Source organism: Janthinobacterium sp. GW822-FHT07H11 (assembly GCF_058798615.1).
Map to the genome: position 1 here is coordinate 2,897,889 of NZ_CM179507.1, position 56,145 is coordinate 2,954,033.

Here is a 56,145-nt window from a genome sequence, read left to right on the forward strand (position 1 = left end):
GATGTAGATGCTTTCCACCTCAGTGAAGCGTTCAAAGAGTGCTTGCAGCACGACGCGTGCCGCCACTTCTGAAAAATAGGAAAAACTTCCGTAGCAAAGCACTTTCGAGTAACGCAGTGGTTGCGTCTCCGATAATACATACTGATCGGCAGCCTGTTCCAGAAAAAGGTAGCGGGGAGGGATTTCATGGTGTTTTCTTGCCACCGAAATCAGATAGCCTGACAAGTCCACGCCGAGAAATGCGCGGCAACTGTCGAACAGGCGGGTAGAGAGAGCCCCGTTGCCACAGGCCAAGTCCAGCAGCACATCATCAGGATGCAAGCACAGGTTGTTTTTGATGGCAGTGACGATCAGTGCGATCTGTTCCTCGGTGACTGGCTTGCCGTTGACGGTGCGTTTGATCTGCCCCCAGAAATCATCGGCCGGCCGGCTCCTTGCATACTCGTCGTGATCGAGTACCGGGTAGCTTTTTGCCGGCTTGCTGTCATCTGTGCTCATTGCAGTCGCTCTTCCGCTGTCGTCAGTGCTTGATCATGATGCATGGCATCAAAGGATATGGCCGGCAATTGCTGGCACCAGCGGCGCCACATGGTGCGCAAGGCGCGTTCCACGCCCTCGCTGACCAGCGCGGGCTGGGCAATGGGCGAACGGATGAATTGCGCGCGCAAGTCCGCGCGCAGGGCCGCCAGTGCGGCAATGTCTTGCGACCAGGATACCGCCTTCTGGACGAAGTCCGTTTCATCGTGCGCGGCAAATGCTTCGAGGCCCACGTGGCCAAGATAGGCCGCCGACGCGCGCGAAGGAATCGTGTTGCCGCTACAACTCAGCGTCGGCACGCCCATCCACAGCGCATGGCACAGGGTGGTTGTTCCCGTGTACGGGAAAGTGTTCAGGCAAATATCTACCTGATGATGCAGCTCCATGTATTCCGTCATGTCACCACGCCGGTGCAGACGCAGGCGGTTGCTGTTGATGCCTTCTTCAGCAAACCACTCGCGCAAATAATTGTCGCGCCCATCGCCTTCCAGCCCGGCCAACAGCATGGTCGCATCGGGTATGGCACGCAATACTTGTGACCAGAGGGCAATGACCTGGCGATTGAGCTTGTTGGCACGATTGAAACTGCCGAAGGTCAGGTGTCCATTTGTCAAGGCTGGTAACGGCCCTACGTCCGGCGCCAGCGTATAGGGAGTGAAGGGCGCACTGATGGGCAGGCGAACTATTTTTTCCAGGAACAAATGATCAAATTCCCCGGCAGGCAGGATTTTTTTATCACTGAAAAAATAATCCATCGCCTGCAAGCCGGTCGTGCCCGGATACCCCATCCAGCTGGCCTGGAGCGGCGCGGGTTTTCGGGCAAAGACAGGCAAGCGATTGCCTGCCGTGTGGCCAGACAGGTCGATCAGCACGTCGATCTGATCCGCGCGAATCAGATTGGCCATCGCATCGTCGGCCAGGGTGCTGACGTTGCGCCACTGTTCCATATGGCTACGCATGCGCTTGGTATGGCCGTCGTCGATGGTGTTGTTGTAGTAACCATACATTGCCAGGTTGACATTGCCTGCAAGCCGGGCCAGGACGGGTTCCAGAAAATTGGCGACCGCATGATTATGGAAATCCCCCGAGACGAAACCGATGCGCAAGCGCCGCTCCGGATCGCGATCGTTGCCATGTGGGCGCCAGCCTGCGCGCAGCGGTGCTTCAAATTGCGCGCCGAAACGCAGATGTTCGGCAAACAGGGCCGCGCCATCCATGCGTCCGCTATGGCCAAGAAAAAATAACAGGTTGCTATGCAGGTCATTCCAGGCAGGATTGACCTTCAGTGCCTGGCGGCAGTGGCCAATGGCCTGGCTGGTACGGCCTAATTTGCTCAGGGTGGCGCTCATATTCACATGTGGCAGGCGCTGTTGTGCATCGAGCTTGATGGCTGTTTCGTAGCTTTTCAGTGAATCTTCAAGCCGGCCCGACTCCATCAGGCAGGACCCCAGATTGAAATGGGCGCCGGCATACAGGGGGGCGATTTTCAGTGCGCGCCGGTAGCTTTGCATGGCTGCCGCCCGCTGGCCTTGCGCTTGCAGGACCGAGCCGACGTTGCAATGGGGAATGGGACTCTTGGGCGTCAACGCCTGTACCTGCTGGAAATAAGCGAGAGCCTGGTCCAGCTCGCCATTTTCCTGGAGCGCCATGCCGAGATTGTTCAGGACATCCGTATTCCTGGGCTGGAGCAACAAGGCTGCCCGGTAAATCGCAATAGCCTGATCGTTGCGCATGGTTTCCCGCAGCAGGTCCGCATAATGCAGCATCGCAGCCGGTGTAAAGGGATCCAGGTCGATGGCATGCCGGTAAGCCGCTTCTGCCTCGTCAGTCTGGCCGATGACGTGCAGGCTGCGGCCCAGGCCGTGATAGTGCGATGCGGTAGCCATGGGCGACTGCACGGCAGCGCGATAACTGGCAACGGCCTGTTCGTGATTGGCCAGCTGCAGGAACACCGATCCCATTCCGCCATGGGCCATGGCATGCGCGGGATCCAGTTCCAGGGCCATGCCATAGCTGAGTTTAGCCTGCTCGTGCCGCCCCATCGTCAGCCGGATATCACCGAGCTTGCAATAAATGTCCGGCACGCCCGGTGCAAGCGTTGCCGCATGCAGGTAGCTGGCTTCAGCGGCCTTGAATTGACGCTGCAGTTGCAGGATGTCGCCAACCCCGATGTGCGCCGCGACCAGGGATGGATCGATTTTCATTGCTCCCCGATAGCATTCGGCCGCTTCGGCAAGATGTCCTTGAGCCTGCAATACAAGGCCCAGGCGACTCAATGCCTCGGCGAAGTCTGGTTGCAGTTCCAGCGCTCGCATGAAACTGCCGATTGCCAGATCGGCTTGCCCAAGGTCCATATGCGCATTGCCGAGATGCAGATGTGCTTCCGCGTCGTGCGGCGCCAGTTCCACGGTTCTTTGCAGGGCCTCGAGGGCATCCTTGCCTTGCAGTTGCAAGGCCATGCCCAGCACGCTCCATGCCAAGGCTGAGTCAGGATAGCGCTCGAGCAGGGAGCGCGTCGACGCTTCCATTTGCGCATGCGCGCCGCTCTCGTAGAGGCTGACGATATGGTCGATTTCCAGCTGGGTCGGCTGTTGCCCGTCACTGGAGGGCGATGCAGCGAAATCGGTCGCGTTCATGGGGGGAGGGGAGAGTGGGCGTCAGGTTGAATTGTAGCGGGTAGAAGTGCATTAGAGAAATTTCTTCTTCAGAAAGTTCATTTAAAGAAAATGGCGTGCATACCATTCAGCATGCACGCCATTTTTCCGGGCAGCCCGCCTTGCCGGCAGCCGCTTACATATTCGGATAATTCGGCCCGCCGCCGCCTTCCGGCGTCACCCACACGATGTTCTGCGTCGGGTCCTTGATGTCGCAGGTCTTGCAGTGCACGCAGTTTTGCGCATTGATCTGCAGGCGTTCGGCGCCGTCGTCGTTCTTCACGAATTCGTACACGCCGGCGGGACAGTAGCGCGCTTCCGGACCCGCATACGTGGCCAGGTTGACGTCGACGGGCACGCTGGCGTTCTTCAAGGTCAGGTGGATGGGCTGGTCTTCCGCGTGGTTGGTGTTCGAGATGAAGACGGACGACATCTTGTCGAAGGTCAGCTTGCCATCGGGTTTCGGATACACGATCTTCTTCGACTGGGCCGCCGGCTTCAGGCATTCGTGGTCGCCATGCGAGTGGTGCAGGGTCCACGGCGCCTTGCCGCGGAAGATCAACTGGTCGATGCCCGTCATCAGGCTGCCCAGGTACAAGCCTTTCGACAGCCATGGCTTGACGTTGCGCGCCACGTGCAGCTCTTCATGCAGCCACGATTGTTCAAACGCCACGGGGTAGCTCGTCAGTTCGTCGTGCTGGCGCTGCTCGCCCAGCGCGCCGAAGGCCGCGTCCGCCGCCAGCATGCCGCTCTTGATGGCTGCATGGCTGCCCTTGATGCGGCTCATGTTCAAAAAGCCCGCATCGCAGCCGATCAGCGCGCCGCCGGCAAACACCAGCTTCGGCAGCGATTGCAGGCCGCCGGCCGCAATCGCCCGCGCGCCGTACGAGATGCGCTTGCCGCCTTCGAAGAACTTGCGGATTTCCGGATGCGTCTTGTAGCGTTGGAATTCCTCGTACGGCGACAGGTAGGGGTTTTCGTAGTTCAGGCCCACCACATAGCCGACCATCACCTGGTTGTTTTCCAGGTGGTACAGGAAGGAGCCGCCATAGGTTTTCGTGTCCAGCGGCCAGCCGCTCGAGTGGATCACCAGGCCCGGCTTGTGCTGGGCCGGGTCGATTTCCCACAATTCCTTGATGCCGATGCCATACGATTGCGGGTCCTTGCCGGCGTTCAAGTCATACTTGGCCATCAATTGCTTGCCCAGGTGGCCGCGCGCGCCTTCGGCGAACAAGGTGTACTTGGCGTGCAATTCCATGCCCAGCTGGAAGTCGGGACCCGGTTCGCCATCGCGCTTGACGCCCATGTTGCCGGTCGCCACGCCTTTCACGGAGCCGTCGTCGTTGTAGAGGATTTCCGCGGCAGGAAAGCCCGGGAAGATTTCCACGCCCAGGTTTTCCGCCTGCTGACCCATCCAGCGCACCACATTGCCCAGCGAGACGATGTAGTTGCCGTGGTTTTCAAAGCAGGCCGGCACGGCGAAGCCTGGCGTTTTATACGCCTTGGTTTCCGTCAGGAACAGGATGCGGTCTTCCGTCACTGCCGTGTTCAGGGGCGCGCCCAATTCCTTCCAGTTCGGGATCAGTTCGGTCAAGGCTTTCGGGTCCATGATGGCGCCCGACAGGATATGGGCGCCCAGCTCGCCGCCTTTTTCCAGCACGCACACGGACACTTCCTGGCTTTTCTCTGCCGCAAGCTGTTTCAGGCGGATCGCGGCCGCCAGGCCTGCGGGGCCGCCGCCCACGATGACCACGTCATACTCCATGGTTTCGCGCGGTCCGTACTGTTCAACTAAGTTATTAGGCTGTGTCATGGTCTCGATTTATAGTCACTAAATAGGGTGAGTGTAGGGGCAGTGATGAATCTTCGTGGAAATTTAAGCACGAGTGTGCTTGTTTTTGGCGGAGATTGCAACTTTGGCGCCATTTTGCGTGACATTGCCCCACGCCGCAATCTAAATCCGGCCATTTTGTGTAATGATGGCGTTTACTTTTGCTCAAGTGTGGCGCAGGTGTTTTTGCCCTGCCGCCCGGGCTGGGTAGCAGCGGCAAGGTGTCATTCAAAACAATACAGGAGTAGCTCGTGGGCATAGAAGTCAATTTCGAGGGCAAGATTGCCCTGATTACCGGCGCATCGAGCGGCCTCGGCGCGCGCTTTGCGAAAGTGCTGGCGCAGGCCGGCGCCCAGGTCGTGCTGGCCTCGCGCCGCACCGAGCGCCTGAAGGAGCTGCGCGCCGAGATCGAAGCGGACGGCGGCGCCGCGCACGTGGTGTCGCTCGACGTGACCGACTTCGCCAGCATCAAGTCGGCCATCGCGCATGCGGAAACGGAAGCCGGTCCCATCGATATCCTCGTCAATAATTCCGGTGTCTCCACCACGCAACGCCTGGTCGACGTCACGCCCGAAGATTACTCGTTCGTGATGGACACCAATCTGCGCGGATCGTTCTTCGTGGCCCAGCAGACGGCCAAGCGCATGATCGCGCGCGCCAAGGGCGACCCGAAGAAACAGCACCGCATCATCAATATTGCCTCGATGGCGGGCTTGCAGGTGCTGCCGCAGATCGGCGTATATTGCATGAGCAAGGCGGGCATGGTGCACATGACGCGCGCCATGGCCGTGGAGTGGGGCAAGTACGGCATCAACACCAACGCCATCTGCCCCGGCTATATTTCCACGGAAATCAACGAGGATTATTTCGCCACCGAGCAGGGCAAGAAGCTGATCGAGATGCTGCCCAATAAACGCCCGGGCAAGCCGGAAGACCTCGACGGCCTGTTGCTGCTGCTGGCGGGCGAGGATTCGCATTTCATCAATGGCGCCATTATCTCCGCCGATGGCGGCATGAGCACGTTTTAACGCCATAAAACCTGCTGCGCGTCGCGCTTTGCGGCACGCTGCGGGTTTGTCTTGCGTCAAAGCAGCCCTAGCGCTGCAGCTGCAGCCCCACCAGCTTGTGCACCAGCTCGGACGAGGTCGAGGCGGCGAACTTGCGCATCAGCTTGGCGCGGTGCATTTCCACCGTGCGGGGGCTGAGGTCGATCTGGCGGGCGATGACCTTGCTGGTCTTGCCCTCCACCAGCAGGGCGGCGATCTCGCGCTCGCGCGGGGTCAGCTCGGCCGTCACGGGACGTTTCTCGCTGACATCCTCGAACGTCCAGATGCCCGCTCCCAGCGGTTTGTTCGGCAGCATGGCGTGGCCCGTGACGTGGCACCAGAACAATTCCCCATTGCTGCGGCGCATGATGCGCTCGTCCGAATAGCGGCCCCTGGCGTTCATGATGGGGATGATGCGGTCACCGGTGCGCAGGAATTCGTCGTGCGTGGGGTAGAGTACTTCGAAGGACTGGTCGTCGAGCTGGGCGCGCGCGTAGCCGAACATGGCCGCCAGCGCCTCGTTGCAGCTGCGCATGATGCGGTTTTCCGACATGCACATGCCCACGGGCGCGTGCAGGAAGATGCTTTCATAATCGATGGCTGACGCGGCGTTCATCTGATGCGTATCACTCTCACAGGGGGATTGCCGGCACGGCGCCGGTAGTTCTACGGTATTGTACTTTCCACTCGCGTATTTTATGCTGAGACGCTGCCTGAGTCATGGACTCAAGACCAAAGCTTAACAAAAGATAGAGGGACACCCATGAATAAAGTTTATCCTGACGCCGCCTCGGCGCTGGCCGGTATCGTCCAAGATGGCCAGACCATCGCCGTTGGCGGCTTCGGCCTGTGCGGCATCCCCGAAGCCCTGATCGGCGCCTTGCGCGATTCGGGCGTGACGGGCCTGACGGCCATTTCCAACAACGCCGGCGTGGACGGCTTCGGCCTGGGCCAGCTGCTGACCACGCGCCAGATCAAGAAGATGATTGCCTCCTACGTGGGCGAAAACAAGGAATTCGCGCGCCAGTACCTGGCCGGCGAACTGGAACTGGAATTCACGCCGCAAGGCACGCTGGCCGAGAAACTGCGCGCCGGCGGCGCCGGCATTCCCGCCTTTTTCACCAAGACGGGCGTGGGCACCATCGTTGCCGACGGCAAGGAATTGCGCGAATTCGACGGCGAACAGTACGTGATGGAGCGCAGCCTCGTGGCCGACGTGGCCCTGGTCAAAGCCTACATGGCCGACCGCGCCGGCAACCTGATCTACCGCAAGACGGCGCGCAACTTCAACCCGAACGTGGCCATGGCGGGCAAGATCACCATCGTCGAAGTGGAAAAACTGGTCGAAGTGGGCGAGATCGACCCGGACCAGGTCCACACGCCGAGCATCTTCGTGCACCGCATCGTGGTCAACGCGAACCCGGAAAAACGCATCGAGCAGCGCACCGTGCGCGCCGACTAAATACAAGATTGGGAGATGATCATGGCTTGGACAAGAGATGAAATGGCCGCGCGCGCGGCAAAGGAATTGCAGGATGGCTTTTATGTGAACCTGGGCATCGGCTTGCCGACCCTGGTGGCCAACTATGTGCCGGACAATATGGAAGTGTTTTTGCAGTCGGAAAACGGCTTGCTGGGCATCGGCCCGTTTCCCACCGAGGATGAGGTCGATGCCGACCTGATCAACGCGGGCAAGCAGACGGTGACGGCCCTGCCGGGCGCCGCCTACTTCAGCTCGGCCGATTCGTTCGGCATGATCCGGGGCGGCAAGATCAACCTGGCCATCCTGGGCGCCATGCAGGTGTCGGAAAAGGGCGACCTGGCGAACTGGATGATTCCAGGCAAGATGGTCAAGGGCATGGGCGGCGCGATGGACCTGGTCGCCGGCGTCAAGCGCGTCGTCGTGCTGATGGAACACGTGGCCACAGCCAAGGATGGCACGACGTCGCATAAATTGCTGAAACAGTGCGACTTGCCGCTGACGGGCGTGGGCGTGGTCGACGTCATCATCAGCGACCTGGGCGTCATCGACGTGACGGGAAATGGCTTGAAGCTGGTGGAACTGGCGCCGGGCGTGAGCAAGGAACAGGTGCAGGCGGCCACGGGCGCTGAACTGGACGTTTCGGCCGTCTAAGCGCGGCGCTGCATGGAATGACGGGGCGGACAGCGATGTCCGCCCTTTTTTTATGCGCCAGCCTTGCCGCGCAAGCCATCGACGCTGAACGCGCCCGCGCCGGCCACGGCGAAGTACAGGAAGGTGAAGCAGTACAGCACGGCCAGCTCGCCGCCGTTGAGGATGGGCAGGAAGGCGGCCGGTGCATGCGCCATGAAGTAGGCGGCCGCCATCTGGCCCGACAGGATGAAGGCGACGGGGCGCGTGAACAAGCCCAGCAGCAGCAGCGCGCCGCCAGCCAGTTCCAGCACGCCGGCCGCGCCCATCAGGGAAAACAATTGCAGGCCATCGAACATGGCCACGTGTGGCGCGCCGAACAGCTTGGCCGTGCCGTGCTGGATATACAGGAAACCGACGATGATGCGTAGCAGGCCCAGCAAACGTGGGTTCCAGGTGGCAAGGAAGGCGGGGGGCGGGAAGTTGGACATGGCGGCATACTCCATTCGATGGGGGGATGAATCGGTGTCAGGCTTGCAATCGCGATTATGCGTGAGCTTGCTGACAAACAGTGTTCATACTGTAATCATTTTTCATTGATTAATCATCTTATGAAATATTGATGCATCATTTACCAAATGTTGATGATGGGTCGGGGCGGGCATGAAAAAAGCCCCGGGGATCGCTCCGCGGGGCTTGCGTGTTGCTGTGGTGATACGTCTTACTTGACGATGTTCACGGTCGGCGCCACATGTGCGTCGTCGGCAGGGTGGGTGGGATGGGCCAGCTCGCTGTGCAGCTTGTCCATGTCCAGCTCTTTTTCCCATTTCGACACGACGATGGTGGCCACGCCGTTACCGACAAAATTCGTCAGCGCGCGGCATTCGCTCATGAAGCGGTCGATGCCCAGGATCAGCGCCATGCCGGCCACGGGTATCGTCGGCACGACGGCCAGGGTGGCGGCCAGGGTGATGAAGCCGGCGCCCGTGATGCCGGACGCGCCTTTCGAGGTCAGCATCGCCACGCCCAGGATGGTCAGTTCCTGCCAGATGGTCAGGTCCGTGTTGGTGGCTTGCGCCACGAACAGGGCGGCCATGGTCATGTAGATGTTGGTGCCGTCCAGGTTGAACGAGTAGCCGGTGGGCACGACCAGGCCGACCACCGGTTTCGAGCAGCCCAGGCGCTCGAGTTTCTTCATCAGGGCCGGCAGGGCCGATTCCGACGAGCTGGTACCGAGCACGATCAGCAGTTCTTCCTTGATGTACAGCAAGAAGCGGCCGATGGAAAAGCCCGTGTACTTGGCGATCAGGCCCAGCACGACGAAGACGAACAGGAAGCAGGTCAGGTAGAACGAACCCATCAGCTTGGCCAGCGGGATCAGCGATGCCAGGCCGTATTTGCCGATGGTGAAGGCCATGGCGCCGAAGGCGCCGATCGGTGCGACTTTCATGATGATGTTGACCATGCCGAAGATGGCATGCGACAGCTCGTCGATCAGTTTCGTGACGGGACGGCCGCGCTCGCCCAGCAGGGACAGCGAAAAGCCGAACAGCACGGCGATCAGCAGCACTTGCAGGATGTCGCCCTTGGCAAACGCGTCAACGAAGGTCTTCGGGATGATATTCATCAGGAAGTCGACGGTGGTCAAGCCTTCGGCGTGCGTGTATTGCGCGATCGACTTGGCGTCCAGGTGGGCCGGATCGGCATTGAAGCCGGCGCCCGGTTTGAGGATGTTGGCAACCAGCAAACCGATGGCCAGCGCGAAGGTCGAGACCACCTCGAAGTACAGCAGCGCCTTGCCGCCTACGCGGCCGATCTTCTTGACGTCCTGCATGCCCGCGATGCCGGAGACCACGGTGCAAAAGATCACGGGCGCGATGATCATCTTGATCAGCTTGATGAAGCCGTCGCCCAGCGGTTTCATGTCGACGGCGTTCGATGGGTAGAACACCCCCAGCAGCACGCCCGCCACGATGGCGAGCAGCACCTGTACGTACAGGATTTTGTAAAATGGTTTTTTCATGAGTGGTCTCCTCTTGCGGGTTGATGCTGCGATCATCTACCGATTGGCGAGGCCGCTCAATTGTGGATAACCGCAGATATGCAGTTTCGCTATATCGGGTATTCCAGCATGGTGCGGATGCTGCGCCGCAGCATTTCAGGCGTGCGCTTGGAGCATTGACCGCGCTGCGCTACACTGCCGTAGCGTCGCGCGCGGGACACCCGGCAGAAGGCAGGAAGCGGTGCTCTTTTTATATCAAATAAGGAATTGGCATGATCGAAGCGAGCATCAAATCCGTCCAGTGCATCTCTCCCGCAGGCTTGCATACCATGTCCTACAAGGAGTGGGGGGCGCCCGACAATCCGAACGTGCTCGTCTGCGCCCATGGCGTGACGCGCGTGGCCGACGACTTCGACAACCTGGCGCGCGCGCTGGCCAGCGATTACCGCGTGGTCTGCCCGGACGTGGTGGGGCGCGGACGCTCCGGCTGGCTGGCCAATCCGCAGTTCTACCGCATCCCGCAGTACGTGAGCGACATGGTGACCTTGCTGGCGCGCGTGCTGGCCAATGGCGAACGCCAGACGGTGGACTGGTTCGGCACCTCGATGGGCGGCTTGATCGGCCTGGGCCTGGCCTCCTTGCCGGACAGCCCGATCAGCAAGCTGGTGCTCAACGATATCGGCCCGACCCTGGCGCCGGAAGCCTTGCAGCGCATCGGCGATTACATCGGCCAGGACTTGCGTTTCGAGACCTTCGAGCAGGGCGCGCGTTTTGTCCGCGACGTGTCCGCCAGCTTCGGCCCGCACACGGACGCGGAATGGCATAAACTGGCGGTGGATGTGTTACGCCAGGACAAGGATGGCCACTGGCGCCGGCATTACGACATGGGCCTGGCCATGCCTTTCCGCTCGGCCACGCCGGAATCGGCGGCCACCGATGAAGCCATGCTGTGGGCCGCGTATGATGCCGTGCGCTGCCCGACCCTGCTGGTGCGCGGCGCCGAATCGGACTTGCTGTCGCACGCGACGGCGCAGAGCATGCTGGGCCGCGGCCCGAAAGCCGAGCTGGTGGAAGTGCCGGGCGTGGGCCATGCGCCCACCTTCATCCATGACGACCAGATCGCCATCGCGCGCAAATTTTTGCTGGGCAAGTAAGCAGCTAACTCGCAGTACGATATTCAGTAACGCAGTACAGATTTTGAAACAAACGAAAGAAAAGCATGGAAATTAAACGACTGCACGTAGGCAAGCGCCTCTCCGAAGTGGCGATACACAACAGCACCATCTATCTGGCCGGCCAGATCGCCGAAGACACGACGCAGGATATCGTCGGGCAGACGCGCGAAGTGCTGGGCCACGTCGACCGCCTGCTGATGGAAGCGGGCAGTGACAAGACCTGCATCCTGTCCTGCCAGATCTACATCGCCGACATGAAGGACTTCGACGGCATGAACGCAGTGTGGGACGACTGGGTCGCGTCCAGCCATACGCCGCCGCGCGCCACGGTGGAAGCGAAACTGGCCAATCCGGCATGCCTGGTTGAAATCGTCATCATCGCTGCAGAACGCTAAGGTATTACATGGTTTCCATCTCGGCCCCGAATAGCGCCACCTCGGAACAACTGGTAGAGGGCTTGAGTGCGCCGGACAGCGCGCGCGTGCTGGACGCGCTCGCGTATGCCACCGCGGCGTATGGCGACAAGCAGACCTTTGCCGGCCGTTCCGCGCTGGAATTCGCCATCGGCGTGGCCACCACCCTGGCGTTCCTGCGCAGCGATGCGGAAACGCGCATCGCCGGCCTGATGTTCGAGCTGACCTTGCTGGAACCCGACACGGCGGCCGATATCGAACCGCGCTTCGGCAAGCAGGTGTGCGACCTGGCCACCGGCGTGCGCCAGCTGATACGCTTGCGCGCGCTGACCCAGACGCAGCACGCCGGCGGCGGGCGCGGCAAGAATGCGGCGCAGCAAGCCGTGGCCCAGGTGGAAACCTTGCGCAAGATGCTGCTGGCAATGGCCTCCGACATGCGCGTCGTGCTGGTGCGCCTGGCCGCCTGCGTGACGACCTTGCGCTATTTTGCCGAGTTGAAGCTGTTTAACGACATGACGCGCGAATACGGCAAGGAAACCCTGGATTTGTACGCGCCGCTGGCCAACCGCCTCGGCATCTGGCAACTGAAGTGGGAACTGGAAGATTTATCGTTCCGCTTCATCGAACCGGAAGCGTATAAGCGCATCGCCAAGATGCTGGAAGAAAAGCGCATGATGCGCGAGGGCTTTGTGTCCTCGGCGATCCTGCGCCTGCAAACGGAGCTGGCCTCGGCCGGCATCCAGGCCGAAGTCTTCGGCCGCCCGAAACATATCTATAGCATCTGGAACAAGATGCGCGGCAAGGAACTCGATTTCACGGCCCTGTACGACGTGCGCGCCTTCCGCGTCATTGTTGCCGACGTGAAAACCTGCTACACGGTGCTGGGCGTGGTCCACAATATCTGGACCCCCATCCCGAAAGAATTCGACGATTACATTTCGCGCCCGAAACCCAACGGTTATCAGTCGCTGCACACGGTGGTGACGGCCGAGGACGGCCGGCCGCTGGAAGTGCAGATACGCACGAATGAAATGCACAGCTTTGCCGAATACGGCGTGGCCGCGCACTGGCGCTACAAGGAAGAGGGCGGCTCGAATTTTGCCGGCCAGAAGTACGACGAAAAGATCGCCTGGCTGCGCCAGTTGCTGGCCTGGAAGACCGAAGTGGCCGATGCCGTCGTGGGCCAGGAAGAAATCCAGCGCGAATGGGTGGAAAAACTGAAATCCGCCACCCTGGACGACCGCATCTTCGTCATGACGCCGCAGGCGCGCGTGCTGGAGTTGCCCGTGGGCGCCACGCCCGTGGACTTTGCCTACCATCTGCATAGCGATGTGGGCCACCGTTGCCGCGGCGCCAAGGTCGATGGCGTGATGGTCCCCCTGAATACGCAGCTGAAGAATGGCCAGACCTGCGAAATCATCACGGCCAAGGGCGCGCCGGGCACGGCCGGGCCGTCGCGCGACTGGCTCAGCGCCGGCTACGCCGTCAGCACGCGCACGCGGTCGAAGATACGCGCCTGGTTCCACGCCATCGACATGCAGGAAACGCTGGCCCACGGCCGCGCGCTGGTGGAAAAGTCCTTGCAGCGCGAAGGCAAGACGGCCGTCAACCTCGAGGCGCTGGCGCAAAAGCTGGGTTTTTCCAAGGTTGACGAACTGTTCTTGTCGGTGGGCAAGGATGAATTCAGCCTGCGCCACGTGGAGCAGGCGCTGCACGACAATGGCGAAGTGGTGGTGCCGGAAGACGCCGTGCTGGTGGGCAAGAGCCGCGCTTCCAGCGTGGAGCAGGGCGCCAAGTCCGGCGTGCTGGTGGTGGGCACGGAAGGCTTGATGACGGTGCTGGCCAAGTGCTGCAAGCCGGCGCCGCCGGACAGCATCGTCGGCTTTGTGACGCGCGGCAAGGGCGTCTCGATCCACCGTGCCACCTGCAAGAACTTCGAGGAAATGCGCGCCAAGTCGCCCGAGCGCGTGATTTTTACCGAGTGGGGCAGCACGGGCGGGCACGACACCGTGTATCCGGTCGATATTTTTATTCTTGCTGGCGACCGCCAGGGCTTGCTGCGCGACATTTCCGAAATCTTTTCGCGCGAAAAGATCAACGTGATCGGCGTCAATACCCAAAGCGCCAAGGGCCAGGCCCGCATGACGTTTACGGCCGAGATCAGCTCGACGGCGCAGCTGTTGAAGGCGCTGAATGTAATTAAAGACGTGAGCGGGGTGCTTGAGGCGCGCCGTAGCTGACGCCTGACCAAACCTACTGCGCGTCGGTATAGGCGGCCTGCGATGCTCACCGTACCTTCGTACGGTTGCGCTTCTTAGCCACCTCTCCCTTCCGCTCGCTACGGTTTTGTCAGGCGTTGTGACGCTTGTTGAACCTGGTGTTAATGCGTCTTGTCGCCTTCATGCAAGCCCGCCATCGCCGCCGTCTCCGGCTGCAAAGTAATATGGTCGATGCCATGCTTGGCCAGCAACATCTTCTTGATCGCGCGCAATACCTTCGGCCAATGGTCGAGGTGCTCGATCTCCACGTGGCCGATCAGGGCCGGCTGGCCCGGCGACATGTCCCACACATGCAGATCGTGCACGGCGATCACGCCGTCCACCTGCTCCACGTCCGTGCCCACTTCGATGTAGTCGATGTGCAGGGGCACGCCTTCCATCAGGAAGTGGTAGGACTCGCGCAGCACGCCGAAGGTCGACTTCAAAATCAGCAGCGACACCAGCACCGACAGCAGCGGGTCGATCTGCATCCAGCCCGTGAAGTAAATCACGGCGCCCGCGATGATGGCGGCGACCGAGCCGAGCAGATCGCCCATCACGTGCACGAGGGCGGCCCGCGTATTCACGCTTTGCTTGTCCTTGGACAATACCCATGCCACCACCACGTTGATGGCCAGGCCGATGAAGGCGACGATGAAGACCATGCCGCCCTTCACGGGTTGCGGGGCGGAAAAACGCAGCACGGCTTCATAGCAGATCCAGCCCACCACGCACAGCATGGCCAGGCCGTTGACGAAGGCGGCCAGCGCCTCGGCGCGGCCAAAGCCGAACGAGTGGCGCGGCGAAGGGGGGCGGCGGGCGATCAGTTGCGCCAGCAGGGCCAGGCCCAGCGCGGCCGCGTCCGTGACCATGTGGCCCGCGTCGGAAATCAGGGCCAGCGAATTGGACAGGAAGCCGGCCGCCACCTCGATGCCGGCAAAGGACAGGGTCAGGCCCAGCGCCCACGCAAGGATGCTCTGGCTGCGGCCCTCGAACGAGTGGGTGTGTTTGGCGTCGCCCTTCAGGTGGGCGTGCAGATGGGTGGCGTCGTGTTCGGTGCTATCGTGCATGGAGTGCTTTGTGGAATGGGCTTGCCGTCAGTGTAATTGAAAAGCAACAAAATAGTCGGCACGACAAAAAACCTGCAGGCCGGATGGCACTGCAGGTTTTTTCTTGATGCGAAACAATATTACTACGTAGCGGTCTCGCCGAACTTGCCTTCGCGGAAATCCTGCACGGCCTGGAACACTTCCGCCTGGGTATTCATGACAAACGGGCCATACTGCGCGATGGGCTCGTTCAGGGGCTGGCCGGCGACGAGGATCACGCGGCCGCCTGCGGGCGCTTCGATGCGCACGCCGTCGCTGCCCGGCGTATTGGCGAAGATGGCCATGCGCAGGGCGGGCACGGCCTTGCCATCGACCCGCACTTCGCCGCGAAACGTGTACAGGAAAGCGTTATGGCCTGGCGGCAAGGGCTGCTCGAAGCTGCTGCCTGCCGGCAAGTCGATATCGAGATACAGCGGCTGCGTCAGCTCGCGCTGCACGGCGCCCGCCACGCCATGGCTCTCGCCGGCGATCACTTGCACGGCCACGCCCGCGTCCGTCGTGTAGCGGGGAATTTCCTCGCTCGTGAAATCGCGGTACCACGGCGTGCGCATCTTGTCGCGCGCGGGCAGGTTCAGCCACAATTGAAAACCTTCCATCACGCCTGCTTCCTGTTCCGGCATTTCCGAATGGATCACGCCGCTGCCGGCCGTCATCCATTGCACGCCGCCCGACGTCAGCAAGCCTTCGTGGCCCGCGCTGTCCTTGTGGCGCATGCGCCCCGTGATCATGTACGACACGGTTTCGAAACCGCGGTGCGGATGCTCGGGGAAGCCGGCGATGTAGTCGTTCGGCTGGTCGCTGGCAAAGTTGTCGAGCATCAAGAACGGATCGAGACGGCGCTGCAGCTGCTGCGTCAGCACGCGGTTGATCTTCACGCCGGCGCCATCCATGACGGCCTGGCCGGCGATCACGCGCTCGACGGCGCGTGGTTTCGTGACGGTGGTGATGTCGCTCATTGTTCTCTCCTCTAGGCCGGGACGGCGCCAGTGCGCCGCCCCATTCACTGCCGGGAATTACACCAGGATCGCGTTGATCTCGGCGTCCGCTTGCGCCTGCGCCTTGGCCACGGCTTCCGGCCCCATGCCCATGCCTTCCGAATACACGTATTGCACGTCGGTCAGGCCCAGGAAACCGAACATGGTGTTCAGGTAAGGCACCTGGCTGTCGTTGGCGCTGTCGCGGTGCAAGCCGCCGCGGGACAGGCCCACGTAGACTTTCTTGCCGGTCAACAGGCCCACGGGGCCGTTTTCCGTGTACCTGAAGGTGACGTTGGCGCGGGCAATCGCGTCGAACCAGCTTTTCAGTTGCACGGTGATGCCGAAGTTGTACATGGGCGCGCCGATGACGATGACGTCGGCGGCTTGCACTTGCGCAATCAGCGCGTCGTCCAGGGCGATGCGGGCCGCCTGTTCCGGCGTGCGCTTGTCGGCCGGCGTGAACAGCGCTTGCAGGGTCGGCTCGTCGAGCACGGGGTGCGGTTGGGCGGCCAGGTCGCGGCGGGCCAGGGTGGCGCCGGGGTTGGCGGCTTGCACGCGGGCAACGATGGCGTCAGCCAAACGGGTCGAGGCGGAGCCGGTGCTGCGGGCGCTGGAATTGATTTGCAGGATGTTCATCTTGTTTTCTCCGTTGTGAGGTGTCTTGCGATGGATGAACTATAGCAATTCCAAAAACCATCCGGAAGCCGTTAAAATGGATAACATTAATCCACTCATGCAACAATCAAAAATATGGATATCGATCCCGGAGATTTGCTGCTGTTCGCCCGCGTCGTCGAGTGCGGCAGTTTCAGTCGCGCCGCCGTGCGCGTGGACTTGCCCAAGTCGACCCTGTCGCGCCGCATTTCGCAGCTGGAAGCGCGGCTGGGCGAACGGCTGCTGCTGCGCACCACGCGCAAGCTGGCGCTGACGGAGTTTGGCGCCAGCCTGCTCGAGCATGCGCGCAAGGTGGTCGAGGAAACGGAGGCGGCCGGCGCGCTGGCCCAGCACCGCCAGGCCGGTCCCAGCGGCTTGCTGCGCATTTCCATGCCGGCCGACTTTGGCGACGCGCTGATGCGCCAGGTGCTGGCCGAGTTCGTGCGCCGCTACCCGGCCATTTCGCTGGAACTGGACTTGTCGGCGCGCCGCGTGGATTTATTGGAAGAAAATTTCGACCTGGCCATCCGCATGGGCAACCTGCCCGACGACGCCAGCCTGGCGGCGCGCCGCGTGGCCTTCAGCACCCTGGCGCTGTATGCCTCGCCGCAATACACGAGCGTGCACGGCTTGCCCGAGCATCCCGACGATTTATATGGCCATGACCTGCTCAGCTTGCCACGGGCCGTGCATGGCCTCGTGCACTGGACTTTGATGCGCGGCAAGACGACGTGGGAGCGCGATTTGCCCGTGCGCCTGCTGGCGAACTCGCCGGAATTGCTGGTGCGCATGGCCTGCACGGGCGTGGGCATCGCGGCCAGCACGGACCGCTTCGCCAAGGCCTATGTGGCGACGGGAGAACTGGTGCGCGTGCTGCCGGAGTGGAGTTTCCCGCTAGTCACGGGCTGGGCCGTGTTTCCCGGCCGGCGCCTGATGCCGGCCAAGACGCGGGCGTTTCTGGACTTGATGGAAGAGATGTATCAAACGGACGCGCCCGTGTAGGCGCGTCCTGTTGGCTTACCTGGGCACGTTGCCCATGACTTCGCCCAGCTGCACGGGGCCGGCTGGTTGCCAGTTGGCATTGAATTGCACGGTGTCTTTCGGGAACAGCATGACGACGGTGGAGCCGAGCAGGAAGCGGCCCAGCTCTTCGCCCTGTTTCAGCACGACATTGTCGTTGGCATAGCTCCAGTCGCGGATTTCACCCGTGCGGGGCGGGTTGACGACGCCGTGCCAGACGGTGGCCATGCTGCCGACGATGGTGGCGCCGACCAGGGTCATGACGAAGGGACCGTTGGCCGTGTCGAACACGCAGACGACGCGCTCGTTGCGGGCGAACAGGCCGGGAATGCCGCGCGCCGTCGTCGGGTTGACGGAGAACAATTCGCCAGGCACATAAATCATGCGCGTCAAGCGGCCGTCGCAGGGCATGTGGATGCGGTGGTAGTCGCGCGGGCTCAGGTACAGATTGGCGAAGCTGCCGTGTTCGAACTGGGCCGCCAGGGCCGCATCGCCGCCCACCAGGGCCGTGGTGCTGAAGTGGTGGCCCTTGGCCTGGAAGATCTGGTCCTTGTCGATCGTGCCGAACTGGCTGATGCGGCCGTCGACGGGACAGACGTAGTCGGCCTTGGCCAGCGGCCGGGCATCGGCGCGCAGCGCGCGCGTGAAGAAGTCGTTGAAGCTGGCGTAATGCGTGATGTCCGGGTCCAGTGCCTCATCCATGTTGACGTTGTAGCGGCCGACGAACCAGCGGATCAAACGCGTGGTCATGGCGCCGCCCTTGGCGCCGGCGATGCGGCCGGCGAAGTTGGTCAACGCTCCCTTGGGCAGCAGATATTGAGGCAAAACGGCAAGACGGTCAGACACGATGGGAAGCCTTTGACGGGGTGATGGGAATAATGGTGAAAACGCATTATAGCGGCGATGTGGCGCGCAATGATACGGGCCGTGCGGGACGCTGTCTTGCCCGTGGATGCACCGAATTTAATTTGCCATAAGAAATATTTTATGGAGACTGTGTCATAAGAGCAAAATTGTCGCAAAATACGGCTGCCTGTTTTTGCGCTTCAAGCCATTTTTGTTCAGCCAATTTTTTAGCCCAGCCATGACGTCTAGCCGCTCCCTCCGCCTCACCATTGCTGCCTCCGCCGTCCTGTTTGCCGGCCAGGTACAGGCCCAGTTGTCCGCGCCATCGGCTGCCGTTGCCGCCGATGGCGCGGTGCCGGCGCCGCCCAAGGCCGCCGCGCCTGCCATGCAAACCGTGGAAGTCAAGGGCGGCGGCTATGATCCGCGCCGCGACGATACGGCCAGCAAGATGGTCGTGAGCAGCGAGGAAATCCTCAAGTATGGCGACACGAATGTCACCGACGTGCTCAAGCGCCTGCCCGGCATCACCGTGTCCGGCGCGGCCGGGCGCAGCGGCGGCGAGATCCGCATGCGGGGACTCGGCAGCGGCTACACGCAGATTTTGCTCAATGGCGAACGGGCGCCGGCCGGCTTTTCGCTCGATACCCTGTCGCCCGACGTCATCGAGCGCATCGAGATCCTGCATGCGGCCAGCGCCGAATACAGCACGCAGTCGATTGCCGGCACCATCAACGTGGTGCTGAAAAAGGCCGTGAAGACGGCGCAGCGCGACATCAAGCTCGGCGTGGGCGGTGGGCGCGATGCCTTTTCCAGCAATGGCAACCTGCAACTGTCGGACAAGGACGGCATTTTTTCCTATTCGCTGGCCGCTTCGTTCTACCGCTACGACTACCACTATGAAAATCCGCTCGACAATCCGGCGCTGGACCTGGGCTACTTGCCCGATGGCCGGCAAAACCTGCTGCGGCGCATCAGCGGCACCGGCGATGGCCGTTCGGAGGGCATCAACTTGTCGCCCCGGCTGAACTGGGCATACGCGGACGGCGATAACCTGACGGCGCAATTTTTTCTCAATGGCGGACGCGGCGATAACCGCAGCCATAGCCGTACCGACACGCTGCTGGGCTTGCGTCCCGACTACGACACGAATGACGGTACTTCCGGCAACCATTACGTTTTCGGCCGCACGGACCTGACCTGGGTGCGCAAGCTCGACGCAGGTGCCAGGCTGGAACTGGGCCTGCGCGCAAGCGCCACCAGCAATACGGCCGACAGCCATCCGCTCGGCTATGTCGATGGCGTGGGGCTGGTGCTGGACCGCAAGGTGCGCGTCGAGGCCAGCTACCGCAGCCTGACGTCCACCGGCAAGTATTCTTTGCCATGGATGCCGGGCCATGCGCTGTCCATGGGCTGGGATGGCACCGTCAGCCAGCGCGAAGAAGAGCGTCGCCAGCGCGAGCTGGCCTTGCCGGGCGGCCGCCCGCCCGTCGATAGCGATGAACATTTCGATGCCGACATCAAGCTGCTGGCCCTGTATGCGCAGGATGAGTGGGATGTCACGCCGCGCTGGTCCATGTATGCGGGCCTGCGCTGGGAAGCCATCGACACGCGCAGCGCGGGCGCCACCTTCGAGGCGGTGCGGCAGCGCAGCAGCGTCTGGAGCCCGCTGCTGCAAACCCTGTGGAAGTTGCCCGATACCAAGGGCGACCAGGTGCGCCTGGCGCTGACGCGTACCTACAAGTCGCCGTCGACGACGAATTTGATTCCGCGCCGCAGCATTTCCACAAATAATAGCCAGACGGAGCCTGACCGTGTCGGCAATCCGAACCTGAAGCCGGAGCTGGCGCTGGGCATCGATGCCTCGTACGAGCATTATTGGGCCGAAGGGGCCTTGCTCAGCGCGCGCGCCTCGGCCCGCCGCATCGATGGCTATACGCGCCAGGGCTTGCTGTTCGTCGACGACCGCTGGGTCTCCACGCCCGTCAACGATGGCCGCGCGAATACGCAGACCCTGGAGCTGGAAGCGAAGTTCCCGCTGCGCGCCGTGCTGGCCGCGCCCGTGCCCGCGCTCGACGTGCGCGCCAGCATCAGCCGCAACTGGTCGCAAGTGGAGCACGTGCCCGGGCCCAACAACCGGCTCGACCAGCAGACGCCCGTCAGCGGTAATTTCGGCCTCGACTACAAGACGCCGGACGGCATCCTGACCACGGGCGGCAGCTTCAATTTCCGCAATGGCGGCCCGGTGCGCATCACCGAACGCCAGAGCGCCTACACGTCGCCGCGGCGCGACCTCGACCTGTATGCCCTGTGGAAGTTCGATGCGAAGAACCAGCTGCGCCTGGCCGTGTCGAATCTGCTGGCGCAAGACTTCGAAAGCAATACCATGTACACGGACGCCAGCGGCAGCATTGCGCGCAATGGCATTTCCACCAGTTCGCCGCAGGCGCGCGCGACGATGGAAATGAAGTTTTGACGGCCGTGCCTTCCGATTGAAAACTGCGGCCGGCAGCCTTGCTGGCCTATAATCTCGGCAATCAAGCGGGCGGCCTGGCCGTCCGCGCTTACTTTCACTTGCCAAGATTGCTTTCCCATGACGTTTTCCTCCCTCGGCCTGATCGATCCCCTGGTCCGCAAACTTGACGAACTCGGCTACGACAAGCCCACGCCCGTGCAGGCAAAGGCGATCCCTGCCGTGCTGGCCGGGCGCGACCTGATGGCCGCCGCCCAGACGGGCACGGGCAAGACAGCCGGCTTTGCCGTGCCCTTGCTGCAGCGCCTGGCCCTCGAAGGCGTGGTGGCGCCGCAATGCGTGCGCGTGCTGGTGCTGGTGCCCACGCGCGAGCTGGCCGAGCAAGTCTATGCCAGCTTTCGCGGCTATGGCGGTAACTTGCCGCTGCGCAGCTTTGTCGCCTATGGCGGCGTGCCCATCGAGCCGCAGATCAGCAAGCTGCGCAAGGGCCTGGACGTGCTGGTGGCCACGCCGGGCCGCTTGCTGGACTTGCAGACGCAGGGCGCCGTCAAGTTCGAGCAGGTGCAGACGCTGGTGCTGGACGAGGCGGACCGCATGCTGGACCTGGGCTTCGAACGCGAGCTCGATATCTTGCTGATGACGATGCCCAAGCAGCGCCAGACCCTGCTGTTCTCGGCCACGTTCTCGGACGCCATCCGCGCCATGGCGAAAACCATGCTGAAGGACCCCGTCTCGGTGGAGGTCAGCGCGCGCAACAGCACGGTCAAGGCGGTGAAACAGTCGGTGATCGTGTGCGACAAGAAACGCAAGCCGGAACTGTTCTTGCACCTGCTGAAGAACAAGCGCTGGGGCCAGGTATTGGTCTTCGTCAAGACGCGCAAGGGCGTGGAGCAATTAGTTAACACCTTGCTGGAGCAGGGCGTGCGCGCCGACTCGATCCACGGCGACAAGACGCAGCCGAACCGCCTGCGCGCGCTGGCCCGTTTCAAATCTGCCGAGGTGCAGGTGCTGGTGGCCACCGACGTGGCCGCCCGCGGCCTGGACATCGATCAATTGCCCGTCGTCGTCAATTTCGACTTGCCGACGGTGGCGGAAGACTATATCCACCGCATCGGCCGCACGGGCCGCGCGGGCGCCTCGGGTGTCGCCATTTCCCTCGTCTGTGCCGACGAAGTCGACTTGCTGTCGGCTGTCGAAGGCTTGACGCGGCAAACCCTGAAGCGCGGCGAAGAGCCCGGTTTCGAGGCGGAACACCGCGTGCCGGGCACGTCGGCCGGCGGCACCATCGAGAAGAAAGCCGTGAAGGTGCTGGCGCCGAAGGCGGCCGAGCGGGCGAAAAAACGCCGTTTTTATAAGTAAAGGACGCACAAGGCGCGCAGCACGGATATCGCATTCGTGCCATCATGCGCCATGACCTCGATACCTTTGTTCCCGCTCAATACGGTGCTGTATCCCGATGGCTATCTGCCCCTGCAGATCTTCGAGGTGCGCTACCTGGACATGATACGAAAATGCATCATGGGCGAGCAGCCGTTCGGCGTGGTGCAGCTGCTGGACGGGGCGGAAGTGCGCAAGCCGGGCCAGCTGGAAACGCTGGCGCCCGTAGGCACCCTGGCGCGCGTCATCGACTGGGCCGCGCCCCTGTCGGGCTTGCTGCAAATCAAATGCATGGGCATGCAGCGCTTTCACATCGTCTCCAGCGGGCAGCTGAAACACGGCCTGTGGATGGCGCAGATCGAGACCTTGCCGCCCGACAAAGCCATCCCCATTCCCCAGGAGCAGCAGAACGTGGCCGATGCGCTGGGCGCGCTGATCCGCACCTTGCAGGAGCAAAAGATCCCACCCGAGCAGATGCCGCTGCAGCCGCCGTACCGGCTCGACGAGTGCGGCTGGGTGGCGAACCGCTGGTGCGAACTGCTGTCCTTGAACGCCATGCAGAAACAGTTGCTGCTGAGCCAAGACAATCCCGTGCTGCGCCTGGAACTGGTGCAGGACATGCTGACCGAAAACGGTCTGCTCGAAGAATAAGGCGCCAGGCCGCATGCTTGCACGCGATTCCGTTGTGCAATTGCAATTTCTATTGAGAAATACTTTACGCTTTGCCGCCGCTGGCATAAGATGATGCCCCTGGGAAAGATATACCCGTATGACCCTGAGCAACATTCAAGAGTAGACGACATGGCAAAAGCAAGCGCGGAACAGATCAATGCGGCAATGGAGGCGATGGCGGCCGAAGGCCAGGCCATCACGGTGCGCGCCTTGCGCGAGCGGCTGGGCAATGGCGCTTGCCTGGGCACCATCAGCAAGCTCTTGCAGCGCCGCAAGGCCGGCGCGCAGCGCCAGATCGCGGCGGCCGCCGAATTGTCGCCCGTGCTGCAGCAAGCCATACTCGACTATGTAGGACAGGAATTGAGCGCCAGCCACAGTGCGCATGAAGCCGAAATGAATGACAATCAACAGGAATTGATGGACCTGGCCAGCGAGAATGAGCGCCAGCAGGAATTGCTCGAACTGCAAACGGGCGAGCTGGAAACCTTGCGCGCGGAACTCGAACGTGAGCGGCAAGTGGCGAACCAGGCTAGAACGGACCTGGCCAAGGCGCAGCTGCGCCTGGAAGGCTTGCCGCGCCTGGAAGAGGCGGCCGAGCAGGCGCGCATGGACCTGGCCAAGGCGCAATTCAAGCTTGAAGGCATCCCGCGCCTGGAAGAGGCGGCCGAAGCGGCGCGCGCCGAACTGATACAGGCGCAGCTGAAGCTGGAAAGCCTGACGCGCGTGGAAACGGAACTGGCGAGCGTGCGCCTGGAGCTGGAAGCGGAGCGCGAGGAACTGGGCGAAACGCGCGCCGAACTGGACGAAGAGCGCACCTTGCGCATCAAGGCACAGCAGTTCATCGTCGACCCGATCTTCAAGACTCCTGTCTGAGGGCGTCCGGCCTCGGCGACTGCGCGTCGCGCTTTCCGGCCGTGGCACTGCCGCCCGCTGCGGTTTGGCCCGGTGCCGCCGCGCTTAGCGGGCCAGGCCCGCATATCGCATGCACAGCCAGGCAAATCCGGCCAGGTTCAAGGCCACCGTGCTCCAGAACACGCGCTGGAACGAGGCCTTGCTCGTCTTGTGGCGCAGCCACTGCTGGGCCAGCACGGCGCCCGGCCAGCCGCACAACAGTCCCAGCAGCCACAAGGTTTTTTCCGGCGTGCGCCAGGCCTGCGTGCGCGCCGCCCGCTTGTCGATCGCATACGCGGCAAAGCAGGTGATGCTCATCACGCCATAGACGCCCGCCAGCAGCGGCGGAATGGGCCACAGCAGGCTGGCGGCCAGGTAGAGCAGGGCGAACAGGGCAAGGACAAGATAGGGCATCGATCGGGGTAATGGGTGGCGGGAGCCGCATTGTAACCGCAGCCTGGCGCTGGGCGGCATGGCCGGGGCCGGGTATGATGCGGATTCGCCCCGCATTGAGCGCCCCGCGCCGTGCTGGCGCATCCTTGCCGACCGCGGCAGGGAGCGTGATGAAAAGATAGTCAAGGTATATGTCAAGAGATAAACAATCGCCTCCAGCGCCGCGCGCGCTGCCGCCCCGGCCCGCCTGCGCGCCCGTTTCAGCCGAGGATGCCATCGCCCGCAAGCTGGCGCGGGAACACAGGGATGCGCAGGTGCGCGGCGTCACGTCCATCGCGGACATGCGCGCGGCCATCCGGCGCGCCGCGCGCGCACTGCCGGCCATCGATGCCGTGCCCGTCATGGGGATGCTCGACGGGGCCGCGTTCCGGGCACGGGCGCAGCAGGGCTTGCCCTTCCTGATGCGCGGCCTGGTCCAGCGCTGGCCCCTGTCACGGTTCTCGCCGGACATCTTGCGCGAGCGCTACAGCCACGTGCCCGTGCGCGCGCGGGTGGGCGACTATATCAACACGGCCTTCGCGCCGGACCGGGCCATGCAGGACATGTGCATGGGCGACTACCTGGACCTGGTGGCCGTCGAGCAGCCATTGCCGCCCTACCTGGGCAACCTGGAATTGCGCGAATTGAACAGCCTGTGCCACTGGCCCACGTATTTCGACAAGATGGGGCCGCCGCGTTTCTGGGTCGGCCCGGCGGGCACGGTGACGCCCCTGCATTGCGATTACGACGATAATATCTTCGCGCAAGTGTGGGGCCGCAAGCGCATCTTCCTGTCGCCGCCGCACCACGACGCCTTCCTGTATCCGAGCGAAGCGAACGCCATCCTGTTCGGTTCGCCTTTCGATCCCGAGGCGCCCGATTTCGAGCGCTTCCCGCTGGCGCGCCAGGCGTGCATGATCGAATGCATCGTCGAACCGGGCGACATGCTGTACGTGCCGGCTGGCTGGTACCACCAGGTGCGGGCGCTGACGTTTTCGCTGTCGTCGAACCGCTGGGCCAGGGCCGTGCCGCTGGCCCTGCATGGGGATGTGGCGCTGCGGCGGCAAGCGCCATAGCGGCTATGGCTGAACGGCCTTGGCCGTGCCGCGCCCCCGCTTCGGCCGCCATTCGCTGAGAATGCCCGCGCAAATGATCAAGATCGCGCCGACGATGGCCAGGGCCGGCAAGCGTTCGCCGGCGATGCGGCCGATCACGCCGGCCCAGACCGGCTCGCCCGCATAGATCAAGGTGGCTTTCGTGGCGGAAATGCGTTTTTGCGCCCAGTTCATCACATATTGAATCAAGGCACTGGCGCAGCCCAGGGCCAGCACGCTGAAGAGGAAGGTCTTGCCGAGCACCGGCGGCGCTTCGCCCATGACGGGCATCAGCAGCAGGGCGATCAATGAGGCCGTGGCCAGTTGCACGATGGTCACGCGCAGGATGTTCAATTGCGGCGAGACGCGGCTGATCAGGATGATTTCCAGCGCGATCGCGATGGCGCCCACGGCCGTCATCACTTCGCCCTTGCCGAAGGCCATGTTCAGGCCATCCGTGCCCGTCAGCAATAATAATCCCACGAACGCCAGCACCACGGCCGCCCACACTGCCGGATGGGGCCGCTGCTTGAAGGCCAGCCATTGCACCAGCGGCACGATGGGCACATAGAAGGCCGTGATGAAGGCCGATTTGCTGCTCGTGATATGCATCAAGCCATAGGTTTGCAAGGTGTAGCCGCCAAAGATGCTCACGCCGATGGCCATGCCCGTGAACAACTCAGCCTTGCTCAGATGGCGCAGCTGGCTGCGGCAAATCAGGGCACCGATGGCGGCGGCCACGGCAAAGCGGGCGGCAACGAAGGCCAGCGGGCCGCTGGCCGTCACGGCATGCTGCACGATGAGAAAGGTGCCGCCCCAGATGAAGGTGATGGCGATCAGGGCCAGTTCGGGCAGGCCGAGGGCGGGCGGGGGACTTGCGTGTGTTTTCATGGGGAGCTATGCTATGAGCAAAATATTTCCCATCATCATAGGAGCAATATATTGCGCAGTCAAGCCGAGGCCGGTGGCGTGCTGGCACACCTGGCCACCAATCTGCGGCGTTTGCGCGTCGCTGCCGGCCTGAGCCAGGAAGAGCTGGCGCGCCTGTCCGGCCTGAGCCGGCGCATGGTCAATGGCGTGGAGGCGGGCGGCACCAATATCAGCCTGGCCAACCTCGACCATGTGGCCGCCGCCTTGAACGTGGCCTTTGTCGACCTGGTGCGGCCGCCGCGGCAGCCGCACGACAGCCTGCGCGTGCTGATGTGGCAAGGCGAATCGCCGGCGAGCCAGGCCGTGCTGCTGGGCGCCGCACCCGCCAGCCGCCAGGTGGAATTGTGGTCGTGGACCCTGGCGCCGGGCGAGCGCTATGATGCGCAAGCCGATCCGGCTGGTTTCAGCGAAATGCTCTATGTGCTGGAAGGGACGCTGCACCTCGTGCTGGCGGCCGAAACGAGGCAACTGGCCACGGGCGACTTTTTTGTCTTCAGCAGTGCGCAAGCGTACAGCTATGTGAATGCGGGCGAGGCCACCGTGCGCTTTACGCGCAATGTGGCCAGCTGAGGGCGCAGTTACGGCAGGCCGCAGCCGACCAGCAGCAGCATCGGCCGTTCCCGCTCTTCCGCCAGGGCCGGCTGCTGCGCCACCTGCGCGTCTGTCGGCCCCCATTCTTCCACGTGTTCCAGCTGGAAACCGGCGTGCAGCAGCGCATTGATGGTTGTGCTCAGGGTGCGGTGCTGCTTGATCACGCCGGGCGCCAGCCAGTCCGACACGCGCGCTCCTTGCCGCTGGTAGCTGTCGACGGGCCAGGTCTTGCGGCCTTGCCCATCCGTCAGCCAGCCCGGTTGGCGCGGCGCCATGAAGATCGGATGCTCGATGGAAAACACCAGCTTGCCGCCCGGCTTCAAGCCGTGGCGGATGGCGGCCAGCAGGGCGGCAAAATCCTCGATGTAGTGGAAGGCGAGCGAACTGTAGACGAGGTCATGGCTGGCCGGTGGCAAGGCCAGTTGTTCCAGGTCCAGCCGGGCATACTTGAGGGCCGCGTGCGGCCCCATGGCGCTTGCCTGCGCCAGCATCTTCTCGGACACATCCACGCCCAAGACCCGCGTTGCACCCTGTTCTGCCGCCCAGCGGCAGAACCAGCCATAGCCGCAGCCCAGGTCCAGCACGCTTTTTCCTGTTAATTCGGGCAGCATGGCGCGCAGGGCCGGCCATTCGGGAGCGCTGTCGAGGCCGCCAATCGAGCGGGGCAGCTGGCTGTAGGCCGTGAAGAAGGCGTCGTTGTCGTAGATGTTCTGTGTCATGCGTCGAGATCCTTGGCAGGATGGCGCTTGGCGTGGCCGCCGCGCTGCGCCCGGTAAATGCCCGCGTGGCCGGAAAACAGGTAAGCGACGACGCAGGCGATGGCCGCGTACACGCCGATGTCCGCGCCGAACAGTTCCATTGCCATCAGGGTCGAGGCAATCGGCGTGTTGGCCGCTCCCGCAAACACGGCGACGAAGCCGATGGCGGCCAGCAGGGCGACGGGCTGGTGCAGCACAGGCCCCAGCGCATTGCCCAGGGTGGCGCCGATGAAGAACAATGGCGTGACTTCGCCGCCCTTGAATCCCGTGCCCAGCGACACAATGGTGAACGCCATCTTGCCCAGAAAATCGTATGCCGGCAGCGGCTGCTGGAGCGCGTCGACGATGGTGGGGATGCCCAGGCCGATATATTTGTCGGTGCCCAGCAGCCATACGGCGAGCGCGACGACGAGGCCGCCTGTCAGCGGGCGCAGCGGGGCGTAGGCAATCTTGCGCTTCATCAACCCGCTCAAGCCGTGCGTGGCTTGCGCAAACAGTTTGCCGGTTACGCCGAACAGCACGCCCGCGATCACCATGGCGCATAAGGTCCAGGCGGAGAGGGCGGGAATCAAGGGCACGGCGTAATGCGTATGGCCAATGTGCAAAAACGGCCCCAGCAGCAAGACCACCTGGTCGGCGATGACGGCGGCCAGCAGGCAGGGCAGCATGGCTTCGTAGCGCAGGCGGCCGATGGCCAGCACTTCCAGGCCGAAGAGGGCGCCCGCCAGCGGCGTGCCGAAGACGGAGGCAAAGCCGGCGCTGATGCCGGCCATCAGGATGATGCGGCGGTCTTCATTGTTCAAACGAAACAGGCGCGTGAGCTGGTCGGCCAGCGCGCCGCCCATCTGCACGGCCGTGCCTTCGCGTCCGACGGAAGCGCCGAACAGATGCGAGATGACGGTGCCGCCCAGCACCAGCGGCGCCATGCGCAGCGGAATGATTTTTTTCGGATCGTGGATTTCATCGATGAGCAGGTTCGCGCCGCCCTCGACGCTGCTGCCGTAGCGTAAATACAGCCAGCCGACGGCAAAGCCCGCCACGGGCAGCAGCCAGATCAGCCAGGCGTGCGCCAGGCGCGTCGCGGTCGCCCGGTCGAGGGCGTACAAGAAGCCGGCCGAGGCCGACCCCGCCAGCACGGCCACGACAAAGGCCAGCAGCAGCCATTTCAGCAGATGCTTGAATAGATCGGTGAGGGCGCTCAGGCGGTGCATCGGGCATCCAGTCAAGGCTGATGGGTGGGGGATTCCTTACAGGCCCAGTTCCGCCACCAGCGCCTGGCCGATGGCGCGCTGTTCCGCCAAAATGGCGCGCAGGTGGTGGGGGCGCGTCTTGACATTCGTCATGACCACGCGCAATACATTCGTCGGGCCGGGGTAGCGCGTCGACTCGAGTACCGTGCGCGAGACAAAGCTGTGGCCTTCGGCCTTTTGCCGGTTTTGCAGCTTGGCGGTCAAGGTGTTCAGTTGCTTGTTCAGCTCGGTCGCCGCCTCGACCTGGCCGCTGGCCAGCAAGGCCTCCATGCGCTGGCGCAAGGGCGCGGGCACGTAGCGATAGGTGAGAATGAAGGTGTCGGAGCGCGTGACGAGCTCGAAATCCTGCTGGTCGGCCAGCAAGTCCTGCAACTGGCCGGACAGGGTGGCCGCCTGCTGCAGCAAGGTCGTGTAGCCGGACACGCCGAGCACCTTGAACGAGGTCCACAGTTTCAAGGCGTCGAAGCGGCGCGAGCCTTCCAGCGAGGTCTGGCCCAGGTCGCCTGAATTGTCGCGCAAGATGTAGTTGGCGTTGTGCTTCAACAGGTTCAGGCTGGCGCCATCCTTGAACAGCACCATGCTTTGCGCCATCGGCACCCACAGCAGCTTGTGCCCGTCGATGACGACGGAGTCGGCCAGGGCGATGCCGTCGTACAGGTGGCGGTACTGTTCCGCGATCAGCAGGGCGCCGCCCCAGGCCGCATCCACGTGGAACCAGATGTTTTCCCGCGCGGCAATCGCCGCCATGGCGGCCAGCGGGTCGATGGCGCCCGTTTCCGTCGTGCCGGCGATGCCGATCATGGCGACGACCTTGATCTTGCGCACGTTTAAATCGGCAATGGTCGCTTCCAGCGCGGCGACGTCGATGCGGTTGTCGCGGTCGACGGCCACCAGGTGCAGGGCGTTTTCGCCGAGGCCCAGGGTCGCCAGCGCCTTTTTCACGGAATAATGGCTGCGGGCCGAACCGATCACGGCCAGTCCCGCGTAGCCGGATTCTTGCATGGCGGCAAACAGACCGCGTTTGCGCGTGCCGGGCAACTGGCTTTCCAGCGCCACGGCCAGCGCCGTCAAATTGCCCATGGTGCCGCCATTGACGACATTGCCCAGCGCGCCGCTGGTGGCGGCCATGGCCTGCGCGTAGACGGCGTCCGGCTGCTGGTAGACCTGGCGGTGCAGCCAGCCCAGGATCTGCTTTTCGATCAGGGTCGACACATAGGCTGTCTCGATCTTGACCTGGTTCTGGTTCAAGGTGGCCGTAAACGCCTCGGCCAGCACGCTGATCCAGGGCAAGGCCTGCGTCATGTGGCCGATGTATTGCGGGTGGTTCAGCTGGGCCGTATTGGCCAGCACGGTGGCGTCAAGTTCTTGCAGGAAATCGGCCACGGGCATGCCGTGCGCGGGCGGGCTGATGTCGGACAGCTGCGTCAGCAGTTCCGTGTAGGGCGTGTGCGGATACGCCGTGTCGCGTTCGGCGGCCAGCCAGCCGCCCAGCATGCGCAGCGCCTGCTGCAGGGGCGCGGGCGAGCGTTGCAGCGCATCGATGGAAAAATGCTGCTGCAGCAGCCGTTCGATAGCGGTATCGGTCATTGCGCGTTTGTCTTCTTCTCTACGGATTGCTGATGCCACGGTGCCAAATGCATTGCGCCCTGGCGAAAGCGGGATTTTACCCGACTCCGCCAAGGCGCATCAGTTTGCTATTGGTAAATGATAATCAGAAGTAATTCAGGCCCAGCGCCGACTTGACTTCATCGGCCGTGCGGGCCGCCACTTCGCGTGCCTTGAAGGTGCCTTCTTTCAACATCTGGATGACTTGCCCCTTGTCCTTGGCGAACTCTTCGCGGCGGGCGCGTATCGGCGCCAGCAATTCCTGCAAGACCACGTCCAGGCGCTTCTTGACGATGCTGTCGCCCAGGCCGCCGCGCACGTAATGGGCCTTCATTTCGGCCAGCGCCGCTTTTTCCGGATCGAAGGCATCCAGGTAGGTGAAGGCCACATTGCCTTCCAGGTGGCCCGGATCTTCCACGCGCAGGTGCAGCGGGTCCGTGTAGACTTTTTTCACGGCGGCCGTGATTTCGGCCGGGGTCGCGCCCAGGTTGATGGTGTTGCCCAGCGACTTGCTCATCTTCGCCTTGCCGTCGATGCCGGGCAGGCGGCCGATATCGGGCACCAGCGCCTTGCATTCCATCAGCACTTCGCGGTTGTACATGCGGTTGAAGCGGCGCACGATTTCATTCGTCTGCTCGATCATCGGGATCTGGTCTTCGCCCACAGGCACCACGCCGGCCTTGAAGGCCGTGATGTCGGCCGCCTGGCTGGCCGGGTAGGTCAAAAAGCCGGCCGGGATGTCGCGCTCGAAGCCGCGCAGGCGGATTTCTTCCTTGACCGTGGGGTTGCGCTCGAGGCGCGCCACGGTGACGATGTTCAGGTAGTAAAAGGTCAGCTCGGCCAGTTCCGGGATCTGCGACTGGATGAACACCGTGGTCTTGGTCGGGTCGATGCCGACGGCCAGGTAGTCGAGCGCCACCTCGACCACGTTGCGGTGCACCTTGTCGATGTCGTCCATATTGTCCGTCAGCGCCTGCGCGTCGGCCAGCATGATGAATTGCTTGTAGCTGTTCTGGTAGGCGACGCGGTCGCGCAGGCTGCCGACGAAGTGGCCCAGGTGCAGGGGGCCGGTGGGGCGGTCGCCCGTCAGGATCACGGATTGCGAAGCGATGGCGGCGGCGGACAGCGGCGCTGCCGGGGTGTTGTCGGTGTCGGGGGTATCGGGGGTGTTAGGCAAGCTCATCAAGTTTCCTTTTGAGCCGCCTGCATCGGGGATGATCCAGGCTGAGCCTGTTACGCCACCGATCGAGGCGGCGTGGATCAAATTCACATCACTATGCAGTGGCCGCGCGAAAGTGAGCGGGACCACCAATTCAAGCAGGCGTGTTGTGACGGGATAAATTTCATGGCGTTATGGTTGCAGTTCGTGCGCGTTCTGTCAAGTTGCGCCCCGATATATCTGCGGCCAGCGCGAACGTTTGATTTCTGTCAAACTTGCTTTACGGGTACTATTGTCAGCATGAATCTTTTGGAGAAGCGTATGCCTGTAGTATCCCCCGTGCGCCTGAGCGGCCTGGCCCTGCTTGCCAGTACCTTGTTCAGCGTTTCCTCGCTGGCGCAAACCCGGCAAACCCCGCAAACGCCGCCGATGACGCCCGATATCGGCGCCAGACTGGTGATGCCGGACCTGAACGACTACGTCAAGCGCGTGGTGATGCTACCCATGCGCGACGGCGTCAAGCTGTACACGGTGATCGTCGTGCCGAAGGGCGCCAAGCGGGCGCCGATCATGCTCACGCGCACGCCGTATAACGCGGCGCGCCGGGCCCAGCGCGCGGCCAGCCCCGGCATGCTGGCCACCTTGCCGCAGGGCGACGATACCCTGGTGGAAAACGGCTACATCCGCGTCTTCCAGGACGTGCGCGGCAAGCATGGCTCGGAAGGCGACTATGTGATGACGCGCCCCGTGCGCGGCCCGCTGAACCATACCAAGGTGGACAATGTCACCGATGCGTGGGACACGATCGACTGGCTGTCGAAGAATATTCCGGAAAGCAATGGCAAGGTGGGCATGCTGGGTTCCTCGTACGAGGGCCATACGGTGCTGATGGCGCTGGTCGACCCGCATCCGGCGCTGAAGGTGGCCATCCCCATGAGCGCCATGGTCGATGGCTGGCGCGGCGACGACTGGTTCCATAACGGCGCCTTCCGCATGCCCAGCCTGGCGTATATCGCGGGACAGACCAGCGTGCGCGGCGGCGGCGAATCGCCGGCCCTGGGCGTCTACGACGATTACGACGCGTATCTGCGCATCGGCTCGGCAGGCGACTATGCGAAGAAGTTCGGCATCGACAAGCTGACCTACACGAAAAAGCTGTTCGAGCACCCGGCCTACGACAGTTACTGGCAGGAACAGGCGCTCGACAAGATCCTCGCCAAGCGTCCTTTGATCGTGCCCACCATGCATGTGGTGGGGCAGTGGGACCAGGAAGACATCTATGGTCCGTATGCGAGCTACACGGCGATGGAAGGGCGCGACAAGCGCAACAGCCTGAACTACCTGGCCATCGGCCCCTGGCGCCACAGCGGCGTCAACTATGACGGTTCCAGCCTGGGCGCCCTGAAGTTCGACGGCGACACGGCGCGCCAGTTCCGCGAAAAAGTCATGCAGCCATTCCTCAATCAATACCTGAAGGATGGCGCGCCGGAAGCGAACACGGCGCCCGTCGTGGCGTACCAGACTGGCACCAACCAGTGGCAGCGTTTGCAGCAGTGGCCGCTGGCCTGCGAGACCTGCGACACGAAATTGACGCCGATCTACTTGCAGCAGGGCAACCAGCTGGGCTTTGCGGCGCCAGCGGGCGCCGCGGATGCGGCGGAAGGCGCCTTCGACGAATACGTGGCCGATCCGGCCAAGCCCGTGCCTTTCGTGCCCCGTCCCGTGCGCCTCAATGACGCCGACGTGTGGAAGCCATGGCTGGTCAGCGACCAGCGCGGCTATGCGGACCGCACGGACGTGCTCAGCTATGTTTCGGAACCGTTGAAGACGGCCGTGCGCATCGCCGGCGCACCGATGGTCAATCTGTTTGCCGCCACCAGCGGCACGGATGCGGACTGGGTGGTAAAGCTGATCGACGTGTATCCGGACGAAGTGCCGTCGCAGCCGGCCATGGGCGGCTACCAGCTGGGCGTGGCGATGGAGATCTTCCGCGGCCGATATCGGGACAGCTTCGAGCACCCGACGCCGATACCGGCGGGCAAAGTGGAGCGCTACCGCTTCGCCTTGCCGAACGCGAATCACGTCTTCCTGCCTGGCCACCGCATCGCCGTGCAAGTGCAGTCGAGCTGGTTCCCCCTGTACGACCGCAACCCGCAAAACTACGTGCCGAACATCTTCCTGGCCGACCCGGGCCATTATAGAAAGGCGACGCAGCGCGTCTACCATGCGACAGGGGCGGCCAGCGCCATCGAGTTGCCGATCGCGCCGCTCGATGCCCGCTAGCCCATGCGCATGAGAATGGCGCCTGCCGCGATCAGGGCGATGGCCACATAGCGGCGGGGGCTGATTTTTTCGCGCAGGAACAGGGCCGCAATGGCGATGGCGAACAGAATCGACGTCTCGCGCAGGGCCGCGATGGCGGCCACGGGCGCCTGCGTCATGGCCCACAGGGCCAGGCCATATGACGCCAGGGTGCCGAAACCGCCCAATGCGGCCAGATGCCATTGCGTTTGCGCATACGCAAACAAATCGGCCGGACGGCGCAAGGCCGTCCACAGCAGCAGCCCGGTGCCATTCAGCACAAAAATCCACGTCGTGTAGGCGGCCGGCGCGCCGGACAGGCGCACGCCGATGCCGTCGATCAGGGTATAGCTGGCGATGACGCAGGCGTTGCCCAGCGCAAAGGCGGTGGCGCGTCCCGTGTTTTTCGCGGCGCCGGCCGTGGCCGGCAGGCGCGCGGCGAAGTACAGGGCAAGGATGCCGGCGCAGATGCAGCCGACGGCGCCCATCTGCGTGAAAGACAGGTGCTCGCCGATCAGCGGCCAGCTGGCCAGCGCCACGATCAATGGCGCGCTGCCGCGCATCAAGGGGTAGGCATGGCTCATGTCGCCAGCCTTGTAGGCGGCCGCCAGCAGCGAGTAATAGGCGAGCTGGGCCACGGCCGAGGCGGCCAGCCAGGGCCAGCTGGCGGGGGCGGGAGCATTGACGAAGGGCAAGACCGCCAGCGAGATCAGGGCCGCGCCCACGGAGACCAGCACGGTCGTCAGGAAAGTGTCCTTGCCCGACTTGACGATGGCGTTCCAGCTGGCGTGCAGCAGGGCGGCAAACAGCACGATGGCGACGACAGTGCCGGACATGGGGGGACTTAGCGCGGCCGTATGCTGAGGGTCAGCAGTTCCTGGCGGTGGTGGCGCTGGAAGCCGTCCATCAGGACGCCCGAGCGTCCCGCCTTTTCCAGCAGTTCGCGCAGGGCCGCCTGGTCTTCCGCCGTCAGCGACTTGCGCGACAGGTAGACGCCGCTCATGCCCCACGGCAGTTCGGGCAAGGCTTCCAGGCGCAAACGGTCGGCCAGGCCGTACACGCGCGCATCGTTCTGCGCCACGCCGGAGAGTATGGTGGGGCTCATGATGGTGGCGTCGATGAAGCCGCTTTGCATCAGGCGCGCCACGGACAGCGCGTCGACTTCATAGAACAGGCGGCCCTGGTTGCTCAGTTCCTTCGCCAGCGCCTGGTAGGACACGCCATAGTCGTAGCCGCGCACGAGCGCCACGCGCAAGTCGCGCCGCTCGATCAATTCCTGCATGGTATTGATGGGCGCGCGCGTTCCCTGCAGCGAAATCAGCAGGGGGCGGTTGCCCATCAGGGGAATGAACAGGCCGTGCTGGTCGCGCCGGGGCGTGCTGCTGGCCGGGATCAGCATGTCTGCCTTGCCCGTCTCGAACATCGCTTCCAGGCGCGCGCGCGGCACCGGGGTAAAGACGAAATTGCAGCCGATGCGCGCGCCCATGGTGCGCAACAGGTCCGGATAGATGCCGCTGACGGCCGCACCATTGATCACCACGCTGGCACCGATGGCCGATACGGGCACCTGGATGTCGCGTGAGCACTGCGCCCAGGCCAGCGACGGCAGGGCCAGGGCCAGCACGGCCACGCTCAGGCGCCAGGCGCTGGAATAAAAGTCAGTCATAGCCATCCTTGCTCACCATCGGATGCCGGGCGTGGTACACGCGCGGCGGATTCACCATTCTCGCCTATTAATTTCCCAAATGCAATATTATCCTGCCGACTACTTTGTGGTGGAAACCGCAAGCCGTGCCAGGCGCCGTGCCTGGAAGTAGCGCCAGGCAACCACGATACCCAGGGTCTGCATGATGGCGCACAGGAAGAAGGTGCTGCCGATGCGCCAGTCATTGGCAGGCAAATGGCTCACTTCGCCGAGGATCATGCTGCCCAGCAGCGGCATGATGATGATGCCCAGGCTGCTGATCGATTGCAAGGAGCCCATCAGTTCGCCCTGTTCGCTGGCGTTCGATGCCTTCGAGATGATGCCTTGCAGTGCGGGGCCGGCGGCAAAGGCCAGCAGGTTGCACAGGATCAAGGCATACATCATCCAGCCTTGCGTGGCCAGGCCGTACAGCAGGTAGGTGAGGGCGCCCGAAGCCATGCCCAGCAGGGACAGGCGCACTTCGCCAAAGCGCTTGATGAGGATGCCCAGCAAGCCCGCCTGCACCACGGCCGCGCACAGGCCCACGCAGAACAGGGCGATGCCGTTCTGGCGCGGCGTCCAGTCGAAGCGGAAGTGCGTGTACAGCACCCAGGTGGTATTGAGCATCATCTGCGCAAACGTCATCAGGCCGAAGGCCAGCACCAGGCCGCGGATTTCCACGCGGCGCACCAGTTTCAGCAGGGCGGCGAACGGATTGATGCGCGCCAAAGTAAATGGCGCGCGAGGACCCGGCTGCAGCGATTCGGGCACGAAGAAATAGCCGTAGATGAAATTGGCCGCCGACAGGCCCGCGGCCACGTAGAAGGGCAGGTGCAGGTTGATCTCGCCCAGCAGCCCGCCCAGCATGGGGCCGCAGATGAAGCCCAGGCCGAAGGCGGCACCGATCTTGCCGAAGCTTTTCGCGCGGTTGTCCGGCGTGGAAATGTCGGACGCATAGGCGGACGCGACCGACATGCTGGCCGACGAGACGCCGCCGATGATGCGGCCGATGAACAGGCAGGCCAGGTTGGGCGCCCAGCCCGTGGCGAGAAAGTTGATGCCCATGCCGGCCATCGAGTACAGCAGCACCGGACGGCGTCCCACGCGGTCGCTGATGGCGCCCAGCATGGGCATGAAGATGAATTGCAGCAAGCCGAAGACGGCCGCCATGATGCCGTACCAGAATGCCTGCGCATCCTTGCCGCTGACAAAGTCGCCGATCAGGATGGGCAGCACGGGCACCACCAGGCCGATGCCCAGCATGTCGATGAAGACGCAGACGAGGATGAAATTGAGGTTGCCGCTGCGCTCAGGCGCGGCGGGCGATGACACGGAACGGGTATCGGGCGAGATTTTATCGGACATGCATGCTTTCGACGCGCCCCGCGTGGTGGCGGGGAATATGTTGGTGGCGTTGCGCCGGCGCGGTAACGCCGCGGCGCGATAGCTGAGCCTTGTATTATAGACAGCATGTGCCGTGCTGGCTATCGCCACCCGAGCCTGGCCGCTTCAGGCGCTGACGCCCCATTCCTCGGCAAAGGCGGCGCGGAAATCCGTCAGCACGGCTAGCCGCCGTTCCGCCAGGGCGCGGCCCGCCGCCGTCTGCATCTTGCCGGGCAGTTTCTCGAGCTTGGTGACGATATGGTCGAGCGCGTAGGCCTTGTCGTCGAGTTCCCGATGCCGGGCCAGCGGGTCCGCGCCATGCGCGAGCGCGCTATCCATGCGCGCGGCCGTGTAGAACAGGCGCGCCAGTCCCACGGCGCCCAGCGCGTCGATGCGGTCGGCATCCTGCACGATTTGCGCTTCGATGGTGGCTGGCGCCAGGTTGGCGGAAAAGCTGTGCGTCTCGATGGCGTGGGCGACGCCAGCGAGTTTGTCTGCCGGGAAGCCGAGTCCGGTCAACTGGCGGCAGGCCAGCGCGGCCGCCTGGCGCGAGGCCAGATGGCGCTCGGGATGGTTTTTCGGCAAATTGACCAGGTCGTGCAGGTAGCAGGCGGCCATGACCACCAGCGCATCGGCGTGCGCATTGTCCGCGTCGTCCAGCATCCGGGCGGCATTGCGCCAGACGCGGTGCAAATGGTTGATGTCGTGGGCGCCGTCGTCGCCCAGGCCGGCCGCGGCCAGCGCCTGCAGGCGTGGTTGCCATTGGGAAAGCAAAGAGTGCATGTTCAGACTTCTAAGAGGCAAAGGTCGCAGTGTGGCATAAAACGCCGGGACCGGAGGCGCGGACGCTGGCGGCGGCGATCCGGGCGGCTGCCGTTTGGCGTAAGGTTTTTGCCACAAAATTTTCTTTCTGGCAACGTCGCATGGCGTCGGATGCTCTTTTTTAGTGCATGTAAAATTTACATAGGGTAACATTGCCACACGGAAATTAGAAGCTAAGCTAATTACAAGAAAGTATTTGCAAAAACATACCAGCAGGAGCCATGCGTCTGCATGGCTCTTCTCACGTCAATGGCATGCGTGCAGCGTGCCGTGGCCTGCGCCCCCGGGCGAGATAACGAAAGGATGATCATGAACACCAATTCCAGCGACACTGGCGCAAGCGTTGCCAAAGCCGCCGAATACCTGGCTTTTACCCTGGGCCAGGAAGAGTACGGCATCGATATCCAGAAGGTCAGCGAAATCCGCAGCTATGAAACGCCGACCCGCATCGCCAACGCGCCCGAGTTCGTCAAGGGCGTGGTCAATCTGCGCGGCATCATCGTGCCGATCGTCGACATGCGCATCAAGTTCAACCTGGGCACGCCCAGCTATGACCAGTTCACCGTCGTCATCATCCTCAATATCGGCAACCGCGTGGTCGGCATGGTGGTCGACCGCGTGTCGGACGTGACCACCTTGCTGCCCGAGCAGATCAAGCCGGCGCCGGATATGGGCCGCTCGATCAATACGGAGTATGTGATCGGCCTGGGCACCATCGACGAGCGCATGCTGATCCTGGTCGACATCGACCAGCTGATGTCCAGCGCCGACATGGGCTTGATCGAGAAACTGGCGGCGTAAGGCCGCGGTGAAGGGATTTTCCCTGCCTATTGTCAAAAACTATTGACATTAAGTATTGCATATCGTTTCCGCAGGGAGCACGCTAGCGCATTTTCCTGGCGCACGGTTCAACCGAACCGTGCGCCAGTTTACTTGTCGGGACAGATTTGGCGGCGTTCGCCATGCTGTCCCTGGCGCTGGCGCAGGGCGCCTCTTCAGGATATTAGGATAGTTCACATGAATTTGTTAAGAAACGTCAGCATCGGGGTGCGTCTGGGACTGGGCTTTGCCGTCATTTTATTGTTTTCCATGATTATTACCGGCATCAGTGTCTGGCGTTTGCATGACGTGGCCAGCGCCACGCGCACGATGATGGAAGAGCCGCTGGCCAAGGAACGCTATATTTCCGACTGGTATACGCGCATCGACAGCGCCGTGCGGCGCACGATCGCCATCGCCCGCAGCAGCGACACCTCGCTGAGCGGCTATTTCGCCGAAGAGTCGAAAGTGTCGACCGCCAGCTCGGCCGTCCTGCAAAAAAAGATCGCGGCGCTGCTCAAGGACCCCAAAGAACAGGCCATGTTCGCCGGCTTGCTGGAATTGCGCGAAGTGTATGTGGGCTCGCGCGACCAGGTCTACAAGCTCAAGGGCGAGTCCCAGTCCGAGGCCGCCAAGGAAGTGTTTGAAAAAACCTTTGTGCCGGCCGCCGCCAAGTACCAGAAGATGGTCTACGGCTTGCTGGAGCACCAGCGCGCCACCATTGACGCCACCGCGCGCCAGATCGATGACATCGCCAGCACCAGCCGCAAGCTGCTGCTGTTGCTGTCGGCGCTGGCGCTGGGCTTCGGCGTCGTCTGCGCCTGGCTGCTGACGATGGGCATCGTGCGCCCCTTGCGCACGGCCGTGGGCATCGCCCGCAAGGTGGCCGATGGCGACCTGACGGCGCAGATCGACGCCAGCGCCAAGGATGAAACGGGCCAGCTGCTGCAGTCGCTGAAGGATATGAATGCCAGCTTGCTGACCATCGTGGGCGAAGTGCGCAGCGGCACGGACAGCATCGCCACCTCGTCGACGCAAATCGCTGCCGGCAACCAGGATCTGTCTTCCCGCACGGAAGAGCAGGCCGGTTCGCTGGAAGAAACGGCTTCGTCGATGGAAGAGCTGACCAGTACCGTGAAGCAGAATGCGGATAATGCGCGCCAGGCGAACCAGTTGGCGGCCTCGGCGGCGCAAGTGGCCGTCAAGGGCGGCGAGGTCGTGGCGCAGGTGGTGGGCACGATGGAATCGATCAATGCCTCGTCGAACAAGATCGTCGATATCATCAGCGTGATCGACGGCATCGCCTTCCAGACGAACATTTTGGCCCTGAACGCGGCCGTGGAAGCGGCCAGGGCTGGCGAGCAGGGACGCGGCTTTGCCGTCGTGGCCTCCGAAGTGCGCAACCTGGCCCAGCGTTCCGCTTCGGCGGCGAAAGAGATCAAGACCCTGATCGGTGCGTCGGTGGAGCAGGTCAACGCGGGCAGCATGCTGGTGGCGCAAGCCGGCTCGACCATGAACGACATCGTCGACAGCGTGCAGCGCGTGAGCGATATCATCACGGAAATCACGGCGGCGAGCAGCGAGCAAAGCGTGGGCATCGACGAGATCAACCGCGCCATCGGCCAGATGGATGCCGTGACGCAACAAAATGCGGCCCTGGTGGAAGAGTCGGCGGCGGCCGCCGAATCGATGCAGCACCAGGCGCACAGCCTGGCGCAGGTTGTCAGCGTGTTCAAGCTCAATGGCCAGCAGGCGGGCGCCAGCGGCTTGAACGGTGTAAAACGTCCGACAGGCAAGAAAACACCGCCGCGTCCCTTGCGCCTGGGCTAAGCGGTTTTGCACTAGCAGGGGCAAGCGCGGAAGCGCTTGCCCGCGGCGCTGGCTGCCGTGTTCAGCCGTCCCCTTTTTGTAGTCTGGTTCCGCTTTTTAGGATATTCACATGAATTTGTTAAGAAACGTCAGTATCGGTGTGCGTCTCGGCCTGGGTTTTGCCGTCATTTTGCTGTTTTCCATGCTTATCACGGGCATCAGCGTCTGGCGTTTGCACGACGTGGCCACGGCCACGCGCACCATGATGGAGCAGCCGCTGGCGAAGGAACGCTATATTTCTGACTGGTACAGCAAGATCGACAGCGGCATCCGCCGCACCACGGCCATCGTGCGCAGTTCCGATACCTCGCTGGGACCGTATTTCGCGGAAGAAGCGAAACAGTCGTCCGTCGTCTCGGGCGAGCTGCAAAAGAAGATCGAAGCCTTGATTTCCGGCCCGCAAGAAACCGAACTGTTCCGCCAGGTCAGCGACATGCGCAAGGTGTATCTGGATGCCCGTGAGCAAGTATCAAAGCTGAAGGCGGCCGGGCAGGCGGAAGAGGCGGACAAGGCTTTCCAGGCCGTCTTCGTGCCCGGTTCGACGAAATACCAGAAAGTCATCATGAACATGCTGGAACACCAGCGCGCCAGCATCGACGCCACCGCGCGCGAGATCGATGCAGTGGCCAAGACCAGCCGCAACCTGCTGCTGGCGCTGGCCGCGCTGGCACTGGCTTTTGGCGTCGTCTGTGCTTGGGTCTTGACGATGGGCATCGTGCGCCCCCTGCGCACGGCTGTGGACATTGCCCGCAAGGTGGCCGATGGCGACCTGACGGCGCAGATCGATGCCAGCGCCAAGGATGAAACGGGCCAGCTGCTGCAAGCGCTCAAGGACATGAACACCAGCTTGCTCAATATCGTCAGCGAAGTACGTACGGGCACGGACAGCATCGCCACGTCCTCGACGCAAATTGCCGCCGGCAACCAGGATCTGTCTTCCCGCACGGAAGAGCAGGCCGGTTCGCTGGAAGAAACGGCTTCGTCGATGGAAGAGCTGACTTCCACCGTGAAGCAGAATGCGGATAATGCACGCCAGGCGAACCAGTTGGCGGCCTCGGCGGCGCAAGTGGCCGTCAAGGGCGGCGAAGTCGTGGCGCAGGTGGTGGGCACGATGGAATCGATCAATGCCTCGTCGAACAAGATCGTCGATATCATCAGCGTGATCGACGGCATCGCCTTCCAGACGAACATTTTGGCCCTGAACGCGGCCGTGGAGGCGGCCAGGGCTGGCGAGCAGGGCCGTGGCTTTGCCGTGGTGGCGTCCGAGGTGCGCAACCTGGCCCAGCGTTCCGCTTCGGCGGCGAAAGAGATCAAGACCCTGATCGGCGCGTCGGTGGAGCAAGTCAACGCGGGCAGCATGCTGGTGGCGCAGGCCGGTTCGACCATGAACGACATCGTCGACAGCGTGCAGCGCGTGAGCGACATCATCACGGAAATCACGGCGGCGAGCAGCGAGCAAAGCGTGGGCATCGACGAGATCAACCGCGCCATCGGCCAGATGGATGCCGTGACGCAACAAAATGCGGCCCTGGTGGAAGAGTCGGCGGCGGCCGCCGAATCGATGCAGCACCAGGCGCACAACCTGGCGCAAGTGGTCAGCGTCTTCAAATTGCATGGCCAGCAGGCCAGTGTCAGCGGTTTGACGGGGATGAAACGGCCGGCGGCCAAAACGCCGCAAGATGCCTTGCGGATCGGCCGCGCCGCTTAAGTTGCTTACCCCGGTACTTACGCTTCCGGGGCAAGGTTTGAAATCGCCAGCTGCGACAGCCGGTCCGCCTCGCCATTGCGGTGGCGCGGAATCCAGCGCAAGCTGACATCATTGAATTGCTGCAGCAGGGCCACTACGCTGGCCCTGTGTACTTCCAGCCCCTTGGCGCCGACCGGCGTCGTTCCCAGCACGTCGTTGATCACCACCTGGCTGTCGCCATGCAGCAGCAGTTGCACGGGCGGCGGGCGCAGCTTGAGCGCCGCCTGCAGCACGGCCGTCAGGGCCGCATATTCCGCGTCGCTGCTGCTGCCATGGCCGGCCGCCGCGCTCACCTCGATGCGTTCGCCATTTGGCCCCAGCAGCAGGGCGCCTATGCCCAGCTTGCCCGGGTTCGGATGGGCGGAACCGTCGAACCAGCCGCGCCAGGCCAGCGGCCCGCCGTCATCCTGGCGCTTGAGCGCCAGCTGGGCGCGGCGCGCCTGCATCTTTGCCTCCTTGCGCAGTTTGCGCGCCTGGGCTTCCGCCGTCATGGCTTGAGCAGCATGGTATCGATCAGGCTGCCTATCCAGCACGCCACCAGCACGCTCACGGCCACCGTCATGGCGGGACCGTCGTTGGCCGACAGCGCGTCGACTTTTTCCATGATCAGTTGCACATCGAGGGGCAGGGCGCCGCTGTCGATCTGTGCCATGATTTGGTCCAAGCGTGCCATGATCTGGCGCAATACGATCGCCAGCGCGACCAGGGATGGCACGAGGAAGAGGCAGCCGCGCGCCTTGCGCCGCAAGACAAAATGCCCGCTGCCGGGAAACACGAGGGCCGACAGCAGCAGGGCGAGATTACGTTTGGAAAGGGAGGAGCCGCTCATGCGCGCCTTTTGTAGGGGAAAGAGCGGCTCATCATACTATTGCCAGCCGAATTTGCGCAGATAGATGCGTTTCATGCTTGTCGTCAGCACCGTGTAGCAGACCAGGATGGCCAGCAGCCACGGGAAGTAATCGAGCGGCAAGGCTTGCAGCTTGAAGTAGCTTGCAAGCGGCCCCATCGGCAGGAACACGCCCACCGCCATGATGGCCGTGGTCGCCACCAGCAGGGGCACGGAGGCGATACTGTCGATGAAGGGCAGCCTGGGCGTGCGGATCAGGTGCACGATCAGCGTTTGCGTCAGCAAGCCCACGACGAACCAGCCGGACTGGAACAGGGTCTGCTGCTCAGGCGTATTCGCGCCGAACACATGCCACATCAAAATAAACGTGCTGATGTCGAAGATCGAGCTGATGGGGCCGAAGAACACCATGAAGCGGCCGATGTCGCGCGGATTCCAGCTCAAAGGCTGCTGGATCAGCTCGGCGTCGACATTGTCGAAGGGGATGGCGATCTGCGACACGTCATACAGCAGGTTCTGCACCAGCAGGTGCAGCGGCAGCATGGGCAGGAATGGCAGAAAGGCGCTGGCCACCAGCACGGAAAATACATTGCCGAAGTTCGAGCTGGCCGTCATGCGTATATATTTGAGCATGTTGCTGAAGGTACGCCGGCCTTCCAGCACGCCTTCTTCCAGCACCATCAGGCTTTTTTCCAGCAGGATGATGTCGGCCGCCTCCTTGGCGATATCGACGGCCGAATCGACGGAAATGCCGATGTCGGCCGCGCGCAGGGCGGGCGCGTCGTTGATGCCGTCGCCCATGAAGCCGACGATATGGCCATTGCCGCGCAGGGCGCGCACGAGGCGCTCCTTGTGCAGCGGGCTGAGCTTGGCAAACACGGTATGCTCTTCCGCCGCGCGGGCCAGGGTGGCGTCGTCCATCTCGTCCAGTTGCGGGCCTTGCAGCACGCCATGCACGGCCAGGCCCACTTCGCGGCAAATCTTCGCCGTCACCAGGTGGTTGTCCCCCGTCAATACTTTCACGGTGACGCCATGCTCCGCCAGCGCGCGCAGGGCGGGCGCCGTCGATTCCTTCGGCGGATCAAGAAACGCCACATAGCCGATCAGGGTCAGCGCCGTTTCGTCGGCCACGCCGTACACGGTTTTATGCGGCGGCACTTCCTTGACAGCCACGGCCACCACTCTTAGCCCTTCCGCATTCAAGCCCTGCGTGGTGGCCAGCACCTTGGCCAGCAGCGCGGCGTCGAGCGGCACATCGACGCCGTTCAGGCGCAAATGGCTGCAGGCGGCGAGGATTTCCTCGACGGCGCCCTTGCAGATCAGTTCATGGTGATCATTCTTTTCGGAAACGACGACGGACATGCGGCGGCGCACGAAATCAAACGGGATTTCATCTACCTTGACGTAGTCGCGCGCCAGCTGCATTTCCGTCTGCAATTCCACGTGGTCGAGCACGGCGCGGTCGAGCAGGTTTTTCAAGCCCGTCTGGTAGTGGCTGTTCAGGTAGGCGAATTGCAGCACCTCGTCGGACGGCTGGCCGAACACGTCCGTGTGGCGCTCGAGCACGATCTTGTCCTGCGTCAAGGTGCCCGTCTTGTCCGTGCACAGCACGTCCATGGCGCCGAAGTTCTGGATGGCATCCAGGCGCTTGACGACGACTTTCTTTTTCGACAGTTTCACGGCGCCCTTGGCCAGGGTGCTGGTGACGATCATGGGCAGCATTTCCGGCGTCAGGCCCACGGCGACGGACAGGGCAAACAGGAACGCTTCCATCCAGTCGCCCTTGGTCCAGCCATTGATGAGGAAGACCAGCGGCGCCATCACGAGGGCGAAGCGGATCAAGAGCCAGCTGACGCTGTTCACGCCCGCTTCAAACGCCGTGGGCGTGCGCTCGCTGGCCGTCACGCGCGTGGCGATGGTGCCGAAATAGGTGCGGTTGCCCGTGGCCAGGACCAGCGCCGTGGCCGCGCCGGAAATGACGTTGGTGCCCATGAACAGCAAATTGGCCAGCTCCATCGGGTCGCGGCCTGCGCTGTCGGCCAGTTCAGCCATCTTTTCCACGGGCAAGGATTCGCCCGTCATGGCGGCCTGGCTGACGAACAGGTCTTTCGCCGCCAGCAGGCGGCAGTCGGCGGGGATCATGTCGCCTGCCGACAGCACGATGATGTCGCCCTGCACCAGCTGGCGCAGCGGCAGCTCGACCTGCAGGCCGCCGCGCAGCACGGTGGCGGTATTGCTGACCATGGCTTTCAGGCGCTCGGCGGCGCGGTTCGAGCGGCCCTCCTGCACGAAGCGCAGCAAGGTCGACAGGATCACCATGGTGCCGATGACGATGGTCGCCTTCGGGTCTTCCGTCAGGTAGGACACGATGGCCAGCACGGTGAGCAGCAGGTTGAACGGATTCTTGTAGCACAGCCACAGATGCTGGTACCAGGCCAGCGGCTTTTCATGTTCGACTTCGTTGGGGCCGGTCTGTGCGAGGATATCGAGCGCTTCGTCGTCGCTCAGGCCCGTCCCGCGCGACTGCAGCCGGGCCAGGGCCAGGTGCAGTTCTTCATGGGCGGCCGTCAGCAACTGGCGCGCCAGGTGGTCGGGCACGGGGCGGGCCGTGCTGTTTTCCAGCGGCATGGCGCGGCGGCGGAAATGGCCGGCCGTGTGGCGCTTGCGCAGGAACGATTCGAATAAGCGGGTGAAGAGATTCATGCTCTTCCTTTCACGACGAGGTGTTGACGGGCGGCGCAGCCGCAGGCAAGACTTGCGTGCCGCCAAGACACAATAGTGCTGGCGGGCAATCCGGGTCAGTAGCCGGTCGCGATCGGAAAGAGGGGGGAGGGGCGCGTGGCCAACCTGGCCGCGCGAGACACCGCACCTTGCTCAGCAAGGCACGGAGGAAACGGGTTCCGCGTTGCTTGCTGCTTAGCTGCCGAGGCAATCGCCGATACAAGATCGGCTACTGTCACTAGAACAAGTACCCACGTGGGACTCCGTAAATGAATAATGGGGGCATCTTAGGCACGTGCTGCAACAGTGTCAACTGAAGAAATCTTAGGTTTCCAAAGTGTAATGTGGGCGTGGACGAACACGAAAGTCCGATGCCGCGGCCATTCGCGTTGATGTGACAATATGTGATTCTTTCTACTTGGCAATCCGTTATGCTCGGGCACGCTGATGCGCTACTCCTGTAGGTTCCAGATCTGGATCGAGATCAGGATGCCTTGGCATTGTTGTGCTGTTTGCCGTCGTCCCGCTGACTGGCTTTCTACTGGTGCACGCCTATGCCTGAGCCATTTTTGGCGTGGCGCGCCTCGCCAAAGGCTACGCGTTCCCTGGCGGCTTCCACGAAGCTGCTGCTCCGCATGCGTAGACATCATGGGGCGTGACCTGGCAACAACGGCAAGCGGCCAGGAGCAGCCGTTCGAAGCGAAACTTGAGTAATTAAAATCAATGATAAAAATTATGGAATCTCAAATACAACTTCAGTTGGGGCAGAAAATTTCCCGCATTTCTTTATTTTTTTTCTCCTTAATCTTCTTTGGCTGTGCCTTTGCTCCTGAAGTTATACCGGCTAATGTCAGGATTTTTTCCTTGGCTGTATCGGCATTATTTTATTGTGTAGGAAGCAATAAGTCTGCTTTGATTTCACCGACGAAGAGCTTGCAAGGGCAGTTCATGCCGCCGATACCACGAGCTTTGTTTCTCGCTTTTCTTCAGTTGCTGGTATTGTCGGCTGTGATGATGCTCCTGGATGTCTAACGTGCCACGAGTTCACTGGACACTGCTGAACTGCTCACAAGCGCTGGCTGCGCGACAGTTGCCAACAGTAAGCAATGCATGCAACGGGGCTGAGCCTGCCAACGACGGAAAACGGCGCAAGCTGAACTTCGCATGCGAAAAATCCGGCAGCAAGTCCTACCATCTTGGAAGGTTCAAAGTGCTGCTTCCGAAAACCCGATAGCGGCTAGTGTCAGACCTGTTTGCCGTTCAGCGAGTGGCTGCAGCCTATGCCGCATCAGGCCGTTTGCGCCATGGCCAGCGAATCGGACAAGATCTGCCACAGCGCCGCGTGGCGCTGCTGCAGGGCGGCGCCGCCCGCGTAAATGAGTTCCACGTGCAGGCTGTCGACGATGCCCAGGTAGGCTTGCGCATACAGTTCCACGCGCGCCGCCGGCAGCCGGGGCGCCAGGCGGCCCAGGCTGGCGACGTAATGCTGCAGCAATTGCACCAGCAACGCTTCGAAACCGCTGCCGATCTGCACGCGCAGGGAAGCCGGCGGCAGGTAGGCCGTGCGCAACAGGAAGCGCAGGTGCGCCGAGTCGGCATAGCGCTGCGCCATGCGGTCGCAGTACAGGGAGCCGGCCAGCTGGCCGCCGGCGTCTGCCTGCGCCGCCTCGTCGGCGAAGCAGGCATCCATGAACGCCTGCTCTTCCGCCAGCGCGTCGGCAAATACGTCGAGGAAGAGGGCGTCCTTGCCGGTGAAGTGCGAATACAGCGATGCCTTGCGCATGCCGGCCTGCGCGGCGATGTCGCTGAGGGACGAGGCGTCGTAGCCGTGTTCGGAAAAGTGCGCGACGGCGACGGCGCAGATCTTATCGGCCGAGGCCGAGCGTTTTTTCATCATTGGGGCGATATTGGGTGAGGCGTCAGTGCGCTCCCTGGCTGGTGGCGTGTGCCGGGTGGCCGCGCGCGGTGGCCAGGGTCAGCCATGATACCAGCACGCCCGCGACGGTCAAGAACAGCAGCCAGGGCAGGGCGCCCGATTCCGACAGGCCGGCGGCCAGCGGCGTGGCCAGCGACGAGATCGACATCTGTATCGCGCCCAGCAGCGCTGCCGTGGAACCGAGCGCGCGCCGCTGCGAACCCATGGCCATGGCCATCAGGGCCGCTTCCGCGATGCCCAGGCCGAACAGGGCCACGAACATGCCGCTTGCCACCCCCATGATGCCCAAACCGGCCCAGGCGCCCGCCAGCGACAGCACGGCACCGCCCAGCATGGCGGCGCTGCCCGCCGCGCTCAGGCGCGCCACGCCGTGTTTCTCCACCAGGCGCCCGCTGGCCATCGCGCCCAGCAGTACGGCGATGCCCGTGGCGCCGAAGACCAGGCCGAAGCTGCCGGCCGACAGGCCGAAATCGCGCTGGTAGACCAGTGACGCGCCGCCTATGTAGGCAAACAGGAAGAAGAAGCTGGCGGCCAGCGCCAGCGCAGGCAGCAGGAAGGCGCGATCCGCGGCGATGCGCGCATACGTGCGGTGCAGGCCTTGCGGCGGCACGCGCCGCGCGGGTGGCAAGGTTTCTGGCAGGAACAGCGCGCTGTTGAGCAAAGCCAGTACGCCCAGCGCGGCCAGGGCGAGCATCACGGCACGCCAGCCATAGTGGGCATCGAGCAAGCCGCCCACGGCGGGCGCCAGCACGGGCGCCAGGCCGACGATGGTCATCAGGAGGGCAAACAGCTGCGCCGCCTTCACGCCATCGGCCACGTCGCGCACCATGCTCATCACCACGACCAGGGTCAGCGCGGCGCCCAGTCCCTGCAGCGTGCGCGCCAGCAGCAGGGCGGACAACTGGTCCGCCTGCGACGCCCACGCGGCGGCCACGATGTACACGGCGATGCCGGCCAGCAGCGGACGGCGCCGTCCCAGCATGTCGGTCAAGGGGCCGCACAGCAATTGCCCGCCGCCCAGCGCCAGCAGGAAGACGGTCAGGCTCAGCTGTACGTTCGCATACGAGGTGTGCAGTTCGCGCGCCATCGCCGGCATCGAGGCCAGATACATGTCGATGCCGGCCGGGCCGAGCACGGCCACCAGGGCCAGGGAAGCCGCCAGGCCAAGACCGGCGGCAGGGAGGTGGGTTGCTTGCTGCATCAATATTCCTTTCATTCCGCAAAAAGCCGCGTGCATGCGCCGCCGCTGTTTTTATTGTACACTTACTGCCTACCGGTAGGTAGTTAAAACTTTTCAAGGAGAACTGGGATGATGGAATTTGGAATCATGCTGAGCGGTATCGCCGGGGCGCTGCTGTTCGCGGCGTGGAGTTCGCATCGTGCGCGCTGCGAGCGGCGCGATGTGGTGTGCCTGACGATCGTGGCGGGCGTCATGGCAGTGCCGGGTGCGGCCTTGCTGGCGCTGTAGGGCAGGCAGTGAGAAAAGGTGCTCGCCGAGCGGCGTATAGCGCCATGCGTGCATAAAAAAAGGCAGGCCGTGCGGCCTGCCTGCTTGTCGCCGGTGCGCCCGCGGTAGCGGGCGCCTGGCGCTTACTCTTCTTCGTACGAACTGATCGGTGCGCAGCCGCAGAACAGGTTGCGGTCGCCGTACACGTTGTCGGCGCGGCCGACCGGTGGCCAGTATTTGCGCTGGCGCAGGGAAGCGACGGGGTAGGCCGCGATTTCACGGCTGTACTTGCGTTCCCAATTGTCCGACATCAATACCTGTGCCGTGTGCGGCGCGTTCTTCAACGGGTTGTCGTCGTGGTCGAATTCACCGCTGGCGACCTTGGCGATTTCCGCGCGGATGGCGATCATGGCGTCGATGAAGCGGTCGATCTCCACTTTCGATTCGCTTTCCGTCGGCTCGATCATCAGGGTGCCCGGCACGGGGAAGCTCATGGTCGGCGCATGGAAGCCGAAGTCCATCAAACGCTTGGCCACGTCTTCGTTGCTGATGCCGGTGGCGTCCGTGATCGGGCGCAGGTCCAGGATGCACTCGTGCGCGACCAGGCCGTCGTGGCCCGAGTACAGCACGGGATAGTGCGGCGCCAGGCGGCGCGCGATGTAGTTCGCCGCCAGGATCGCCGTCTCGGTCGCCGCCGTCAAGCCTTCCGCCCCCATCATGGCGATGTACATCCACGAAATCGGCAGGATGCTGGCCGAGCCGAATGGCGCGGCGCTGACGGCGCCGATGCCGGCCACGTCGCGCTGGTAGCCCGACGAACGCTGGTTCGGCAGGAATTTCGCCAGGTGGGCGCCGACGCCGATCGGGCCGACGCCAGGTCCGCCGCCGCCGTGCGGGATGCAGAAGGTCTTGTGCAGGTTCAGGTGCGAGACGTCGCCGCCAAACGAGCCGGGAGCGGCCACGCCGACCAGCGCATTCATGTTGGCGCCGTCGATGTAGACCTGGCCGCCGTGCGAGTGGATGATCTCGCACAGTTCCTGGATGCCTTCTTCAAACACGCCGTGGGTGGACGGGTAGGTGACCATCACGCACGCCAGGTTGGCGCTGTGCTTTTCCGCTTTCGCCTTCAGGTCGGCCAGGTCCACGTTGCCGTTGGCGTCGCAGCTGGTGACGACGACCTGCATGCCGACCATATTGGCCGATGCCGGGTTGGTGCCGTGCGCCGACGACGGAATCAAACAGATGTTGCGGTGGCCTTCGCCGCGCGATTCGTGGTAGGCCTTGATCACCAGCAGACCCGCGTATTCGCCCTGCGAGCCGGCGTTCGGCTGCAGCGAGACGGCCGCGTAGCCCGTCAAGGCGCACAGCATCTCTTCCAGTTGCGCGATCATTTCGCGGTAGCCCACCGTTTGCGCGTCGGGCGCGAACGGGTGGATGTTGGAAAATTCCGGCCAGGTGACGGGGATCATTTCGCTCGTCGCGTTCAGCTTCATGGTGCACGAACCGAGCGGGATCATGGTGCGGTCCAGCGCCAGGTCCTTGTCGGCCAGGCTGCGCAGGTAGCGCAGCATCTCGTGTTCCGAGTGGTAGCTGTTGAAGACGGGATGCGTCAGGTAGGCGCTCTCGCGCGCCAGCTGCGCCGGCAGCGCGCTGGTGACGCCCGCTTCCACAAAGTCCAGGTCAGGCGCGGCAGGCGCGTTGGCGACGCCATCGGCGAAGACGTTCCACAGCAGCGCGATATCGGCGCGCGTGGTGGTCTCGTCGAGCGACACGCCGACGTGGCTGCTGTCGACCTTGCGCAGGTTGACGCCGTGTTTCAGTGCCGCCGCGTGCAGTTTTTCCGCATCGCCGACGTTGACGGTCAGGGTGTCGAAGTAGCTGGCGTTGACGACCTTGTGGCCCAGGGTCGCCAGGTTGGCCGCCAGCACGCCCGTGTAGCGGTGCACGCGCTGGGCGATCTGCAGCAGGCCGGCAGGGCCGTGGTAGACGGCGTACATCGAGGCCATCACGGCCAGCAGCACTTGCGCCGTGCAGATGTTCGAGGTCGCTTTTTCGCGGCGGATATGCTGTTCGCGCGTTTGCAGGGCCAAACGGTAGGCCTTGTTGCCTTGCGCATCGACGGTCACGCCCACCAGGCGGCCCGACATATTGCGCTTGAATTCATCGCGCGTGGACAGGTAGCCCGCGTGCGGGCCGCCGAAACCGAGCGGCACGCCGAAGCGCTGGCTGTTGCCGACGACGACGTCGGCGCCCCATTCGCCCGGCGGCGCGAGCATGGTCAGGGCCAGCAGGTCGGCCGCGACGATGACCATGGCGCCGTTCGCGTGCAGCTTTTCCACGCCTGCGCGGTAGTCGCGCACGACGCCGTTCACGCCAGGGTATTGCAGCAGCACGCCGAAGCAGGCGTCCAGCGACTCGATTTCCGCCGGGTCGAAGGTGCGCACTTCGATGCCGATCGGCTGGGCGCGCGTCTGCACCACTTCCAGCGTTTGCGGCAGCACGTCATTGGCGACGTACAGCACGTTCGATTTGGACTTGCCCACGCGCTGGATCAATGTCATCGCTTCGGCGGCGGCCGTGCCTTCGTCCAGCATCGAGGCGTTCGAGATGCCCATGCCGGTCAAATCCGTGATCACTTGCTGGAAGTTCAAGATCGCTTCCAGGCGGCCTTGCGAAATCTCGGGCTGGTAAGGCGTGTACGCCGTGTACCAGGCGGGATTTTCAAAGATGTTGCGCAGCACGACGCCTGGCGTAAACGTGTTGTAATAGCCCTGGCCAATCAGGGATTTCAATACCTGGTTCTTGCCGGCGATGGCTTTCAGGCGCGACAACGCTTCCTGTTCCGGCATCGGCTGCGAGTAGGCGCCCAGGGGCAGGGCGCCCTTGTTGCGGATGTTGCTTGGCACCAGGGCGTCGATCAGCGCGGCGCGCGATGGATAGCCGAGGGTCGCCAGCATGGCTTGCTGTTCGGTGGCGGAAGGGCCGATGTGGCGGGCGATGAAGGCATCGCGTGCTTCGAGTTGGGTCAGGCTGGTGCGGGTCATGATATAGAGGCCAAAAAAGACTGAAAAACCGGGAGGCGGCGCGCGGGCGCGGCGGCGGGGTATAGCTACAAAATTAAATGCAAACGGGCCGCAAACGCGGCCCGTGAGTCAAACGCGATCAGGCGCTGGTGGTGGCGCCATAGGCGGCGGCGTCGAGCAGGCCGTCCAGGGCCGACACGTCGGCTGGCTTGATCTTGAACAGCCAGTTGGCGTAGGCGTCGGCATTGATCGACTCAGGCGAGTTGACCACGTCGTCGTTGACGGCCACGACTTCGCCGGCAACCGGCGCGTAGATGTCGCTGGCGGCTTTCACCGATTCCACCACGGCGGCGTCGTCGCCGGCGCCGTAGCTGTTGCCCACGGTTGGCAGTTCGACGAAGACGATGTCGCCCAGCGCGTCCTGCGCGTATTCGGTGATGCCGACGGTGACGGTGCCGTCGCCTTCAAGGCGTACCCATTCGTGGGAAGCGGTGTACTTCAGGTCTGCAGGAATGTTCATGTGTGGCTCCAGATGGTAAGTGTTCGTTATTGATTATGGTTGTACGGTCTTGCGGGCGGCTCTATCAACGCTTACGCAGCCAGGATTTTACCGTTACGCACGAAAGGCAGCTTGACGACGGAAGCGGCCAGCTGCTTGCCGCGGATTTCCACGTGCACGCTGTCGCCCACGGCCACGCCGTTGGGCACGCGCGCCAGGGCAATGGCTTCCTGCATCGTCGGGCTGAAGGTGCCGCTGGTGATTTCGCCCGTGGCGTCGCTGCCGGCGATGATGACTTTTTGATGGGCGCGCAGCACGCCGCCTTTTTCGCGCAGGATCAGGCCGACGAATTGCGCGTTCTGGCCCTTGGCCAGCAGGGCGGCCTTGCCGATGAAATCGCGCTCGCTGACCAGGTCGATGGTCCACGCCAGGCCCGCGTCGAGCGGGTTGACGGTTTCGTCCATGTCCTGGCCGTACAGGTTCATGCCCGCTTCCAGGCGCAGGGTGTCGCGCGCGCCGAGGCCGGCCGGCTTGACGCCGGCGGCGGTCAATGCGTTCCACAGCGCTTCCACCTGGGTGGCCGATACGCCGATTTCAAAACCGTCTTCGCCCGTGTAGCCGGTGCGCGCCAGCATGACTTCGCCGAAGGCCGTGTCCTTGACGATGACGACGTTGAAGGGCTTGATGGCTTCGGAAGCGGCCTGCGTTTCCGGCAGCACTTGCCACACCTTGGCGCGCGCGTTCGGGCCTTGTACGGCCACCAGGGCCATCGGATCGTTGGCATTGCGGCGCTCGGTAATCGTCAAACCGCTGTTGCTGGCCGCGTTCTGCTGCTGCATCCAGGCCACGTCTTTTTCCGCCGTGCCCGCGTTGACGACGAGGCGGAACCAGTTTTCGTTGAAGAAGTAGACGATCAGGTCATCGATGACAGTGCCTTCGGCATTCAACATGCACGAGTACAGCGCCTTGCCCGACACTTGCAGCTTGTCAACGTTGTTGGCCAGCAAGCCGCGCAGGAAGGCGCGCACGTTCGGGCCTTCGATATCGACCACGCACATATGGGACACGTCGAACATGCCGGCGTCGCCGCGCACGGCATGGTGTTCTTCGATTTGCGAGCCGTAGTTGACAGGCATGTCCCAGCCGCCGAAATCGACCATGCGGGCGCCGAGGGCACGGTGGGCGTTGTTGAGTGGGGTCGCTTTGAGCGTCATGGATTCCTCGGGACGAAGGTAAAGGGGAAGTTAACAGAACACACGGAGCCCAACACGGCTTTCCGGCGTGATCACTGACCCCCCTGTCCTTTGTACCTGAGAGATTACGGGGAGCTTGCCCCGTGCGCCCCTTCGGTGGGCCGCCGGCGTAAAGCCGCGGCCGCTCTCCAGAGTTGAGCTGAAATATGTCGCCAAAGCAACAACTTCAGTCCGCCTGATCGGTCCTTTTGCCTGAGAGTTTTTGGGTAGTGCCCCTTCGGCGGCAACGCTGGGTTGCCCTCTCCCGATCAAGTGGGAGGAATATATGCCAGCAGGGTGTTTCTGTCAATCTGTAAAGTCGCCGCGCCAGCGCACCAAAACAGGGCAGTTGCGGGGCTGCCGTGCCCTGCGGACACGGGGCGCCGAGGCGCATGTTTCAAGGCGGAAACACTATCGCGTGCGGCGAAAGAGGGGCGCCACGCGGCGTGGAAATTTGCTATGCTGAAGATCCGGTTTACTTGCGAGTGTGTGCCATGAACGATACACAAAACAACAGCGAGCAGCACGGCTATTTCACCCTGTCCGGCGATGTCAACAGCGACATGGTGCGGCGCGTCTTCAACGCCGTGTCCGACATGACGGAAGACAAGCTGACCACGGCCCACATCCTGATCCAGTCGAATGGTGGCTATGTCAGCGACGGCATCTGCCTGTACAACTTCCTCAGCAAGCTGCCGATCGAACTGGTCACCTACAACGCGGGCGCCGTGGCGTCGATCGCCGTGACCCTGTTCCTGTCGGGCCGGCACCGCCATGCCAGCGACACGGCCCGCTTCATGGTGCACAAGTCGCACGCGACGGCGTCGCCGGGCGCACGGCCCGATGCGCTCAGCATCATCGTCGAAGGCTTGCGCGCGGACGACATGCGCACCGAACGCATCCTGCGTGGCCACGTGTGCCTGACGGACGAGCAGTGGCAGGTGCATGCGTATTCGGACCTGCACCTGACGGCCGACCAGGCGCTGGAAGTGGGCATGGTCGAGTCGATACGCGACTTCGCGCCGCCCAGGGGCAAGCGCCTGACGAATATCTGAATCGGCAAGCGGGCGCGCAGGATGTTTTTCTGCGGCAATATTTGCAATATAAATTGTAATGGAATGTAATTTTGCCATGCGCCTGACGAAAAGCCGGGCGGGAATGGGGCCAGTCATGGCATAGTGCAGCCTGATCATGGAATAAGCGCAGGCACGATGACTTGGTGGAATGGAATTTCTTTTGCGGCAGATATGTCCTTGATGGGGCCGGCGGGCGTGGCCATCGCCTTATGGCTGCTGGTGTCGCGGCAGTGGCGGCTGGTGCTGAGCTGGAGCCTGTGGTACGGCGGCGGCATGGCGCTGGTGGTGCTGTCCAAGCTGGCCTTTATCGGCTGGGGCGTGGGCAGCAGCAGCCTGGATTTTACCGGTTTTAGTGGCCATGCCATGCGCGCCGGGGCCGTGTTCCCCGTCCTGCTGTATGTCTTGCTGCAGCGCGCGACGCCCGCATGGCGCCATGCCGGCGTCGCCATGGGCGTGGCCTTTGCCGTGCTGGTGGCCATTTCGCGCGTCGTCGTGGAAGCGCACAGCGTGTCGGAGGCGGTCAGCGGCAGTGTGCTGGGCCTGGCGATGGCCTTCGGTTTCATGTGGAGCGCGCGTGGCAAGGCTGATATCGACGTCAGCCACGCGCTGGCGCTGGCCAGCCTGGTGCTGATGGGCGCGCTCGCCTTCAAGGCCGAGCCGATGCCGACCGAACTGTGGCTGCAGAAACTGGCCCTGGTGCTTTCAGGTCGCGAGCATGTTTTTTCGCGCGCGGACTGGACACTGTCGCAGGATGGCCGCCGCGCGCCTTGAGCCTGCTCTGGCGCAACTGTTTTTTGGCCAGAAAATCACCAGGAAATGGTATGATGAACCACTTTTCAGCGGTGCATGGCTTGCGTGGCGCAAGCCGGCGGCCAGAC

The 56,145-nt window shown here is 63.1% G+C and carries 49 protein-coding genes and 2 riboswitches (1 of these 51 cut by a window edge); of the genes, 21 read left to right on the plus strand and 28 right to left on the minus strand.

The window, feature by feature from the left end; genetic code table 11:
- The 3 genes from AC3RCJ_RS13030 to AC3RCJ_RS13040 form a co-directional block, all read right to left on the minus strand.
- On the minus strand, positions 1–498 hold the 5' portion of the coding sequence (locus AC3RCJ_RS13030) for a class I SAM-dependent methyltransferase (RefSeq protein ID WP_492958746.1). 219 nt of this gene lie to the left of the window's left edge; 498 of the gene's 717 nt are visible here — the first part of the coding sequence; it begins with the start codon at positions 496–498; its stop codon lies off the left edge, out of view.
- Positions 495–3,173 carry a tetratricopeptide repeat protein gene (locus tag AC3RCJ_RS13035; protein WP_492958748.1) on the minus strand — a complete coding sequence of 893 codons (2,679 nt, stop codon included), beginning with the start codon at positions 3,171–3,173 and terminating at the stop codon, positions 495–497. The genes AC3RCJ_RS13030 and AC3RCJ_RS13035 overlap by 4 nt, the downstream gene beginning before the upstream one ends.
- 154 nt (positions 3,174–3,327) lie before the next feature.
- Positions 3,328–5,004 carry an electron transfer flavoprotein-ubiquinone oxidoreductase gene (locus AC3RCJ_RS13040; protein ID WP_492958750.1) on the minus strand — a complete coding sequence of 559 codons (1,677 nt, stop codon included), beginning with the start codon at positions 5,002–5,004 and terminating at the stop codon, positions 3,328–3,330.
- A 269-nt stretch (positions 5,005–5,273) separates the two neighbouring features.
- Here AC3RCJ_RS13040 and AC3RCJ_RS13045 point away from each other — a divergent pair, with 269 nt between their 5' ends.
- Positions 5,274–6,050, plus strand: coding sequence for an SDR family oxidoreductase (locus tag AC3RCJ_RS13045; protein ID WP_034752351.1), 777 nt, complete (start codon positions 5,274–5,276; stop codon positions 6,048–6,050).
- A gap of 67 nt (positions 6,051–6,117) precedes the next feature.
- Here AC3RCJ_RS13045 and AC3RCJ_RS13050 read toward each other — a convergent pair whose 3' ends face one another.
- On the minus strand, positions 6,118–6,684 hold the full coding sequence (locus AC3RCJ_RS13050) for a LuxR C-terminal-related transcriptional regulator (RefSeq protein WP_086137696.1): 567 nt from the start codon (positions 6,682–6,684) through the stop codon (positions 6,118–6,120).
- A 147-nt stretch (positions 6,685–6,831) separates the two neighbouring features.
- On the opposite strand from AC3RCJ_RS13050, the gene AC3RCJ_RS13055 reads away from it, so the two are divergent.
- Together AC3RCJ_RS13055 and AC3RCJ_RS13060 are read left to right on the plus strand one after the other, a co-directional pair.
- A complete protein-coding gene (locus AC3RCJ_RS13055; RefSeq protein WP_070289089.1) occupies positions 6,832–7,530 on the plus strand; it encodes a CoA transferase subunit A in 699 nt (232 codons plus the stop codon).
- A 21-nt stretch (positions 7,531–7,551) separates the two neighbouring features.
- Positions 7,552–8,202: a CoA transferase subunit B gene (locus tag AC3RCJ_RS13060; RefSeq protein ID WP_492958753.1), complete on the plus strand. Its 651-nt coding sequence runs from the start codon at positions 7,552–7,554 to the stop codon at positions 8,200–8,202.
- A gap of 50 nt (positions 8,203–8,252) precedes the next feature.
- On the opposite strand, the gene AC3RCJ_RS13065 is transcribed toward AC3RCJ_RS13060, so the two are convergent.
- A complete protein-coding gene (locus AC3RCJ_RS13065; protein ID WP_492958755.1) occupies positions 8,253–8,669 on the minus strand; it encodes a DoxX family protein in 417 nt (138 codons plus the stop codon).
- Between the two features lie 230 nt (positions 8,670–8,899).
- Entirely contained in the window at positions 8,900–10,201 is a 1,302-nt protein-coding gene (locus tag AC3RCJ_RS13070) for a dicarboxylate/amino acid:cation symporter (RefSeq protein WP_492958757.1), read from the minus strand.
- Between the two features lie 251 nt (positions 10,202–10,452).
- Here AC3RCJ_RS13070 and AC3RCJ_RS13075 point away from each other — a divergent pair, with 251 nt between their 5' ends.
- The 3 genes from AC3RCJ_RS13075 to AC3RCJ_RS13085 all read left to right on the plus strand — a co-directional run bounded on the left by AC3RCJ_RS13075 (position 10,453) and on the right by AC3RCJ_RS13085 (position 14,008).
- Complete coding sequence (locus AC3RCJ_RS13075) at positions 10,453–11,334, plus strand: alpha/beta fold hydrolase (protein ID WP_492958759.1); 882 nt, start codon at positions 10,453–10,455, stop codon at positions 11,332–11,334.
- Between the two features lie 65 nt (positions 11,335–11,399).
- On the plus strand, positions 11,400–11,750 hold the full coding sequence (locus AC3RCJ_RS13080) for a RidA family protein (RefSeq protein WP_492958761.1): 351 nt from the start codon (positions 11,400–11,402) through the stop codon (positions 11,748–11,750).
- Positions 11,751–11,758: 8 nt separating this feature from the next.
- Positions 11,759–14,008: a RelA/SpoT family protein gene (locus tag AC3RCJ_RS13085; RefSeq protein WP_492958763.1), complete on the plus strand. Its 2,250-nt coding sequence runs from the start codon at positions 11,759–11,761 to the stop codon at positions 14,006–14,008.
- Between the two features lie 140 nt (positions 14,009–14,148).
- On the opposite strand, the gene AC3RCJ_RS13090 is transcribed toward AC3RCJ_RS13085, so the two are convergent.
- The 3 genes from AC3RCJ_RS13090 to AC3RCJ_RS13100 all read right to left on the minus strand — a co-directional run bounded on the left by AC3RCJ_RS13090 (position 14,149) and on the right by AC3RCJ_RS13100 (position 16,748).
- Entirely contained in the window at positions 14,149–15,096 is a 948-nt protein-coding gene (locus AC3RCJ_RS13090) for a cation diffusion facilitator family transporter (RefSeq protein WP_492958765.1), read from the minus strand.
- A 122-nt stretch (positions 15,097–15,218) separates the two neighbouring features.
- Positions 15,219–16,091 (minus strand): pirin family protein, encoded by an 873-nt coding sequence (locus tag AC3RCJ_RS13095; protein WP_492958767.1) that lies wholly within the window; start codon positions 16,089–16,091, stop codon positions 15,219–15,221.
- Positions 16,092–16,148: 57 nt separating this feature from the next.
- Entirely contained in the window at positions 16,149–16,748 is a 600-nt protein-coding gene (locus AC3RCJ_RS13100; RefSeq protein WP_492958769.1) for an FMN-dependent NADH-azoreductase, read from the minus strand.
- A 114-nt stretch (positions 16,749–16,862) separates the two neighbouring features.
- Between AC3RCJ_RS13100 and AC3RCJ_RS13105 the strand changes: the two genes are divergently transcribed.
- Entirely contained in the window at positions 16,863–17,768 is a 906-nt protein-coding gene (locus AC3RCJ_RS13105) for a LysR family transcriptional regulator (RefSeq protein WP_492958771.1), read from the plus strand.
- Positions 17,769–17,783: 15 nt separating this feature from the next.
- On the opposite strand, the gene asd is transcribed toward AC3RCJ_RS13105, so the two are convergent.
- Positions 17,784–18,632, minus strand: a complete 849-nt coding sequence (gene asd, locus AC3RCJ_RS13110; protein ID WP_492958773.1) for an archaetidylserine decarboxylase — start codon at positions 18,630–18,632, stop codon at positions 17,784–17,786.
- A 238-nt stretch (positions 18,633–18,870) separates the two neighbouring features.
- On the opposite strand from asd, the gene AC3RCJ_RS13115 reads away from it, so the two are divergent.
- The 4 genes from AC3RCJ_RS13115 (at position 18,871) to AC3RCJ_RS13130 (ending at position 24,024) form a co-directional block, all read left to right on the plus strand.
- Positions 18,871–21,105: a TonB-dependent receptor plug domain-containing protein gene (locus tag AC3RCJ_RS13115; RefSeq protein WP_492958775.1), complete on the plus strand. Its 2,235-nt coding sequence runs from the start codon at positions 18,871–18,873 to the stop codon at positions 21,103–21,105.
- A 117-nt stretch (positions 21,106–21,222) separates the two neighbouring features.
- Positions 21,223–22,461: a DEAD/DEAH box helicase gene (locus tag AC3RCJ_RS13120; protein ID WP_492958777.1), complete on the plus strand. Its 1,239-nt coding sequence runs from the start codon at positions 21,223–21,225 to the stop codon at positions 22,459–22,461.
- Between the two features lie 51 nt (positions 22,462–22,512).
- Positions 22,513–23,130, plus strand: coding sequence for an LON peptidase substrate-binding domain-containing protein (locus AC3RCJ_RS13125; RefSeq protein ID WP_492958779.1), 618 nt, complete (start codon positions 22,513–22,515; stop codon positions 23,128–23,130).
- Between the two features lie 150 nt (positions 23,131–23,280).
- Positions 23,281–24,024: a DNA-binding protein gene (locus AC3RCJ_RS13130; protein ID WP_492958781.1), complete on the plus strand. Its 744-nt coding sequence runs from the start codon at positions 23,281–23,283 to the stop codon at positions 24,022–24,024.
- Between the two features lie 84 nt (positions 24,025–24,108).
- On the opposite strand, the gene AC3RCJ_RS13135 is transcribed toward AC3RCJ_RS13130, so the two are convergent.
- Complete coding sequence (locus tag AC3RCJ_RS13135) at positions 24,109–24,456, minus strand: DUF1294 domain-containing protein (RefSeq protein ID WP_492958783.1); 348 nt, start codon at positions 24,454–24,456, stop codon at positions 24,109–24,111.
- 170 nt (positions 24,457–24,626) lie between these two features.
- Here AC3RCJ_RS13135 and AC3RCJ_RS13140 point away from each other — a divergent pair, with 170 nt between their 5' ends.
- Entirely contained in the window at positions 24,627–25,550 is a 924-nt protein-coding gene (locus AC3RCJ_RS13140) for a cupin-like domain-containing protein (protein WP_492958785.1), read from the plus strand.
- Between the two features lie 3 nt (positions 25,551–25,553).
- Here the strand turns inward: AC3RCJ_RS13140 and AC3RCJ_RS13145 are convergent, their stop codons facing one another.
- Positions 25,554–26,459, minus strand: coding sequence for a DMT family transporter (locus AC3RCJ_RS13145; RefSeq protein WP_492958787.1), 906 nt, complete (start codon positions 26,457–26,459; stop codon positions 25,554–25,556).
- A 51-nt stretch (positions 26,460–26,510) separates the two neighbouring features.
- Between AC3RCJ_RS13145 and AC3RCJ_RS13150 the strand changes: the two genes are divergently transcribed.
- The gene (locus AC3RCJ_RS13150) at positions 26,511–27,068 is read left to right on the plus strand and encodes a helix-turn-helix domain-containing protein (protein ID WP_492958789.1); all 558 of its coding nucleotides are present in this window, start codon (positions 26,511–26,513) and stop codon (positions 27,066–27,068) included.
- A gap of 8 nt (positions 27,069–27,076) precedes the next feature.
- Here AC3RCJ_RS13150 and AC3RCJ_RS13155 read toward each other — a convergent pair whose 3' ends face one another.
- From AC3RCJ_RS13155 to trpS, 4 genes are all read right to left on the minus strand, one after another.
- On the minus strand, positions 27,077–27,808 hold the full coding sequence (locus AC3RCJ_RS13155) for a class I SAM-dependent methyltransferase (RefSeq protein WP_492958791.1): 732 nt from the start codon (positions 27,806–27,808) through the stop codon (positions 27,077–27,079).
- Positions 27,805–29,058, minus strand: a complete 1,254-nt coding sequence (locus tag AC3RCJ_RS13160; RefSeq protein ID WP_492958793.1) for a voltage-gated chloride channel family protein — start codon at positions 29,056–29,058, stop codon at positions 27,805–27,807. Before AC3RCJ_RS13160 ends, AC3RCJ_RS13155 begins: the two co-directional genes overlap by 4 nt.
- Before the next feature lie 36 nt (positions 29,059–29,094).
- Positions 29,095–30,684: a pyridoxal-dependent decarboxylase gene (locus tag AC3RCJ_RS13165; protein WP_492958795.1), complete on the minus strand. Its 1,590-nt coding sequence runs from the start codon at positions 30,682–30,684 to the stop codon at positions 29,095–29,097.
- A 124-nt stretch (positions 30,685–30,808) separates the two neighbouring features.
- Positions 30,809–31,885, minus strand: coding sequence for a tryptophan--tRNA ligase (gene trpS / locus AC3RCJ_RS13170; RefSeq protein ID WP_226941409.1), 1,077 nt, complete (start codon positions 31,883–31,885; stop codon positions 30,809–30,811).
- A 297-nt stretch (positions 31,886–32,182) separates the two neighbouring features.
- On the opposite strand from trpS, the gene AC3RCJ_RS13175 reads away from it, so the two are divergent.
- Complete coding sequence (locus AC3RCJ_RS13175) at positions 32,183–34,144, plus strand: CocE/NonD family hydrolase (RefSeq protein WP_492958797.1); 1,962 nt, start codon at positions 32,183–32,185, stop codon at positions 34,142–34,144.
- Here AC3RCJ_RS13175 and AC3RCJ_RS13180 read toward each other — a convergent pair.
- The 4 genes from AC3RCJ_RS13180 to AC3RCJ_RS13195 form a co-directional block, all read right to left on the minus strand.
- The gene (locus AC3RCJ_RS13180; RefSeq protein WP_492958799.1) at positions 34,141–34,998 is read right to left on the minus strand and encodes an EamA family transporter; all 858 of its coding nucleotides are present in this window, start codon (positions 34,996–34,998) and stop codon (positions 34,141–34,143) included. The genes AC3RCJ_RS13175 and AC3RCJ_RS13180 overlap by 4 nt on opposite strands.
- A gap of 8 nt (positions 34,999–35,006) precedes the next feature.
- Positions 35,007–35,828, minus strand: a complete 822-nt coding sequence (locus AC3RCJ_RS13185; RefSeq protein WP_492958801.1) for a substrate-binding periplasmic protein — start codon at positions 35,826–35,828, stop codon at positions 35,007–35,009.
- A 99-nt stretch (positions 35,829–35,927) separates the two neighbouring features.
- Positions 35,928–37,211: a TCR/Tet family MFS transporter gene (locus AC3RCJ_RS13190; protein WP_492958803.1), complete on the minus strand. Its 1,284-nt coding sequence runs from the start codon at positions 37,209–37,211 to the stop codon at positions 35,928–35,930.
- A gap of 144 nt (positions 37,212–37,355) precedes the next feature.
- Positions 37,356–38,012 carry an HD domain-containing protein gene (locus AC3RCJ_RS13195; protein WP_492958805.1) on the minus strand — a complete coding sequence of 219 codons (657 nt, stop codon included), beginning with the start codon at positions 38,010–38,012 and terminating at the stop codon, positions 37,356–37,358.
- A gap of 348 nt (positions 38,013–38,360) precedes the next feature.
- On the opposite strand from AC3RCJ_RS13195, the gene AC3RCJ_RS13200 reads away from it, so the two are divergent.
- The 3 genes from AC3RCJ_RS13200 (at position 38,361) to AC3RCJ_RS13210 (ending at position 42,447) form a co-directional block, all read left to right on the plus strand.
- On the plus strand, positions 38,361–38,852 hold the full coding sequence (locus tag AC3RCJ_RS13200; RefSeq protein WP_436509422.1) for a chemotaxis protein CheW: 492 nt from the start codon (positions 38,361–38,363) through the stop codon (positions 38,850–38,852).
- A gap of 216 nt (positions 38,853–39,068) precedes the next feature.
- Entirely contained in the window at positions 39,069–40,700 is a 1,632-nt protein-coding gene (locus AC3RCJ_RS13205) for a methyl-accepting chemotaxis protein (protein ID WP_492958807.1), read from the plus strand.
- Positions 40,701–40,809: 109 nt separating this feature from the next.
- Entirely contained in the window at positions 40,810–42,447 is a 1,638-nt protein-coding gene (locus tag AC3RCJ_RS13210; protein ID WP_492958809.1) for a methyl-accepting chemotaxis protein, read from the plus strand.
- A gap of 17 nt (positions 42,448–42,464) precedes the next feature.
- Here the strand turns inward: AC3RCJ_RS13210 and AC3RCJ_RS13215 are convergent, their stop codons facing one another.
- From AC3RCJ_RS13215 to mgtA, 3 genes are read right to left on the minus strand one after another with little or no spacing between them, the layout of a single operon-like run.
- Positions 42,465–42,977, minus strand: coding sequence for a ribonuclease HI family protein (locus AC3RCJ_RS13215; RefSeq protein WP_492958811.1), 513 nt, complete (start codon positions 42,975–42,977; stop codon positions 42,465–42,467).
- The gene (locus AC3RCJ_RS13220; protein WP_492958813.1) at positions 42,974–43,315 is read right to left on the minus strand and encodes a hypothetical protein; all 342 of its coding nucleotides are present in this window, start codon (positions 43,313–43,315) and stop codon (positions 42,974–42,976) included. Before AC3RCJ_RS13220 ends, AC3RCJ_RS13215 begins: the two co-directional genes overlap by 4 nt.
- A 36-nt stretch (positions 43,316–43,351) precedes the next feature.
- Complete coding sequence (gene mgtA, locus AC3RCJ_RS13225; protein ID WP_492958815.1) at positions 43,352–46,036, minus strand: magnesium-translocating P-type ATPase; 2,685 nt, start codon at positions 46,034–46,036, stop codon at positions 43,352–43,354.
- A gap of 753 nt (positions 46,037–46,789) precedes the next feature.
- Here mgtA and AC3RCJ_RS13230 point away from each other — a divergent pair.
- Positions 46,790–47,086 (plus strand): hypothetical protein, encoded by a 297-nt coding sequence (locus AC3RCJ_RS13230; protein WP_492958817.1) that lies wholly within the window; start codon positions 46,790–46,792, stop codon positions 47,084–47,086.
- A gap of 256 nt (positions 47,087–47,342) precedes the next feature.
- Here the strand turns inward: AC3RCJ_RS13230 and AC3RCJ_RS13235 are convergent, their stop codons facing one another.
- Both AC3RCJ_RS13235 and AC3RCJ_RS13240 read right to left on the minus strand, forming a co-directional pair.
- A complete protein-coding gene (locus AC3RCJ_RS13235) occupies positions 47,343–47,951 on the minus strand; it encodes a TetR/AcrR family transcriptional regulator (RefSeq protein ID WP_492958819.1) in 609 nt (202 codons plus the stop codon).
- A 22-nt stretch (positions 47,952–47,973) separates the two neighbouring features.
- Positions 47,974–49,191 (minus strand): Bcr/CflA family efflux MFS transporter, encoded by a 1,218-nt coding sequence (locus AC3RCJ_RS13240; protein ID WP_492958821.1) that lies wholly within the window; start codon positions 49,189–49,191, stop codon positions 47,974–47,976.
- A gap of 108 nt (positions 49,192–49,299) precedes the next feature.
- On the opposite strand from AC3RCJ_RS13240, the gene AC3RCJ_RS13245 reads away from it, so the two are divergent.
- On the plus strand, positions 49,300–49,458 hold the full coding sequence (locus tag AC3RCJ_RS13245) for a hypothetical protein (RefSeq protein ID WP_492958823.1): 159 nt from the start codon (positions 49,300–49,302) through the stop codon (positions 49,456–49,458).
- A gap of 122 nt (positions 49,459–49,580) precedes the next feature.
- Here the strand turns inward: AC3RCJ_RS13245 and gcvP are convergent, their stop codons facing one another.
- The 3 genes from gcvP to gcvT all read right to left on the minus strand — a co-directional run bounded on the left by gcvP (position 49,581) and on the right by gcvT (position 54,173).
- On the minus strand, positions 49,581–52,481 hold the full coding sequence (gcvP, locus tag AC3RCJ_RS13250; protein ID WP_492958825.1) for an aminomethyl-transferring glycine dehydrogenase: 2,901 nt from the start codon (positions 52,479–52,481) through the stop codon (positions 49,581–49,583).
- 118 nt (positions 52,482–52,599) lie between these two features.
- Positions 52,600–52,980, minus strand: coding sequence for a glycine cleavage system protein GcvH (gene gcvH, locus AC3RCJ_RS13255; protein ID WP_492958827.1), 381 nt, complete (start codon positions 52,978–52,980; stop codon positions 52,600–52,602).
- Positions 52,981–53,051: 71 nt separating this feature from the next.
- Entirely contained in the window at positions 53,052–54,173 is a 1,122-nt protein-coding gene (gcvT, locus tag AC3RCJ_RS13260; protein ID WP_492958829.1) for a glycine cleavage system aminomethyltransferase GcvT, read from the minus strand.
- A gap of 73 nt (positions 54,174–54,246) precedes the next feature.
- A riboswitch (glycine riboswitch) is annotated at positions 54,247–54,354 on the minus strand.
- Between the two features lie 28 nt (positions 54,355–54,382).
- A riboswitch (glycine riboswitch) is annotated at positions 54,383–54,469 on the minus strand.
- A gap of 216 nt (positions 54,470–54,685) precedes the next feature.
- Between gcvT and AC3RCJ_RS13265 the strand changes: the two genes are divergently transcribed.
- Positions 54,686–55,246, plus strand: coding sequence for an ATP-dependent Clp protease proteolytic subunit (locus AC3RCJ_RS13265; protein ID WP_492958831.1), 561 nt, complete (start codon positions 54,686–54,688; stop codon positions 55,244–55,246).
- Between the two features lie 192 nt (positions 55,247–55,438).
- A complete protein-coding gene (locus tag AC3RCJ_RS13270) occupies positions 55,439–56,038 on the plus strand; it encodes a phosphatase PAP2 family protein (protein ID WP_492958833.1) in 600 nt (199 codons plus the stop codon).
- The last annotated feature ends 107 nt before the right edge of the window (positions 56,039–56,145 follow it).

What these genes read in the sequence shown, in the direction of transcription:
- AC3RCJ_RS13140 (WP_492958785.1), top strand. Translation starts at nt 24,627, where the DNA reads ATGTCAAGAGATAAACAATCGCCTCCAGCGCCGCGCGCGCTGCCGCCC.
- AC3RCJ_RS13270 (WP_492958833.1), top strand. Translation starts at nt 55,439, where the DNA reads ATGTCCTTGATGGGGCCGGCGGGCGTGGCCATCGCCTTATGGCTGCTG.
- AC3RCJ_RS13040 (WP_492958750.1), bottom strand. Translation starts at nt 5,004, where the DNA reads ATGACACAGCCTAATAACTTAGTTGAACAGTACGGACCGCGCGAAACC.
- AC3RCJ_RS13050 (WP_086137696.1), bottom strand. Translation starts at nt 6,684, where the DNA reads ATGAACGCCGCGTCAGCCATCGATTATGAAAGCATCTTCCTGCACGCG.
- AC3RCJ_RS13070 (WP_492958757.1), bottom strand. Translation starts at nt 10,201, where the DNA reads ATGAAAAAACCATTTTACAAAATCCTGTACGTACAGGTGCTGCTCGCC.
- gcvT (WP_492958829.1), bottom strand. Translation starts at nt 54,173, where the DNA reads ATGACGCTCAAAGCGACCCCACTCAACAACGCCCACCGTGCCCTCGGC.
- AC3RCJ_RS13220 (WP_492958813.1), bottom strand. Translation starts at nt 43,315, where the DNA reads ATGAGCGGCTCCTCCCTTTCCAAACGTAATCTCGCCCTGCTGCTGTCG.
- AC3RCJ_RS13230 (WP_492958817.1), top strand. Translation starts at nt 46,790, where the DNA reads ATGGAATCTCAAATACAACTTCAGTTGGGGCAGAAAATTTCCCGCATT.
- AC3RCJ_RS13095 (WP_492958767.1), bottom strand. Translation starts at nt 16,091, where the DNA reads ATGAGCGACATCACCACCGTCACGAAACCACGCGCCGTCGAGCGCGTG.
- AC3RCJ_RS13165 (WP_492958795.1), bottom strand. Translation starts at nt 30,684, where the DNA reads ATGACCGATACCGCTATCGAACGGCTGCTGCAGCAGCATTTTTCCATC.
- gcvH (WP_492958827.1), bottom strand. Translation starts at nt 52,980, where the DNA reads ATGAACATTCCTGCAGACCTGAAGTACACCGCTTCCCACGAATGGGTA.
- AC3RCJ_RS13075 (WP_492958759.1), top strand. Translation starts at nt 10,453, where the DNA reads ATGATCGAAGCGAGCATCAAATCCGTCCAGTGCATCTCTCCCGCAGGC.
- AC3RCJ_RS13120 (WP_492958777.1), top strand. Translation starts at nt 21,223, where the DNA reads ATGACGTTTTCCTCCCTCGGCCTGATCGATCCCCTGGTCCGCAAACTT.
- AC3RCJ_RS13130 (WP_492958781.1), top strand. Translation starts at nt 23,281, where the DNA reads ATGGCAAAAGCAAGCGCGGAACAGATCAATGCGGCAATGGAGGCGATG.
- AC3RCJ_RS13200 (WP_436509422.1), top strand. Translation starts at nt 38,361, where the DNA reads ATGAACACCAATTCCAGCGACACTGGCGCAAGCGTTGCCAAAGCCGCC.
- trpS (WP_226941409.1), bottom strand. Translation starts at nt 31,885, where the DNA reads ATGAGCTTGCCTAACACCCCCGATACCCCCGACACCGACAACACCCCG.
- AC3RCJ_RS13240 (WP_492958821.1), bottom strand. Translation starts at nt 49,191, where the DNA reads ATGCAGCAAGCAACCCACCTCCCTGCCGCCGGTCTTGGCCTGGCGGCT.
- AC3RCJ_RS13145 (WP_492958787.1), bottom strand. Translation starts at nt 26,459, where the DNA reads ATGAAAACACACGCAAGTCCCCCGCCCGCCCTCGGCCTGCCCGAACTG.
- AC3RCJ_RS13060 (WP_492958753.1), top strand. Translation starts at nt 7,552, where the DNA reads ATGGCTTGGACAAGAGATGAAATGGCCGCGCGCGCGGCAAAGGAATTG.
- mgtA (WP_492958815.1), bottom strand. Translation starts at nt 46,036, where the DNA reads ATGAATCTCTTCACCCGCTTATTCGAATCGTTCCTGCGCAAGCGCCAC.
- AC3RCJ_RS13215 (WP_492958811.1), bottom strand. Translation starts at nt 42,977, where the DNA reads ATGACGGCGGAAGCCCAGGCGCGCAAACTGCGCAAGGAGGCAAAGATG.
- AC3RCJ_RS13125 (WP_492958779.1), top strand. Translation starts at nt 22,513, where the DNA reads ATGACCTCGATACCTTTGTTCCCGCTCAATACGGTGCTGTATCCCGAT.
- AC3RCJ_RS13210 (WP_492958809.1), top strand. Translation starts at nt 40,810, where the DNA reads ATGAATTTGTTAAGAAACGTCAGTATCGGTGTGCGTCTCGGCCTGGGT.
- AC3RCJ_RS13080 (WP_492958761.1), top strand. Translation starts at nt 11,400, where the DNA reads ATGGAAATTAAACGACTGCACGTAGGCAAGCGCCTCTCCGAAGTGGCG.
- AC3RCJ_RS13090 (WP_492958765.1), bottom strand. Translation starts at nt 15,096, where the DNA reads ATGCACGATAGCACCGAACACGACGCCACCCATCTGCACGCCCACCTG.
- AC3RCJ_RS13065 (WP_492958755.1), bottom strand. Translation starts at nt 8,669, where the DNA reads ATGTCCAACTTCCCGCCCCCCGCCTTCCTTGCCACCTGGAACCCACGT.
- AC3RCJ_RS13160 (WP_492958793.1), bottom strand. Translation starts at nt 29,058, where the DNA reads ATGCACCGCCTGAGCGCCCTCACCGATCTATTCAAGCATCTGCTGAAA.
- AC3RCJ_RS13175 (WP_492958797.1), top strand. Translation starts at nt 32,183, where the DNA reads ATGCCTGTAGTATCCCCCGTGCGCCTGAGCGGCCTGGCCCTGCTTGCC.
- AC3RCJ_RS13235 (WP_492958819.1), bottom strand. Translation starts at nt 47,951, where the DNA reads ATGATGAAAAAACGCTCGGCCTCGGCCGATAAGATCTGCGCCGTCGCC.
- AC3RCJ_RS13195 (WP_492958805.1), bottom strand. Translation starts at nt 38,012, where the DNA reads ATGCACTCTTTGCTTTCCCAATGGCAACCACGCCTGCAGGCGCTGGCC.
- AC3RCJ_RS13205 (WP_492958807.1), top strand. Translation starts at nt 39,069, where the DNA reads ATGAATTTGTTAAGAAACGTCAGCATCGGGGTGCGTCTGGGACTGGGC.
- AC3RCJ_RS13100 (WP_492958769.1), bottom strand. Translation starts at nt 16,748, where the DNA reads ATGAACATCCTGCAAATCAATTCCAGCGCCCGCAGCACCGGCTCCGCC.
- gcvP (WP_492958825.1), bottom strand. Translation starts at nt 52,481, where the DNA reads ATGACCCGCACCAGCCTGACCCAACTCGAAGCACGCGATGCCTTCATC.
- AC3RCJ_RS13265 (WP_492958831.1), top strand. Translation starts at nt 54,686, where the DNA reads ATGAACGATACACAAAACAACAGCGAGCAGCACGGCTATTTCACCCTG.
- AC3RCJ_RS13190 (WP_492958803.1), bottom strand. Translation starts at nt 37,211, where the DNA reads ATGTCCGATAAAATCTCGCCCGATACCCGTTCCGTGTCATCGCCCGCC.
- AC3RCJ_RS13085 (WP_492958763.1), top strand. Translation starts at nt 11,759, where the DNA reads ATGGTTTCCATCTCGGCCCCGAATAGCGCCACCTCGGAACAACTGGTA.
- AC3RCJ_RS13180 (WP_492958799.1), bottom strand. Translation starts at nt 34,998, where the DNA reads ATGTCCGGCACTGTCGTCGCCATCGTGCTGTTTGCCGCCCTGCTGCAC.
- AC3RCJ_RS13115 (WP_492958775.1), top strand. Translation starts at nt 18,871, where the DNA reads ATGACGTCTAGCCGCTCCCTCCGCCTCACCATTGCTGCCTCCGCCGTC.
- AC3RCJ_RS13155 (WP_492958791.1), bottom strand. Translation starts at nt 27,808, where the DNA reads ATGACACAGAACATCTACGACAACGACGCCTTCTTCACGGCCTACAGC.
- AC3RCJ_RS13245 (WP_492958823.1), top strand. Translation starts at nt 49,300, where the DNA reads ATGATGGAATTTGGAATCATGCTGAGCGGTATCGCCGGGGCGCTGCTG.
- AC3RCJ_RS13105 (WP_492958771.1), top strand. Translation starts at nt 16,863, where the DNA reads ATGGATATCGATCCCGGAGATTTGCTGCTGTTCGCCCGCGTCGTCGAG.
- AC3RCJ_RS13185 (WP_492958801.1), bottom strand. Translation starts at nt 35,828, where the DNA reads ATGACTGACTTTTATTCCAGCGCCTGGCGCCTGAGCGTGGCCGTGCTG.
- AC3RCJ_RS13055 (WP_070289089.1), top strand. Translation starts at nt 6,832, where the DNA reads ATGAATAAAGTTTATCCTGACGCCGCCTCGGCGCTGGCCGGTATCGTC.
- AC3RCJ_RS13035 (WP_492958748.1), bottom strand. Translation starts at nt 3,173, where the DNA reads ATGAACGCGACCGATTTCGCTGCATCGCCCTCCAGTGACGGGCAACAG.
- AC3RCJ_RS13135 (WP_492958783.1), bottom strand. Translation starts at nt 24,456, where the DNA reads ATGCCCTATCTTGTCCTTGCCCTGTTCGCCCTGCTCTACCTGGCCGCC.